Here is a 57,671-nt window from a genome sequence, read left to right on the forward strand (position 1 = left end):
TTTTTTTCGTGCGTGCTTCCAGCTCTTGAACACGGTACTTCAGTTGTTCATTTTCTTTGCGTAGCTGTTTGTTTTCTTTCAACAGTTGCTCAATGACTTGTTGTTGGTGAGTAATGAGCTGCTTTTGCTGTTGGACTTTGCTGATTAAGCTTTCAACTGTAAATACAGCTTGTTGTACCGTCAACATGCGATTCACCTCCTTGTCTATCAATATTCACATCATAGACAGGAAAAGCAAAAAATATTCAGCTCACTTTATGATGTGGCTGAATAGTTACACATAAATAAATATCGTTTTTAATATCAAAATAAACAACCCTTCCAACTGGTTGCTCAGGGGAACCTCCAGATTTTTCTATAATGATATCACCATAATTTAATTTTTTTTCAATCGCTTTCTGTTCTTCAATATTTCTAAATACTATCTCTTTATTAAGGTCTAATCTACCATCATTCGAAAAATTTGTAGTTCTAATAACTTTTACATCATTAGAGCCAGTTGGTTCCTGTCCCCATTCTCCACTAACAACATTTTCAAGCAGATCAATTACTTTAAATCTACTCACTTAGCATTTCCTCCAACTCTTTTATCCCTTTTACAATTTCTTCTTCTAATTTCTTTACTTTTTCAATTATGATTTTAGGTTCTTCATACTGTACTTCTTCGTATACTATTTCTTTATATCTATTAATCGAAAGGTCATAGTCGTTTTCACGAATTTCTTCCACCGGCACGAAGAACGACTGCTCCGTGCGCTTCCGTTCTTTTTCCGCTTCACGGTTATGGAATCGCGCGATAATATCCGGAATATCGTTTTCCTCAATCGGGTTGCGCTTGTCGTCTAATGAGTAGCCATCGGCTTTCATGTCATAAAACCATACTTGATCCGTGCCGCCGACTCCCGTTTTAGTAAAAATCATAATCGCTGTCGAAACGCCGGCGTACGGTTTAAACACGCCGCTTGGCATCGAAATAATCGCTTCTAATTTATGATTTTCCACGATTTCTTTGCGAATATCTTTATGTGCTTTCGAACTTCCGAATAATACCCCGTCCGGCACGATGCACGCGCAACGTCCGCCCGTTTTTAAAATGCGTAAGAATAAGGCTAAGAACAAAAGCTCTGTTTTCTTTGTTTTTGTAATTTTTAATAGGTCGCTTGAAACGGCTTCATAATCTAATGAACCCTTAAAAGGCGGATTGGCGAGGACAAGGGTGTATTTGTCTTTATCTTTGTTTTGCTCGGATAATGAATCACGATATTCGATATTCGGATTTTCAATGCCGTGAAGCATCATGTTCATCGCGCCAATCCGCAGCATCGTGCGGTCCATATCAAAACCGTAAAACATATGGTTATTAAAATGTTCTTTTAAACTTTGCACTAAAAATAAGTCACTGCGATATTTGCGCAAATATTCTCCTGCCGCTACTAAAAACCCCGCGGAACCTGCGGCCGGGTCGACAATAATATCTTCCGGTGTTGGTTTTACTAACTCTACCATCATGTCGATGATATGACGAGGTGTGCGGAATTGGCCGTTTGTGCCTGCCGTCGCGATTTTTGATAATAAATATTCGTATAAATCCCCTTTTGTATCGCGATCTTTCATCGGGATATTATCGATACCATCCACAATTTTTGAAAGCATTTGCGGCGTAGGAATCATAAAAATCGCATCGCCCATATATTTGGCGTAGGCAGAATCTTTATTGTCATGAAGATTTTTAATAAATGGGAATACTTCATTAGAAACGATTTCGTACATTTGAGTAGCTTCTAAGTTTTTAAACTTGCTCCAGCGCAAGTGCTGCTTATCTTCAGGAAAGATTCGTTCAAAATCAATACCTAACAGAGCAGCCTCTTGTTCATTTTTCGTTTCCACTTCATCAAGACCTTTAATAAACAAAAGGTATGTAAACTGCTCAATAACCGTCAGCGGGTTCGTAATTCCGCCTGTCCAAAATGTTTCCCATATTTTATCGATTTTGTTCTTTAATTCTCCAGTAATCATATAGCTGCCTCCTTATTATTTCAAACTTAATTATACATAGTTTTATCGGCGTTAGAAACTTTGATTTCGTTGGATTCAATCAACTATCAAAAAAGGAAAATAATGATGATGGAAAATTTCTTTGTATGAAGGGCAATCCTTGTTTTCCTCCCCAATCACATGCCAACCCCGCCTCTTGATAGGCTTTCATCAGTATTTTGAATTGTTTCGATGTACGGCATGCCCATTCAGCCCAATCCTTGTCTCTCGTTCTCTGCTACTCCCGCTCCCATTCTCCCTTACAATCAGGACATTGCCACCGAATGACCCGATCTGCCTCCAGACTGGATATGCCGATTTTTCTGCTAGCCGCCAAGCAAGCCGTTGAAGCCCATCATGGTGCACTTTCCGAAGAAGAAGCGAGACGGTTGGAACGTGCGTATGATCGTATCCTAGAAAGAGCACAACACCGATTGGAAACAAAGATGCCTCTTCCGAAAAAAGCACTCGCTTTTGTTCGACGCCTTCAAAAATGAAAGGAAGAAGCGTTGCGTTTCTTACGTGAAGTACATGTTCCCTTTGATAACAACCAAGCCGAACGCGATCTTCGTATGGTCAAAGTCAAAGGGAACATCTCGGGTACATTTCGCGAAGAAACATTCGCCCAGTCTTTTTGTATCACAAGGAGCATCGTTTTCACACTGACGGAGCACGAAAAAAATGTGTAGGATTCGTTATGTCTTCTGTTGACGGGTGACACACTCGATCGTGTTCTTTCTACCACTTAGGGCATTTTCTATTACGGGGATGCCCTATTTGTGTTGCGCTTCTTTACATACTACTATCGGGATGAATAGTTACTACAAATTAATACAAATAAGTTTAGTCCCGATTCATCACCACAAAATGTACTTGACAAGCAATACGATCAACAAGGATGTACAAAAATCATTGATTTACTGATTTTTCCCCACAAGCGTAAGTGGGGCATGTTATAAAAAAATCAAGCACAACTTTTGGTGAAGAGCCGTGGAACGAGTTTATTTTGTGTTTACAAAACTAACCTCTAACTTCGCCACACACTCCACATGTGTTGACTATACAGTAAGAACAATTATTCAGAAGTGGATAGTGTTTGCTGTTTTCTTAATACCCGTGTTCAAGATTTTATTTCTTTAGAACTATATCCTGAAACAAGCAATTCTGGTGCTACTGCCGCATCATTCCGATTCGCTGTGGTCAACACAGGAGATAAAATGATTCCCTCGGCAGTGGTGGAGAGATGGAGCTTATATCCTTTAAACCGGTGGTATCGGGTGGCCGCTCCTCATTTTGCTTGCGAATCGTAAAAACTACTTCGAAGTTCCGTGCTGTCGGATCCACACAATTTGGGGATACCGTGCTTCTAAATCTTTGAGCAGCTGTGCGCGAAAAACAGGAAATCCCTGTTCTCAACCACCTCGCCGCGCGGAAAAACGAGGAGGGACTTCCCGAAGCCCGCAAGCTCGCTGAAAATAGCGAAAACGCCGGAGGATGGGCCTAACATAAAAGAAGTACACTTCATATCAAACACCTAATAATTTACATATAACCAAATAAAAACCTTAGTTCCCTGTATGTGTAGTGGAACTAAGGTTTTCAGGCTTTCTTCTATAATCTATCATGTACCTTAATTATTTAAATTTAACGCACGATATAAGAACACTGCAAATTCAGCTCGTTTCGTTTTAGAACGTGGATCAAACATTCCACCTTTTCTACCAGTTGTTACCCCATTTTGATAAAGGATTTTTATATTTTCTTGATGAGCAGGCGAAGCGGATTTTAAATCAGATAATCTTACTTGAACATGGTTTTGAGCTTTTAAAGAAAACGCACGAACTAAAATAGTCGCCATTTGTTCACGAGTTAATACATCATTAACACCAAATGTTCCATCTGCTTTTCCCTTAAAAATGCCTTTTGCTTTTGTTGCAGCAATTTCTTTAGCATATGGATGATTTTCATTCACATCTTTAAAAGCGTTTAAATCAGTTGGAATCTCAAGATTTAGTGCACGCTGCAACATAACAGCTGCCTCAGCGCGTGTAATCGCTTTGTTTGGATAGTAGTTTCCTTTATCATCTAGAGAAATGACATTTTGACTGATTAAATGTTGAATTTCATTATAAGCAAATTGACCCTCTTTCATATCGGCAGGAGTTTGTCCTGTTTTTGGTTTATTCACTTTTTTATTTTCTAAAATGTCAAAAATAATTTTCGCATGATCAGTGTTGTCAATTTTACCAGCAAAACGTTCAATTTGCGGTCCGTATCCATAAACCGCTACATCTTCTCCAGTATGACCGCCTGTTGTCCAACCAGTAACAGAACGGGTATTAAAAATTGCTTCAATCGCATCATCAATTGTCCTAAGGTCTTTCGTTTGCGCAGCGTCTTCTACGGATTTAATTTCTTCTTCCGTTAAATCAAGAGCAATATATTTCTTTAATGTTTCTCTCACATTTGCACCATTGACGATTTTTTCTGCCATAAAATCAGGTGTTCTTTTCGCTGCTTTGATTGGCTCTGGGAACCAGTTATAAATACCATTAGCTCCTAATGAGAATCCCCCTGTAGAATGGTCTGCTGTTAATACGACTAAGGTTTCACCGTCTTTTTTCGCAAAATCAAGAGCTACTTTAAAAGCTTGTTCGAAATCTTCCATTTCAGACATTGCCGCTACAATGTCATTATCATGTCCAGCCCAGTCAATTTGGCTTCCTTCAACCATTAAGAAGAAACCATTTTCGTTTTTACTTAAACGTTCAATCGCTTCTCTTGTCATTTCTTCTAGATCCGGAGTTTCTTCAGTACGGTCAATGCGTTTAGGAAGACCGCCTTCAGCGAACAATCCTAAAATACGTTCGTTATTGTCTTTTAACAATTCATCTTCATTTGTCACAAAACTGTATCCATCTTTTTTAAATTCTTCGACCAAACTCCGATCTTCACGAATGAAGTTCTTAAGTCCTCCGCCTAACATGACATCAATCTTATGTTGGCCATTGATTAATTCGTCATAGTAGTCATCCGCAATCGCATTCATGTTCTTTCGGTTCACATCATGGGCACCGTAAGCAGCCGGTGTTGCGTGCGTAATTTCTGATGTCGCTACAAGACCTGTCGACATTCCTTTTTCCTTTGCTGCTTCCAATACCGTTTTTACTTCCGTCTTATCATTATCAACCGCGATAGCCGCATTATACGTTTTAATACCGGCTGACATCGCTGTTGCTGCAGAAGCAGAGTCCGTGATATTTTGATGTTCATCTTCTGGATTTGTAGATTGCATACCAATTAAGTAGTCATCAAATGTTGTATTTTCGACAACAAATGTATCAGGGTTATCTTTCATATAACGATGTGCTGTTAGGTAAGAAACCCCCATTCCGTCCCCTATCATAAAGATGATATTTTTAACTTGCTTCGGTTTTGTCTCAGCTTTGACAACATCATGATTCGTTACTAAGCTGCTGACTCCTAAACTAGAAGCTAACGTGAACGCCGTTAATCCTCTAAAAAACTTCTTCTTGTCCAAATACAAAACCTCCTTACAATGTTTTATATAATAAACATACAACGATTGTATTAATAGATTATGAATTTTCTATTAATATTTGTAAAATTTCCGAAAATACAATAACAATTAAACTTGACCAACTGTACAAAAACTGTTCATTCTAGACGTAATGCTTCAAAGAGATATGCCATTATTTTTACACCAATTTACATTCATTTAATTTATATTAAAAGAAAATTCATATTTCTTTATTATCATAAATTTATGCTACTTAAAAATTTCGTTTTAGGAGGAACACGAATGGTGAAATATGTTCCATTGATTTTAAGTTTTATGCTGTTATTTGGATGTTCAGCCAATCAAGATAAAAAAGAAGAAATAACCCGGACAAAAGCTGCTAATCAAAGCGAAATAATAGAAAACGAAGCAAATAAGACCGAGTATTCAAAGACAGAATATAGCGGTAATCCTCAAGTTACAGACGATTCGTCATTACAAAAAGCCGGTGATTCGTTTTGGGATGAAAAAGGAAAATTGATATTAGAAGACATAAAAGAGGTGAACAAAACGTATAAAATCGGCCCTATAGAGTTAACCATATTAGATGTCAAAGTACTTCATTATCTTCCAGCATATAACTTAATTGATTTTTTCCATGGATTTACACATGAGGCAGAAGACTTTGATTTTATAAGAGTGCAGATGAAGATTAAAAATACAACAAATGAAGAAGTATACTTCGCACCAATCGCTTTATTAGAAACAAGCTCAGGGGAAAAGATGACTTGGGAAAATGATTTTTATCTTGAAGAATTAAACGGCATGTATAGCGGCGGCGAAGAGAAGATAGGCAACATGGGATTTCCTTTAAATAACCATGTTCATGAGCAAGAAGACAAAGCTAAGAGTAATCATTTAGAATGGATCAAACTAATGACAAGTGAAGTGCTAAATAAAGAACATAAAGAAATTGCCGGCAAAAAAATAATAGAAATAAAATTCTAATAGTGCGACTTTAACTTTGAAAAGAAGAGTGAAGTTCATTGATCAGCCTGAAAGCTGAATGAAATAGGTGTACTTGTTTATAGAAGTTTAGCCAAGAAAACCTGTCATCTTGCCGTCAGAATGAATCAGCTTTAGACAAGAGAGGACTTTCCCTCTCAATTGTCCGACTTTCACACTCTTTTGCATAGATCATCTACAACTTGCTTTTTCTTAAAAGCCGGTGACATTGGAATATGAAATGTTCTGCCTTTTTGTATTTGAATTGCGAATAACTTCATTCGAAAAATTCGTCTTTATTAAATTGCTTTAATGTTTGTTGAGCAGCAGAACTCATTAACTTTAACTTATAGTTTTAGTTTTCGCTCGTTTTGCATTTATGATGGTTTCGAAAAAGTGTTGTCAAACAGAATAAAGACCGAAAAATAAACTTTTGACATGGAAAAGGGGAAAGGGCTTGAGAAATAAGGATTTCCCTTCCCTTTCCCTTTTTTCTCGCAAAACTTTATTTTCATTTTCGCACAAGTTTATTCAGTTTCTACAATTTCAAGGCTAGTTTCGCCACGCACTCCACATGATTCGTATGCGGAAACATGTCGACCGGCTGCACTTCGAGTGTCTTATACCCGCCGTCTTCAAGGATGCGCAAGTCACGAGCGAGTGTCGCCGGGTTGCATGATACGTACACCACCCGCTTTGGCTTCATGGCGATAATCGTTTGCAGCAAGGATTCGTCGCAGCCTTTGCGCGGCGGGTCAACGACGATGCAGTCAGCTTCGATGCCTTGTTCGTACCATTTCGGAATGACGACTTCCGCTTCACCGACGGCAAATTCGGCGTTGTCGATGCCGTTCAGCTTCGCGTTGCGTTTAGCGTCTTCAATCGCTTCTGGAACGACTTCGACACCGTACACTTTTTTCGCTTTTTTCGCCAAGAAAAGAGAAATTGTTCCAATGCCGCAGTAAGCGTCAATGACGGTTTCTTCACCTGTTAACTCCGCATATTCGAGCGCCTTTTCATACAGCACTTTCGTCTGTTCCGGGTTCACTTGATAGAAGGAACGGGCCGAGATCGCGAATTGAATGTCACCGATGTAATCGTAAATGTATTCAGCTCCCCACAACACTTTCGTCTCGTCGCCCATAATGACATTTGTCCGTTTCGGATTGATGTTTTGAATAATGGACTTCACATTTGGTACCGTTTCAATAATTTCTTGAACGATTTTCTTTTTATGCGGCAACTCTTCCGTACGCGTAATCAGGACAACCATTACCTCTTTTGTCACTGCCCCGTAACGCGCCATAATGTGGCGGAGCACACCTTTGTGTGTTTGTTCGTTGTACGCCTTCACACCATATTTTTCGCAAATCTTTTTCACCGTTTGCACAACAACATCGTTCATTTCCTGCTGGATGAGACAAGACTCCATATCGATGATTTCATGGCTGCGCTGCTGGTAGAAGCCGGCGACAAGTCCGCCTTCGCGCTCGCCGACCGGCACTTGCGCCTTATTGCGATAGCGCCACGGATTGCTCATGCCAAGCACAGGATGAACCGTGACATCCTCAATCTTCCCGATGCGCGCAAGCACTTCTTTCACATGCTTGTGCTTTGCCTTTAGCTGTCCTTCATAGCTTAAATGCTGAAGCTGGCATCCGCCGCATTGTTTATAAATCGGACACGGCGCGTCAACGCGATCCGGGCTCGGTTCATACAGCTCAATTAAGCGGCCGTAGCCATATCCTTTTTTCACTTTAATTACCTTAATTTTCGCTTTTTCTCCCGGCAGCCCGTTGGCAACGAAAATCGGAAATCCGTCGATTTTCGCAACACCGGCGCCGTCATGCGTTAAATCTTCAAAAGTGACGTCATAGTATTCATTTTTCGCAACTGGAGCTTCTACTTTTGTCATCGTTCCTACTTCCTTTTCGTGAAAATGCTGCACTGATTGTATCATACAATCGCTTCGGACACAAAAAGGGAACAGGTCACAGCGCTGTTACCATATAGGGTGCCCGAGGCTGACCAAAAGCAAAGTGTCAGACCCCGCAACATCATATATCGTGAAATGGATGTGAGGTCAGACACTTATCAGGCAGCTCCAGCACCACTATGTGCTCCGCGCTAATATCCTGCTCTCATTTGTTCTGCTTTTTCCTTTGGTACAAATACTTCAAGATGTTGATACAAGTTGACGAACTCGCCAGGCAACAGTCCGCCGCACTCGCCATCTAAATTAAGCTGGATTTTGTTTGGCGAGGTGACTTTAATGCGGTTCGCCTTCGTATAAATTAAATGCGGAAAGATGTTATAGCTGAAATATTATATCAAAAACGGACAAAAGTTTTCATTAAAAATACGCTGACACCTCGGTGGTTCTTAGTTACTTAATTTGACACATGCACCGCTGCATGCTGTGAATCAAAAACATAAATATGATGAGTTCCGTCCCCTAATTGAACCTCGCCTTTAAACGTTTGCTCCGGCAACGTTTTTTCTGTCTCTCCGCTTTCTCTTTGCCACGCGATATTTCCGTCTTCTAAACTCTCACGCGTCACAGCTGTTACGAGAATATCTGTATTTTTATCAAGGCTAATCTGAACATCCTCCGCTTTTGAAACAGTCCAATTGGCGGCAAGCTTCCGCGGATAAAGAAGCACCGAATTATAGTTCCCACGTACTTCGAGCGAAAGATGCTGCGGAATAACGACAGTCGGGGTCATCGCGTTCACCGTATGAAATAGTCCTTCCTTCCGCGGCATTTCTTTTATAGTAATATACATCGTATCCCCGACAATATTCATCGCAACATAATCTTCCTGCTTTTTGATGTCGTTGGCTGAAAGAGATTGGTATGTTCCAAAGATTTGAATTTCACTGTTGCTGCCTCCTTCAATCACAATCGGTTGGCTCCCTGTTTGTAAGACAATTCTCTTCATCTCAGGCGAAACAGACTGACGGACATTCGGCAGGTGAAAGACTTTCGTTTCTGCACTAACGACCGTGCGAATTTCTTGCCATATTCCTGTTGATGAAAGCAATACAAATAAAACGGCTACCGAACCGAGCACCCCGATAAAGATGATGCTCAAAAAATCATATTTGATCAATGTATTTTCCTGCTTCGAAAAATAAAGATACACAAGAATTTCAGCGCCAAGCAACACTAGGAGAAACGGCCACCAGCTCGCAAAAATGTCTGCAGCTCCCATCCCTTTCCATTGAGAAATAAACAACACGATACCAAGCAAAATAAGGGAGGCGCCCATCGACACCGTCCCAACGCGCCATTTCCTCATTTCGTCCCCTCCTTCTTCTCTTTACTGCCTAAAAGCAGCTTGAATCCGCCGCCAATTAACAAAATGCAAACGATCGTTGTTTGGAAAAATTGGTTGTACCAGTAATAAATATCGATTTGTAATAGCTTTGATAGATGCGAAGCAAATGCTGGAAGCAGGATGCTGTCAAGCAAATAATAAAGACCTAACAACAATAATCCGAATCCAACCCATCTTTGATGATTGATAAAGTAGGAAACGATCGGCTGATCCTCAAGCTCTTCTTCGCCATACTTCGACGCCTTCTGCAATGCGTCAAAAAAGCTGTAAAACCAAATGAGCGGAATAAGGAAGAAAAAGGCAGACAGTCTTAACACATCCATCACATAAATCGCCAGCAAAAAGGCGGCCATTAACTGCAAGCCTCTGCGCTGTAATCCTAAGTACATATGACCCGCACCCGGAAAAATCGAAAGGAGAGTCGCAAGTGTTTTGCTTTTCCTTCCATCCTCGCGTTTCGCTTCAAAATCTTCGAAAATCGTTCGATCGACCAGTGACTCGCCGTTTTGTTTTCGATTGAGCTGTTGAACAATATCAAACATGTTGTAAATCCAAATGATCGGCAAAATTCCTAAGAAAACTAAGAAGCTGCCTTCATGCATCAATACCGTTACAAAAAATATCATGATCATAAGCCCAAAGAAGCTGATTAATAACGTTAACCCCCGGTTCATCAAGCCGAGCTGGAAGTGCCCGAGCCCGGGAATGAAGGAAAGAAGAATAGTGTAAAACTTCTCGTTTTCCTGATTTGCCTGTAAACCCTCTCCCTGGACAAGTGTATGCTCCGGCTGTCTTTTGATGAGTGTAAGAATCATATCTAAAATACTGATCAACCAAATCAATAAAGAAAAGAGGACGATCGCCAGCGGTTCACTATTATGTGTCAAAAAGACAAGACCGACCGCGAGCACAATCGGCGCAAAAAAGGAAAAGCTATAAAACACTCCCCTTGCTTTTTTATTTAAATAAAAATGCCCAGCACCAGGGATAAATGATAAAAAGAACGCAACTAACGAATTTTTGTTCATCGATTATTCCCTTCCTCCTTTTGATTTACCTTTAGCCAATCGAGAAATGATAATGTTTTATCCATCCATTGTTCCGTATAGGCCGGCCTGTTTTCTGATAAATCTGTTCCAACAACGCCGGCATTTGTGACTAATTGAAAAATTCCCGAAGACATAAACCCGATCGTAATCGCCGCGGCAATTCCGTAATGAAGCATTTTTTGCTTCGTCTGTGACTGCTTCGTACGCTTTGGCTTTGCATATAGTTCAACTTGTGCAAGGATGACATCAGCTGAAACAGCTTCATCGGAAGGATTCGGCAAGTCGGAAGCATTTTCCTCAATAAGCTCCATATATACCGCTAAGCATTGATCACAACTATAAAGGTGGCTCTCCATTTCCTCTCTTTTTTCTTCTGACAGTACATCACAAATGAACTGCCGCCATTCTTCGTTCGTGTAATGACTCATTGAAAATCCTCCTCCTTCCAATGCTTTCTTAGCCAGCTGCGTGCTCTGTAAAGCTTTGTCTCGACGGTTTTCACTTCGACATTTTGTTCTTTCGCAATTTGTTGATACGATTTTTCATCTATGTAATAAGCGTAAATAACATCTCGATAGTTAAGCGGAATTTCCTCAAGACGTTGGCGAATTCGTTCTCGCTCCTCTTTTTTAATAACCGAAACCTCAACCCTTTCATCGGCTTCGGCCTCAATGGATTCCATTACTTCTTCAAGCTGCCGCTGCATTTTCCGCTTGACATCAATCGCGTAGTTCACAGCAATGCGCGTCATCCATGTTTTAAAGCCTTGTGACTGATATCGGGAGAGTGAAAGATAAATCCGCACAAATACTTCCTGCGTAACATCCTCGGCATCTTTTTCGTTGCGAATAATCGAGTACACCGTTTTAAATAAATAATCACGGTATTTCTCGATTAACAGGCGAAAGGCATGCTCGTCTCCTTTCCTTGCTTTCGCGATTAATGCTTCGTCCTGAATCTCACTCTCCCCCTTTCTATCTGTCTTCACTTATATAGACGAAATCATTAGCCGTTTGCCCTACACTTTTTTGTAATTTTTTTCGTGTCAGTTTTTGTGAAATAAAAAAACGCCTAGGAAACAGGCGCCCCATCTTTTTCTCCTTAAATCTTCAAATACAACGTCATAATATTCGTTTTTTGCTACTGGTGCTTCCATTTGTCTTTCCCCTTCCGCGAAATGCTGTCAAGATTGTAGCATAGTCGAACAAAAAAGAACAGGTTCACTCCCCTGTTCTCATTTGCTCAGCTTTTTCTTTTGGAACAAATACGTTCATATGGCGATATAAGTTAACAAATTCGCCCGGAAGCATGCCTCCATACTCCCCGTCTAAATTAAGCTGCATGTTTTCTTCCGTGTACACTTTGACGCGGTTTGCTTTCGTATAAATGACGTGCGGGTCGTGAATATGTTCACCGCGCAAGGCGAGCGTTGCAATTTTAATAAATTCAGCTAAATTCGTTTCTTTCAAAATGATTAAATCAAACATGCCGTCGTTTAACGATGAGTTTGGGGCTAATTTTTCAAAGCCGCCGACAGAGTTCGTAAGTGAAACGAGAAACAGCATGACAGCCCCTTCAAACATTTTTCCATCGTACTCGATTTTGACATGGACAGGGTGCAAGGAGGGAAGCATTTCAATTCCTTTTAAATAATAGGCGAGTTGACCAATCATCGTTTTCAATTTGCTTGGCACTTCGTACGTTAATTCCGTCAAACGTCCGCCACCGGCAATGTTAACAAAATAATGCGTCTTTCCTTCGTTCGTTACCGCTCCAATATCAATCGGCACCGCTTCTCCGTGAATGATCACATCACACGCGCCTTCAATCGAGCGCGGTACACCGATCGCGCGGGCGAAGTCGTTCGTCGTTCCGACTGGAATAATGCCAAGGTTCGGACGATATGACGCATCAGCTAGCCCATTTACGACCTCATTAATCGTTCCATCGCCACCTGCGGCAATAACAAGGTCAAATTCTCGCTCAACTGCTTTTCTTGCCGCCTCTGTCGCATCCCCTGCCCCTGTTGTCGCATGACATGACGTTTCATATCCTGCTTGTTCTAACCGAATCAGTACATCAGGCAAATGCTTTTTAAATACTTCCCTTCCCGACGTCGGATTATAAATAATACGTGCTCGTTTCATCCCCATCATCCTATTTATTTTATTTTTCCACTATTTAACATCATACCAAATTTTCATAACCATTGCAATGAACAAAAGAAAGCCGACTCAAGCCAGCTTACTTGAACATTTCATACCAAATTTTTATCACAGTCGCTACAATGAATACAAGTAAAATGTATTCGAGCACTTCCGTATTTATGTTTGTAGAAAATAATGACTCCTCGCTTTTCCTAATCACTTCTATTTTTCTGATCTCATTTCTTCATTTTCACTCATTTTTCATCAACATTTGATATCATGAAAGAAAAAAGGTGATGAGGATGAAAGTGTTGCTTGCTGAAGACGATGTATATTTAGGTGAACTCATTGTCCATTTATTAAAGAAAAAAGGTGTCGAACATGTTGATTGGGTACAGGAAGGAGAAGATGCCTACGATTATGCCCTCGCTTCGTTTTATGATGTGATCATTTTAGATTGGATGTTGCCAAATAGCGATGGGGTGAGCGTATGTCAACGTTTAAGAAAACATGGTTATCACGGAGCGATTTTAATGTTAACCGCAAAAGATGCGGTTCAAGATCGCGTTGAAGGACTGGAAGCCGGAGCGGACGATTATTTAGTGAAACCGTTTGAAATCGACGAGCTTATGGCGCGGCTGAAAGCATTGTCCCGGCGCACGTTCGCACCGATTCAAGAAGAAATAATCCGCTGGGGAGCGTTTGAAGTGAATCGGACAAGTCATGCGCTGACGAAAAACGGAAAGCAAATTATATTAACCCCACGTGAATTCCAACTACTTGATTTATTATTACAAAATAGAGGACGTGTTCTAACACGCGACATTATTCTTGATCGCATTTGGGGATACGATGCGGACGTATCGATGAAAACGATTGACGCAACCGTTAAGCTATTGCGTAAAAAAATTGGCGATGAACAACAACAACTCATTAAAACGGTGCGCGGGGTGGGATATACCATTGAAAAATAGTATACGATCTTTGTTTCATCATTCCGATATGTTTCGCCGCACACAATGGCGATTAACTACCACATATAGCGGTATTCTTATCGCTTTTTTAGCCATCTTTATCGCGGTTGTTTCTTTTCTTATTCATACCGTTATTACAAATGACCAAGAGCGACGCATTCGAACGCTCGCCGAACAAGAAGGTCAAACGATTGAAAACATGCTAGAAGAGCAATCGTTTATCGGGTGGTCTAGCGATCAAAACGTCATATTTTTAAGTGAAGATCAACTATTTTTTTACGTCATTGATACACGTGGACGATTGATGATGGGAGATGAAGTGAATAAAGGATTGCGACCGCTGCTCCTTTCGACGCTTCAACCGTGGACGCCGGAAAAAAACGAATTAAAATATGTAGAGATTCACGTCCCCCATCACCGCCATGAATTAAAACGATTTCGTGCAGACACATTGAAAATATTAACTGTCGCTCGCCCGGTCATTGTTGAGCGGCAGCTCGTCGGTGTTTTATATGTCGGTATGGATGTGACAAGCATGTTTCGTTTGCTGAAATGGTCTACATTCATTTTATTAGGGCTCGGGGTGCTGTTTATTGCGGTGGCCGTCGCTTTTAGTTATTTTATGTCCAAACGAGCGCTCATCCCCATTCAAGATGCTTACAATCGGCAACGTCAATTTGTGGCGGACGCTTCCCATGAACTAAGAACCCCACTTAGCGTCATTTATTCATCTGTTGAAGCGTTGAAAATGGATGAGTCATTAACGTCCGATCCATTCAGCCAAAAAACAATTGAACGTCTAGGAGACGAAACGAAACGAATGACAAAGCTCATTAATAACCTTCTCACCCTTGCGCGTACAGACGATGCAAAGCTACAAATTGAAAGAAAACCGTTTGAACTACGTGCATGTGCAGAACGTACGTTACAGTCGTTACAAGATCTTGCAAATAAAAAGAACATTACGCTTCAGTTTCATGCGTCTGAACAAATTGAATTTGTTGGAGACGAGGACAAATGTACGCAATTGTTGTACATTTTGCTTGATAACGCCATCAAATATACACCAGAAGGCGGAACAGTTTCCCTATCGTTAGCTCAACACGTAATAAAACAACGAAAAGTAGTAACGATGTCTGTGGCTGATACAGGTATTGGAATTGCTCCTGAGCATCTTCCCCGCATTTTTGACCGATTTTATCGTGCAGACAAAGCACGAACGCGTCAAATTGGTGGGCACGGACTTGGACTTTCCATCGCAAAATGGATTGTCGAAGCACACGATGGAAACATTCAAGTACAGAGCGAAGTGGGAAAAGGAACGACATTCACGATCACTTTTCCAAATGATAAACGTGCATAAATATGTTGCACGTTTTTTTCTTTTTCACCTAATTTTCTCTTTTCGCTTGTACAATACAAACTGTAGATCACAAAGGAGGTGGAACAATTGAGAAAGCGGACAATTTTCTTTCTGCTAGGTGGGGTGATCGTTGTCGCTATATTGGCGCACATCGCTACTTATTTCATGCACATCGGTTGGAGCGGACGAATGCCAGGGGCACATATGATGGAAATGGGGAAACACCATCGAGCATTCGGCCATCATGGTCCGCGAATGATGCAACCGCACGGCATGCCGATGTTTGGATGGGTATCTTTACTCATTCAACTCGCTCTCATCATCATCGGATGGGTGATTTGGAAAGCAACGAAAGGCGCTGGCAAATGGATTGGTGGTGCGCTGATGGCAATTGGGCTCATTGCGCTTTTACCAAAAACGTTGCTCGCCGTCTTAGCGATCATTGCAGCGTACGTTTTACTAAAAGACAAAACAAAGCCGACACCTGAATTTGCACCATTTGTCTCACCTATTCAAAACGATAGCTTTTTAGATGAATGGGAAAAAACAATCCAAAAGGAGGAAAAGTGATATGGGCATTTTTAAACGCGTAAAACATGTCGTTCTTGCCGACATACATGACATCATTGACAAATGCGAAGATCCGATTCGCATGACGAAACAGTACATTCGTGAACTAGAAGAACAGCTTGAACAAGCGCAACAAGCATTGGCACAACAGTTTGTGCTAGAACAAAAATATGAGCGTCTCATCGCAGATGCAGAAGAAATGATCGCAAAGCGGGCTCGCCAAGCAAAATTAGCTGTAGAAAAAAATGAAGAGCCAATCGCAAAAATGGCCCTTCAAGAAAAAATCGCCTATGAAAAAAAATTAGAGCTATATACGCAACAATACAACACATTAAAAGAAAAAACAACCGTTTTAACGGAAAAAGTGAAACAATTGTACGAAACGTACGAGCAATTAAAATTGAAACAAATGCAATTAATGACGCGCTTTTATGTCGCTGAAACGATGAAACAAATGGATGAGGCGATCACATCTTTCCGTTACGATCATATCGTAAAAGGCTTCGCACGTATGGAAGAAAAAGTAATGTTACTTGAAGCAGAAGCAAAGGCACGCTCCCTTATTCAAACAATGCCGCCACAATCTTTTGATGCTGAAGTCGAACAACAACTGAAACAATTAAAAGGTGAGTAATACAAAAGGTGTCCCTATCCGGACACCTTTTGTATATGTTATGTCGTCCATTCATCATGAATGATGCCGACAAGTTTCCATTGACCGTTTTCTTGTTCAAAAACAAGACGTAAAATGAAACTCAATGAATGAACTGTTCGAATATACTTGTTGAATGTTATTAATCATATTTCCTGTTCCAACAGCAACATTGTTTCCAATCATATGCGGATTCGCAAAATCGACATCATAGACGAAGCGAGCAAAATAATCTTGAAAAGTGAGCTGAATCGGGTCACCTGAACCGTCATATACGCCCCACTGATACACTTGCGTCGAGGATAAAAGAGAAGAAAGTTGAGAAGCAGAAAACTGTAAATCGTTTTGAACGTCGACATGCCCGTACGGACTGAAGCGCACACCCGCTGTAGAATGAACGTAAGATGCAAGCGCATTCATATCTTTATTTTTCAACGCCTCCACAACGTCTAAAGCGACCGATAAAAGCGAAGATGAAATCACTTGTTTTGCTTCACTTTTCAATTGTTCGTTTTCCTTTTTGAAGTTGCTTATTTTTTTCTTGTAGTTGATCGATGGTCGTTTGTTGTTTGGCAATTGTTTGCTCTAACTGCTTAACATTCGATTCGTCTTGTTGAGCTGTACAGCCGACAAGTAAAATGATAAACACTACAATCAATCGTTTCACGATCTCACATCCTTTTTCTTTTAGTATATCACCTAAAAAGAAAAATAGATGCCGTCGTGTCAGCATCTAACTCACTCTTTCTTGTTTTCTTTCTTGCAAAAATGATGAAAATGCGGGAAGTACACATGTATATACATGTTTACAGGTATAAAAAACAACCGGCATATGACCGGTTGTTTTTAATGCCCCGCATGTCCCGATGTCAATACCCAAATCGAGCCTGCGACAATGACGATCGCGACAAACGCTGAATATGCCATATTAATAACGTTCGTTTTTCTGTCTTCGCCTTCCGTTACGTGCATAAACATAAATAGTTGCAGTCCGGCTTGAATGACCGCGAGTGAGCCAATGATCCACATCACAATTGTATATGATACGTTCATTTTCAACGCAACAAATACGGCGACAAACGTTAAAACTAACGAAAGCAAAAATCCAACAACGTGACTAACGGGATATTTACTTTTATGTTCCATTTACGCCACCATCCCTTTTAAATAGACGAACGTAAAAATAAAGATCCAAACGACATCAAGGAAATGCCAATATAAGCTAATAATAAACATTTTTCTCGCCGTAACTGGCGTCAATCCGCGTTGGAGCAACTGGATGATAAGCATGATTGCCCAAATGATCCCGAATGTAACGTGCGCTCCGTGTGTGCCAAGCAAAACGAAAAAGCTTGATAAGAACGCGCTCGTTTGCATCGTTGCTCCTTCGTGCACGTAACGAATAAACTCACGAATTTCCATAAATAAAAATCCTGCCCCTAATAAAAGGGTAATGACGAACCAAGTAAGCAGCTTTTTCATATCCCGACGGCGCATGAAGAAGACAGCTAAGCCAGATGTAAAACTACTCGTTAACAACAACAACGTTTGAATCAGCACATCGTTTAGCTTAAAAATATCGCTCGGCGTCGGGCCACCGGCATAGCGGTTACCTAACACACCATATACAGCAAACAACGTCGCAAATAATACAATTTCTGCGCCAAGGAAAATCCAAAATCCTAAAATGTTGAGACGGTTTTGTTCCGTCTGATATTCGAGCGGAAGCGAATGATTGACGTTAGCCGACATGGTTTTCCGTCCCCCCTTCTACATTTCTCCACGTGCGCTCTGTTTGTTTAATTTCATCGACGCTTACATAATAACCGTCATTATAATCAAACGAACGGATAATAAGCCCAACAACAATCCCAATTGCCGCAACAGCTGCCGCGATATGTGCTTCAAAGACGAGGAAGAAACCTGTAATTCCAAACACAACCGCCATATAAAACGGTAAGCCTGAGTTGCTCGGCATATGAATTTTCTTTATGTCGCTTTCTTTTAATGTGAGCGTTTCGCCACGTTTTTTCATATGCCAAAACGCATCTAATTGTTTCACTTCTGGAACGACCGCAAAGTTATAAAACTGGACTGGAGATGCCGTCATCCATTCAAGCGTGCGCGCATCCCATGGATCGTGGGATACATTGCGCTTCGCATAACGGAAGCTCCAATAAATGTTATAACAAAATACCGCAAAGCCGATCGCTAAAATGATCGAACCGATCGCAGAAACGAGGAAAAGCGGCGCAAAGCCTGACTCGGCCGAGTACGTATAAGCACGACGAACGGCTCCTTTTAAACCAAGGAAAAACATCGGCATAAATGTGACGTTAAATCCGATCGTAAACAACCAGAAATGATATTTTCCAAGTTTCTCGTTTAACATAAAACCGAACATTTTCGGCCACCAATAATACAATCCTGCAAATACAGCAAACACGACGCCTGGAATTAACACGTAATGGAAGTGTGCGACTAAAAATAATGTGTTGTGATATTGATAGTCGGCCGCTGCCATCGCCAGCATGACCCCTGTCACTCCACCGATGACGAAATTTGGTACGAAAGCAAGCGCCCATAACATCGCTGTTGTAAATTGGATGCGGCCTTTTCTCATCGTAAACAACCAGTTAAAAATTTTCACTCCAGTTGGAACTGCAATTAACATCGTTGTAATCGAGAAAATTGAGTTTACCGCAGGGCCAGCATCCATCGTGTAAAAATGGTGTACCCATACGAGCATACTTAAAAACGCAATGCCAACGATCGAAATGACCATAGACTTATATCCATATAACGTTTTACGTGAAAACGTCGCAATGACTTCAGAGAAAATACCAAAAGCAGGTAAAATAACAATATATACTTCTGGATGACCCCAAAGCCAGAACAAGTTTGCCCAAAGCATATCGCTGCCGCCTGAAGAAAGTGTAAAGAAATGCGTGCCGTACAAACGGTCAAACGTCATTAATGCTAAAGCGACTGTGAAAATTGGAAAAGCCGCTACGATAATGATCGACGTAATGAGTGTTGTCCATGTAAACATCGGCATTTTCATTAATGTCATGCCCGGTGCACGCATTTTTAAAATTGTAACAATAAAGTTAATCCCCGTCATTAACGTCCCAAGACCTGCAATTTGTAAGGCGATGGCATAGTAGTTATTTCCGATTCCCGGACTAAATTCCTTCCCTGCAAGTGGGAAGTATGATGTCCACCCTGCATCTGGTGACCCTCCAACAACGAACGAAATGTTAAATAACATCGCCCCGCTAAAAAACAACCAAAAGCTAAGTGCGTTCAATTGTGGAAAGGCAACATCGCGCGCACCGATTTGCAACGGAACGACGACGTTCATTAAACCGATCAAAAGGGGCATCGCCATAAATAAAATCATAATGACGCCATGGGTTGTAAAAATTTCATTGTAATGTTGGGCATCCAAAAAGTTCATTTCTGGCCGAGCCGTTTGCGCCTTCATTAACAATCCATCTATACCACCGCGGAAAAACATCAATACACCAGATAAAATGTACATAATCCCGATCTTTTTATGGTCGACGGTCGTTAACCATTCACGCCATAACCAACCCCATTTTTTAAAGTACGTTAAGCCAACGACAATCGCAACGACAGTCAGTACAATCGCAATTTGTGAACCAACAAGAAGCGGGTTTCCCCCAACAAATATTTCATTCCACTTAATACCCATGATGTTCACCTCCGCTATAGCTTTCAGAAGCTTGTTGCTCATCATCTGTCACATTTGATGTATGTCGATCATTTTCGTCAAAAATTTTTCCTTGGTATCCATGCCCACGATATAATTCTGGATTTGTGTACGTCTTTGACTGCGGATCAGCATGGTTTACCCATTGTAAATGTGTATCAACAAACGTCAATCGTCCTAAATGGGTTGGCAATAACAGCTCTTCATATTTTTCTTTCGTTAATTTCGGTGCCGTTTGTTTTACTTCTTGTACCCATTTGTCAAACTCTTTTGGCGTTTGCGCTAAAACTTCAAATTGCATATGCGCATACCCACGTCCATTAAAGTTTGTATTTCTTCCTTCGTACGAACCAGGACGTTCCGCAACAACGTACAATTCTGTCTCCATTTTGTTCATCGTATATTTTTGTCCCGCTAACGCAGGCACCCAAAATGACTGCATAGTCGATGCGGAAGTCATTTTAAATAGCACGAGACGATTGACAGGAATATTGACGTAGTTCACTGTTTCAATATTTTGCTCTGGGTAGCTAAAAATCCATTTCCAATCCGCTGATGTCACGTGAATAACAAGCGGATCTTGATCTTCGTACCCCTTCGGAGGCTTTTCTAAATCATATAATGTTCTCACAGTTGGGATCGTTAACGCAACAACGATAAGAATCGGAATAACTGTCCATACAATTTCAAGCACCACATTCCCGTGCTCCTCCGGAGGCTCCTCTCCTTGACGCTCAGGTCGATCTCGATATTTCCATACGATATAAGCAAACAAGGCAAATACAACAACAACAACAAGAAGCATCCACCAAATCGACCAAGTAATGAGCTCCATAATGCTTCGAGCAGCTGGTCCTTGCGGTTGAAACACAACCATCTCACAGCCTGCAAGAAGCGGAAGCAGTCCCGCAATTAAGAAGACAAATAAACGCTTCACCTTTCTTCACCTCAACAAAATTGTGATTCATTGTACAAGGAAGTAAATACGAAATGAGCGACATTTATTTAGCTTTGTAGTAATTAACACTATCGAAATGATTTTAACATGTACTGTAAAAATAATTGTGACGAAAAAAGGAAGGAAGAAACTGCATTGAGGGGGAAACAAAAAGCAAAATCATTGACAAAAAGAAAAACACTTTTCTCGACATCAAAAATCGTGCGAGAAAAGCGCTATCTTTTATATAATACATGGAAATACAAAAAGAAATAGGTTGTCCGTTTGAAATTTTGTCACATTTTCGTTAAATTTTTTTCGAAATTTGTTCAAATTTATTGTCCAACGAAAATGTATCCGATTCGAAACATTTTTTACTTCAATAACTTCCGCACCCATTTGAGCGCATTTGGAAAGTTTGGATAAAACGAACACTAAATGCAAGGAGTTTATTCGCCATCCCCGGAATAATGACGGTTTTATTGTTCATTACTCTTTTTTTAAATGTTTAAAAACTTAAACATATAAAATGAAAAAGTTGGCCTTTAGCATATCTAAAGGCACTCCTTCTCGACAGCATGAATCAAATCTTTCAATAATTCAACAGCTTTTTCGATAGATAATACATAGTATCTCAATGTCCCTTTTTGTTCTACCGACACTAATCCTTGGTCGCGCAAAATTTTCAAATGGTGGGAAATCGCTGGACGCGATAAACTTGACCTTTCCGTAATTTCATTGACTGTTAGCTTATCGTGTTCCGCAAGCAGCAATACAATATCTTGTCGATGAGGATCGCTTAGCGCTTGAAATAATGGTATACACGATCGAAACACCTCGATCGCTTTTTGTCCCATTCCCCTCTTCCTTTCTTTTGTTTAAAAGTTTAAACATTTGATATCTTTATCTTATTCTTTTTCTTCACGCCTGTCAATGCATTATTCGAAAAATAGATCCTTTACCTTCCCTTCACCTCCCTCCTCAACTGTTCCACAAGCGCCTCTTGGTATCCTGCTTTTTTCCGCCGCAATATTTCTTGTTTTACTGGCTGCAAGTCATGAAGCGTCACCGATTGCAGTTTCGTCAAACGTTCATCGGATAGCGGAACGGTCGGTTTGGTCGCCAAATAATCAGAACAGTCGTAATGCCAAAGCCGAACAGATGAACCGTACCGCTCGACAAGGCGCTGCGCCATTTTTAGTCCTTCCGGGTCAAAATCGCCCGAATAATAAAGGGTAACCCCTTCTTTTACGAGTAAATCAAACAGCCACCTCGTCGCTAAATTCAATTGACCGTTTGTGCTAATGAGCGGTACGTTCGCATCTAACAGCGTCGAAAACACACCGGCATTTTCGACGACAAAGACGTTGTTTCCTACGGACGGATACGCCCGCACTAGCGGCATCACTTCCCGTAACGGCACATTTAGCGCCGTATTCGTTGCACATGCGGCAGCGAAAACAGGATGGCGGCCTTTCTCTGTTTCTGCCATCACGCCAGCGCACGTCACAAAGTTTAATACATCTTCCCGCAACAGCCGATACGACTGCAATAGTTCGTTCACGTCTTCGACCACCGAAAGGTCGTACTCGGTGTCCGTATAAAATTCGAGCGCCGAAAGCAATAGCTTCCCTGCAAGTGTATGCAAATCAAACATATGCGGATCGTTCGCTACTTTTTGCGCAAAAACGGGCAAGCGAACGTAGGTGGACGGAAGCTGTTCGAGCGCGCGGCAAACAGCAGAAAGCGCCGCCTCTAACGCGTGATGGTTTTGTTGATACGCTAATTGCACAAACCGCTGCTTTTCTACCGCCATCAACCAATCGCGCTGTGCTCGATACGTATTCATAAGCCGGGTAAAATAGGCTTCCTTTTCCCGCTCTATTTCTTGTTGTTGCTCTTTTTTCGTTACGAGCGGCTCGCCAAAATAGCATGACAGCAACTCCACGAGAGAAATGCCGGCAAACCTTGTATTCGCAAGCTGTTGTTCAAACGACGCGAGCGACACGCGGCTCATTTCTTTGCCAAAAAACGACGCGATCGCTTCCTTTTCCTCCGCCGAAAAAGACGAAACGGAAATCGTGCCCCCTATGCGACCAAGCGATTCGTATTTCTTTTTCATTTCGCAAAAAAGGCGGTGAAACGAACGTTCACCGCGAAAAAATTGCACCGCTTCCTCTACCCGATTCAATGCGATCCCCCTCTCATCATTGCCGCTAACTTTTCATCCGTAACAAGCTGCTTTATTTTTCCGTTCCAATAATAGCGAATGACCGTCACGAACGAAGCATTTTTCGGACGAACGAGTTCGCAAATCGATAGCGCCGGAACGGTATCATAATCGCCCCAGAGCGCTTGCGAGTTCATCACATAGTTAAACCCAAGCTGCTCGACAAGCCCGAACATATTGCGAATATTATTTTCGTCTACCCCCGCGAACGCTTCATCCAACGAAATAATGTACGGCGCATCGTCTGCTGCTTCTTGATAACGCGAATACGTCGCGGCAAACAACGGAATATACATCGCCATCGCTTTCTCCCCGCCGCTAAATTGATAGAACCGTTGGTTCGTCAACTCTCGTTTCGGTTCATTCGTTTTTTGGTAATAAAGGGTAAATGAAAACCATTTCCGATAGTCTAATACTTCTTTAATAATTTGGTGGAGCGTATTGCCTTGGCCGCGCTCTTCTAGCAATTCGCGCGCTCGATGAATTTTCGAGCGGAAATGTTTCGTCACTCGCTGCAAATCTTCCTCTTTTAATAGCCGCGAGTTCATCCGCAACAACTCGACAAGCTCTTTCGTATCCATCTCTTCTTCCGTTTCCGCGGTGCGCGGCTTCCATTGAATAAACAACACCAGCCCAGAAGACGTGTCGAGCTGTTGCATTAGTTCGTTCATATCTTTTACCCAACGCTCCGCCCGTTGAATGCGGCTGCGCAAAATTCGACCGATCGTTTTTAAAATAATTTCTTCATACAATTCGCGGTCTTGCTCTTTCATATATTCCCGCTGCAAGAAAATGTCGTGCTCGATTTCACGCAATACATAAAATGGTGATACGCGCTGCCCTTTATAATCAAGCAAAAGGACGATGCGGTCTTGCTTTTCTCTCCATCCGGATACTTTTAATTCCATTTCTTCATCTAGCTCGATATCCGTAAACAAATTGTCCTCCTCAGCTGCGACAGGCTCTTGGCTGAGCCGGTATTCCGTTAAATTCGCCGACTCTTGGAAAAAGACGCTATTTAATCGGTTCACAAGCGACGTTCGAGCTTCTTTCGCTAGCGCCCCGTATTGCTGCATCGCTTCTTTTGCTTTTTCCAACCAATCAGAACCGTGAAGCTCTACAAGCTCAAGGGAAAGCTCTCGCGCAAACGACCGCTTCCACGCCTCCGCTAGCCGCTTTGCGAACGTTTCTTTCACCGAAAGCTGTTCGCATTTTTCACGAATGGCTTTCAGCTCATGCTCTAGCGCAATGCGCTCGTTCATTTTCGCTGGCATTTCTCGCTGCAAAAATGCCAACCGGTCGCGGACGCGCTGAATTTCCGCTTGAACTTCTTCTGCGCCCATTAGTTGCAGCGTCCGCTCGATTTCTTGTCGCTTCAGTTCGAGTTTTTGCTGCTCTTTTGCGAGCATATGCCGTTCGCCTTTCGTTTCATCGATTTCTTGTTGCAACGTTTCTAACTGCTCTGTCCGATGATGAATCATGTCGAGCAAATGGAGAAACTCCCGATGGGTCATTTGCAATTCATGAAGCCCACGCATATACGATTTCATAAAAACAAGCGCCTGTTCATAGCCGTCCTTGGAAAACTCTAAATCGAGCCCCTCGGTTTGCTCGCGCAACGTTTGTTTTGCTTGTTGCCAATCGCGGGCAAGCTGGGCTAACTTTTCGTTTTTCTTTTCCCATTCGCGTTGTTTGCTTATTATCATTCGCTTCGTTTTTTCTCGTTCTTCAAAGGCTGCGCGCATGTCGCGGTCGGTTGGAAAAGCACGAAACCAGCGGGTTATTTGCGCAATCGTCTGCTCGAGCTGTTTTAGCATGTCGGTTCCCTCATGAAGCTGGGCGCGAAGTTCGTGGAGTTCTGCTTCGAGTGCGGCGATCTTTTCTAGCCGCCAACGCTTGCGGGCAGTGCGTCCGATAAACAACGCTTTTTCCCGCGCCGGGGCATGCCCTTTGATTAAGCCGAGCGTATAACGCCCTTCTTCATGAAGCATAAACGTTCCGTCCATTTCTCCATCGGCAAGAACGATGCTTTGAAGTACTTCGTTAATGCGCGTTTTGGACACTTTGCATCCTTCATCTACATCTGGCTGCAAATAGTCTGCTAATGTATGCGCCAGTTCGACAGGACGTGGAACAATCACTCGGTCACACGCTACTTCGACATCGGTTTCTGTAATTAACGCATCAAGTAGCCCTGCATGATACAATGCCGATTCAATCCGCTCCCGAAGCGGTTCTGGTACATGGTCTTGAAATTCCACCCCTGCATAAAACGGGACAAAAGCAATCCCTTTTTCGTCTAACTCCGCCCGCGCTGCGATCGTTTGTTCATCGCGCATGAGCTCGGGGTCTTTTTGCGTTTTCCATTGGTTCCATTCGGCTTCTTTTGTAGCAATTTTTTCCTCTAATAACGTGCACGTATGCTTTTGCTTCATTTTTTCTTCGTTTTTTCGATTGAGTGCTTCGTAATACGCTTCCGTAAACGGTTGCTTCATCTCATCGACGTGATACGTTTCGTATAGTTCGTGAAGACGCTGTAAAAATAGTTGGACAGAGGGTTCCGGTACGGAAACGTCTTGGTATTGTTCGAGCCAGCGAAATACTTCTTGTTGGAAACGCGCTTTTTCGTTTTCTAACAGTTCGAGCCATTTCGCTTCTTCATGGCGCAATTCGTCTACTTCCCGCTGCAGCTCCCCTGCCTCTTTACTCGTTTCTTCATAGCGCGCCTTCATTTCATCATGGCGGCGCCAAAGCGCAATCGTTTGTTCTAGTTTTTCAACGTATTCTTGTCCTTCTCGCTTCCAGACGGTAAAATCAAATTTCGTTTGGCGCTGTCGAGCAAAGTCCGCTTCGTTAAGAGCATGGGAAGAGAAGGAACTTTCCATGGCATCATGCCGTAAGTCTTCTACTTGCTGCGTGAGTTGCTTTTCTATCTGATACCGCCGGTCTTCGTCTTCTTCTAACTGGCGCTTATAGCGGCGTTCGAGCTGCTCTTTTTCATCGATTTGCCGCAATAGTTTTTGTTGCTTGTCATGAATGTCGCGTATTTCTTGTTGGACTCGCTCATATTCTTTCGCCGCTTGAAACACTTCGTGGCTCGCTAATTCTAATTCTCGTTGATGCAATACGTCCTGTTCGTTTGCAAGCGTTTGAATGTATTCGCTCAAATCGACAAGGTGCGCTTGCTTTTCCTGTTCCTCCGCAAGCCATTGCTTTTCTTCTTCTGCTAGCCGCTTCACTTGTTTGTCAGCCTTTATCCATTCGCTTGCTTTTTCCGCAATCATATACTCGTTATACGCTCGATATTGCGCACAAAGCCGTTTTAGTGATTGCTCATCGCGCTCTAGCTGCTCTAGCTGCTGTTTCGTTTGGTCCATATTTTCAATCGTTTCCGATAAATGGCGCAACTCGTCGTCTGTCAACGCGGGGAGCGAGCTTTCTAAAATCTCGTAAATGACCGTTGGCTTGAAATCCTTCGATAGCTTCGGGCTACGCAATTGAATCAATAGCTCAATTAATTCTTGAAACGCCTCCATCGATTCAAATCGGAAGACGTGCTTATTGACGAGCTCCATATATTCTTTTTGTGAATCCACGACCATTCCGCCGTTGCCAAGTACATTCGCCAGTTCGCGTTTGGTGAGCGGGATTTTTTCCGTTCCATCCGCTGATTTTTCCGTTTTATATAAAAATAAATCGCGACCGATGCGGCGGTTATCAAAAATGACGAACCCCCAAAAGTCCATATTTTTTTGCCGCTTTGCCCGTAAGCCAATCCCTGTCGTTACGTATTGTTCCGTCTGCATTCGCTTATATTCTAAAAATAAATAGCCTGTCCGCTCATCGCGATCGACAATTTCCTTTTCGCCAAGCAAGTAATCTTCCATTTTTCGTGCCCGAGAACCGAACGGGTCGAGCCGGTCGGGCGTTTTTTTTCCGTCCAATAAGACAGGAAGCAAGCTTTGCATCGTTACTGACTTCCCAGAGCCGTTCGTCCCGCGCAACAACAACTTGCCGTCGGCAAACTCGAAATATTGTTCGTCGTAATACCAAAAATTAATTAATCCCGCGCGATGAAGCACCCATTTATTTGTCATCATCGTCTCTTCCTTTCGTTGTAAAGTCGTCTGGATATTGACCGACAAGTCGTCCAAGCAGCGGATAAAGCACGACCATGCCCGTTTCCTGTTCATATTCTGCCATCTTCCAGTCTTTTAAAGCAGAGAGCAGTTCAGAGGCGAGCTGTGCCGTCGTCATTTCCCGATACGTTTTGCTCCAGCCTTCGCCATACTGCTCGCTGCACCGGTGAAGCAACTGCCGAAAATCGGACATCGTCACGTGGATTTGCCCGTATTCATCCGGTGGATAGTTGTCCAAATGAGCGCGAACGACAGAGGCAAAATGAAGGATAATATCCGACGTTCCCTTTTGATCTGGAAATAACGTATACACATGTTGCCGTTCTGGAATCGTCAGCAAGGCTGCATTTTTATATAGTTCGTAGCGAAAATCGGTATGCGCCTCGATGTCATCGCGCAGTCGATGGCGGAAGTTGCGCAAATAATAAAAGTTTGGGTCGTCTTTTTGCCGACGATATACAACAGGAGATAAAAAGAGCTGCCGATAAATAAAGTGGCGGCGGTAGTCGTCGGGTGACACTTTCCACTCTTCCTCCAACAGTTGCTCGATCGTTTCATATTGAATGAAGTCTTTCGGATAGGACCGCATAAAATAGCGGGACAGTACAGGAACTTCATATAACGCTTCTTCGTCTTCTTGATTGGCAAACGCCTCAACTTCCCCGTCGACGTGATGTATAATCCCGATTTGCTCGGCTGTTTTTAAAACGCGAATTAACGCGCGACGATGTTGGTAGTTCGTCCAATCGAGCGCCGTTTCGCCTGGATACATCGCTTTTATTTCTTCGCATACATCAGACAATAAAAATTTTTCTTCGACTGCTTTTCCTTCTAAATATGCTAACAAGCAACAAAATAACGCGTAGTCGAGCGGTTCTTGAAACGACTCCATTCCCATCCACGCTTCTGGTTCGGCTGGTATTTTTTCGAGCTTAGCAAAATAGCGGTGAACAATGAGCCGATAGCCGAATTTCTCTTGCACATACCGCTTTAACACTTTTTCACGTTCCCGTATTTTTTGAAAAAGTTCCGGCTCTTTTTCCCGAACAATCCAAAACTGTTCAAACAGCGCCGTTAACGCTTCTTTCGCTTTCTCATCGAACTCTTTTTCCATTCTCTCTTCTCCTAGTCTAGCAAATGGATTTCGTAATTTGGCATCATTAACGTACCATCTTCTGCTTTCAGTATAATCGTCCCTTCACGTTGGACTACTTTCACTTTCCATCCGTTTTCCGTTTGCACCGTCCGGTCTTCTCGCCCCATCGCTTTTGCAATCCACCCGAGCAGCGTTTTGCGAATATGCGAAGCAACGACCGGTAGCTCCTGAAGTACAATTTTTCCGTCGTTTATAAGCTGTGTGAGTTCTTCTTCCTCCTGTTGTTTCGCTGCTAAGTAGGCGGCCATCGTTTCCTCTTTTTCTTTCCGCCGATCAATCATTGCTTCTGGCTTTTTCTTTTCTCGGTAGTGGCGAACGCGCGGTTTTACGAGCCATTCTGCCGGCTGTTCCTCCCAAATATCGCGGTACATATTTTCCGTTGCATCGTTTTCGGCGACGATGTGCTTTGTATGAAAACAGCCGAACACAACCGCCGATAATTTATGCGCTTCTTCTATCGTTTCTAATGAAGAAAACCATTTCGCTAAATGCAAGTAATCTTTTTTTCGGCTGCGGAAGTGGTGATGACGTTCCCCTAAGCGCTGAACGACGCGCGTCATTCGCCGAATCGCTTCGTTTGTCTGCTTTTGTAAAAACGACAGTTCGCTTTCATGCCCGTTTCGTCCTAAAAACCATTCGCTTAAACTGCGCCACGTGTCTAATTTCTCTTCTACTAGCTGTTCACGCGAAAGAATCGCCCCTTCAAAGCGTGGAATGGCAAGCTGGTAAGCGACCACTTCCTCAATAAAACGGCGAACACCGTCCTCTGGCAAGTCTTCGAGCAGTTTTTCAATTTGCATCGACGTTTTTTGCAATGCGACGATAAAATCGCGCAAATAAGCGGTAAACTGTTCTTTATAGACGAGAAATGAATCAGACATCATCCGTTCTTCCATGTTTTCTCCGTTTAAATAGGCAATATAGTCGGCAGAATTTTGGATGATTTTTTTAAAATAATCAAACGTTTCTTCCCACACTTGATTCATTTCTTCCCTTTTTTCGGCAAATCCATCGTGGATAATCGATTCCATTCGGACAAGCGACGCATACAAGCGGTCAAACCGCGTTTTTTCGAGCGAGCCGCCAAACGTCTCCCCTAGCTGCTCAAGCGTGCGAATCATTCGTTCGATTTCAACCGTATATGGGCTGCATTGATAGCGAAACCGTTTCTTTTTAAATTCCTCAATCGTCCGAATATGACCCGTTTCTTGTCTAGCGATTAAGTTTCTCCATTTGACGAGCTGCTCTAAGTCTTGTTGCAGCTCTTCTTCTGTGTAATCTTGAAATTCATCGAATTGTTTTAAAAAAGCGTACACTTCTTCTGGAAACAAATATTGCCGCATTCGTTCGTGTTGCGTATAAAAATAGCGTAAAATCGCGCGGTACCGGTACGCGTTATCAACTACTAAATATTTCGCCTCCGTAATCGGCTTTAGCCATGACGTATCCATCTTGTGCTCCCCTTATATCCTTCATCTACTATCATTGTAATCGATTCGCCAGCCGTTCTCTACTTAAACGTCGTTGGGAAAATGTGCTCGCCTATAAGAAGCTTGCTTAAAACACGAATATGTTCGCTAGTCATCCGCTGTCGATTCGTGTAAAATGGAAACGAAAAGGAGGTGAAAGGAATGGTAGAACAGCTGCTATACGAAATTCTTCATGAAGTAAAAGCAACTCGAGAAAAAGTCGAATCGCTAGAAAAACGAGTGGAAGCAGTCGAGCAAAAGGTGGAAGCTATTGAAAAAGAAGTATCTTCCTTACGCCAACAAGTACAAGCACTAGACGAGAAAGTTCAAGCGCTCGACGAAAAAGTGCAACTACTCGATGAACGAACACTCGAAACGAAAGCGATTTGTGAAGCGGTTCGTCACAGTCAAGAGGCGCTCGCCGCAAAATACGATGCACTCGCGCTCGATGTCCACAACATGCAAGGAAACATCACCCGCTTAACAAACATACTCGAAGAAAAAGTACTCCCTGCCCTCACCGACCACGAATCGAGCATCCAAGTATTAAACAATCGTGTATTTAAAGTCGAAAGCACTTTACAAAAGCTTGTACACCTATAAAAATAAAGCGGCATTGTCCGATGGCAATGCCGCTTTATTTTTATCGTTTATTAATTTCTTCAAGCAATAGCTTATTGACAAGCGGTGGGTTGGCTTGTCCTTTTGTTGCTTTCATAATTTGACCGACTAAGAATCCGATCGCACGGTCTTTTCCGTTTTTGAAGTCTTCGATCGATTGTGGATTCGCGTCGAGCACTTCTAACACAATTTTGCGCAACGTTGCTTCGTCAGAAATTTGCACAAGCCCTTGTTGTTTGACGATTTGCTCTGGATCGCCGCCTTTTTCCACAAGTTCTTTAAAGATTTTCTTCGCAATTTTTGACGAAATTGTACCGTTTTGAATAAGTTTAATCATGCCTGCAAGACTTTCTGGTGTTAAAGCAATGTCGTGCAATTCTTTTTGTTCTGCGTTTAAATAAGCAGATACTTCAACCATCAGCCAGTTCGATGCAAGCTTCGGATCCGCTCCATTTGCAACCGTTGCTTCAAAGAAATCCGCCATTTCTTTTGTGAGTGTTAACACTTTCGCATCATACTCTGGCAAACCAAGCTCTTCGACATATCGCTTTTTCCGCGCATCCGGAAGTTCTGGGATGGACGCACGTACGCGCTCTTTCCACTCATCGTCAATATAAAGCATCACTAAATCTGGTTCTGGGAAGTAGCGATAGTCTTCCGAACCTTCTTTTGTACGCATTAAAATCGTTGTTTTCGTCGCTTCATCGAAACGGCGCGTTTCTTGCTGGATGACACCGCCAGACAACAAAATTTTCTCTTGGCGCTTCGCTTCGTATTCTAATCCTTGGCGAACGAAGTTAAATGAGTTTAAGTTTTTCAATTCTGTTTTCGTTCCAAATTTGTCTGAGCCAATTGGACGAAGGGAAATGTTCGCATCACAGCGAAGCGAACCTTCTTCCATTTTACAATCGGATACACCTGTATATTGAATGATCGACTTTAATTTTTCTAAATACGCATACGCCTCTTCTGGCGAGCGAATATCTGGCTCAGAGACAATTTCAATGAGCGGTGTCCCTTGACGGTTGAAATCAACTAGCGAATAGCCATCCCCTGTATGCGTCAGCTTTCCGGCATCTTCTTCTAAATGAATGCGCGTGATGCCGATTTTTTTCTTTTTACCGTTCACTTCAATTTCGATCCAACCATTTTGTCCAATTGGTTGGTCGTACTGTGAAATTTGGTACGCCTTCGGGTTGTCCGGATAAAAATAGTTTTTTCGGTCAAATTTCGTTTCTGTAGCGATTTCGCAGTTTAACGCCAGCGCTGCTTTCATCGCATATTCAACCGCTTGTTTATTTAATACCGGAAGAACGCCCGGGTACCCTAAATCAATGACGCTCGTTTGTGTGTTTGGGGGCGCTCCGAATGCGTTTGGGCTGCTTGAGAAAATTTTCGATTTCGTTTTCAGCTCGACGTGCACTTCAAGTCCGATGACAATTTCAAAATTCATCACTCATTCCCCCCTTACAACGTTGGTTTTTGTTTATGATAGTCGGTTGCTTGTTCGAACGCATGAGCGACGCGATAAATTGTGCTTTCGTCAAAATGTTTCCCGATAATTTGAAGCCCTACAGGCAAGCCATTGACAAATCCGCACGGAATCGAAATACCTGGAACACCAGCAAGATTGACAGGAATCGTTAAAATGTCGTTGGCGTACATCGTTAACGGATCGCTTGTTTTTTCACCGATTTTAAACGCTGGTGTCGGCGTCGTCGGTCCGATAATCACATCATATTTTTCAAAAACGTTTTCAAAGTCTTGTTTAATGAGCGTCCGTACTTTTTGCGCTTTTTTGTAATACGCATCATAGTAGCCCGAGCTTAACGCAAACGTTCCGAGCATAATGCGGCGCTTCACTTCGTTGCCGAACCCTTCGCTGCGCGTTTGCTTGTACATATCCATTAAGTTTTTCGCATTATCTGTGCGATACCCGTAGCGAACACCGTCAAAACGGGCAAGGTTGGCCGATGCTTCCGAAGACGCTAATAAATAGTACGTCGCAAGGGCGTATTTGGAGTGAGGAAGTGAAACTTCTTCCCACGTTGCGCCAAGGCTTTCTAACACTTTTAGCGCTTGTAATACCGATTGGCGAACTTCGTCTGATACCCCTTCTCCTAAATATTCTTTCGGCACGGCAATTTTTAACCCTTGAATATCGCCCGTCAATGCAGAGACGTAATCAGGCACGTCAACGTTTGCCGATGTTGAGTCCATCGGATCCAATCCAGAAATGACTTGTAGTAAGTATGCATTATCTTCAACGGTGCGCGTAATCGGACCAATTTGATCAAGCGAGGACGCAAATGCGACAAGCCCATAGCGCGAGACACGACCATACGTCGGTTTTAAACCAACAACGCCACAAAACGCTGCTGGCTGGCGAATCGATCCACCTGTGTCTGATCCAAGCGCAAATGGCACTTCTCCTGCCGCTACTGCTGCAGCGGAGCCGCCGCTTGAACCGCCCGGTACACGCTCTAAATCCCACGGGTTGCGCGTGAGCTGAAAACCGGAGTTCTCTGTCGATGATCCCATCGCAAACTCGTCCATATTTAATTTACCGATCGTTACTGCATCAGCTTCATTGAGACGCTCAACGACTGTTGCATCGTAAATCGGGTCGAAGTTGTATAAAATTTTGCTTGCACATGTCGTGCGAAGCCCTTTTGTAACAATGTTATCTTTAATACCGATCGGCATTCCGAAAAGTAAACCAAATTCCTTTTCTGTTCCCAATTTTTCATCTAGCTCTTTTGCCTTCATGCGAGCTTGTTCTTCGTTTAACGTTAAAAACGCCTGTACTCGATCTTCCACTTCGTGAATACGTTTAAACGACTCATCTACTAAATCTGAAACAGAAATTTCTTTTTTATGTAACAAGTGATGCAACTCACTTACACGATAATCAAACAATGACATGTTCTTCCCTCCTTACTCTAAAATGGCTGGCACTCGGAATTGCCCGTCTTGATGGTCTGGTGCATTTTTTAATACGTCTTCTAACGGAAGACCAGCTGTCGGTACATCTTCGCGCATGACGTTTTTCATATTTAACACGTGCGACGTTGGCGGAACGTTTTCTGTATCTAGCTCATTCAACTGCTCCGCAAACGTAATAATGGCGTCTAATTGTTTCGCAAACATTGTTGCTTCTTCCTCTGTAATCGCTAAACGTGCTAAATGCGCGACGTGTTTTACTTGTTCGATTGAAATTCGTGACATATGTTTCACCTCCGATATTGTCGACCTTCCACAATACTATGATGATACCAAACTTTCGCGCAGTGAAGCAACATTTGCCATTCATTTTGTTTTTCGATAAACAAAAAAAACGAGATGCCCCATTGGACATCTCGTTATCGTTATGACACGCGCTCTTCATCTCGTTTAAAATCATGCACCCAATAATCTGCGTTTTTAATACCGAGCTTTATTGGATCAAATACAGGATCAAGCCCTTGTTGTTTTTGTTCTTCGTAATCTTTTAACGTTTGTAATGCTGGTTTTGCCAAAATTAAAATAGCAATTAAGTTTAGCCAAACCATGATACCAAGACCGACATCGCCGAGCGCCCATGCTAAGTCTGCTGTTTTGACAGCCCCGTAAAACGTTGCGATTAAAAGCATGATTTTTAAGCCTGTCATCAGCCACGTGCCATTTTTTCCACGCATTAAATAAGCAACATTCGTCTCAGCAATGTAGTAATACGCCATGATCGTTGTAAACGCAAAGAAAAATAACGCAATAGCGACAAACGCCGCACCAAAGCCTGGGAAAACTGTTTCAATCGCTGCTTGTGTATAACCAGGACCAGGGTTTACCCCTTTTAAATTTTCGACAATAAATGCACCATCCGCACCAACTGTATTGTACATTCCCGTAAATAAAATCATAAACGCTGTTGCTGAACAAACGAGCAGTGTATCAATATATACAGAAAACGCTTGGACGAGCCCTTGTTTCGCTGGATGGGATACTTCAGCTGCTGCTGCCGCATGTGCTCCTGTTCCTTGCCCAGCTTCATTTGAATAGATGCCACGCTTTACTCCCCATGAAATCGCCATTCCTAAAATACCACCGAATGCGGAGTCAAATCCTAACGCACTTTTTATGATCAAAGCAAATACAGCTGGCAACTGTGTAATATTTAATACCATAATGACGAGCGCCAGTAAGATATAAGCAAGTGCCATAAAAGGAACGACATATTGCGCTACAGTTGCGATGCGTTTTACTCCCCCGAAAATAATAGCCCCAAGCAACACAACAAGCAAAATACCTGTTAATGTCGGGCTTAAACCAAAAGCGTTTTTTAAACCGGTCGCAATAGAGTTCGACTGAATGCCTGGCATAAGCAGTCCGACTGCGATAATGGATGAAATCGCAAACAATACTGCATACCACTTCCAACCGATACCTTTTTCAATGTAGTAAGCCGGACCACCACGATATTGTCCGTCTTGCTTTACTTTATAAATTTGTGCTAATGTTGACTCAATAAAAGCACTTGATGCACCAATAAATGCAATCATCCACATCCAAAATACAGCGCCTGGTCCACCAAAAGCAATGGCAGTTGCTGTGCCGGCAATATTACCGGTTCCCACCCGCCCAGAAAGAGCGATGGATAATGCTTGGAACGAAGAAACACCAGCGTCTGAACTTTTTCCTTGAAACATTAGTTTAATCATGTCTTTAAAATGACGCACTTGTAAAAATCGGGTAATAATAGAAAATAAAAGACCGACCCCAAGGCAAAAATAAATCATAACAGGGCTCCATAATAAGTCGTTCAGAAAGCTAACAACATTCTCCAAAACAATCATCTCCTTTCTCATATTAAAATATTTTATTTTTCAAACTTATTAGAATTATATAATAAAATATTTTCATGAAACAATATACATTTTTATCGTTTATTCGACATAAATCAAGCATTGACGAGAGAACAAATAACATTATAGAATGAAAAAAATTTTTGAAAAACAACTCGTATAATTTCGGAAATATGGTCCGAAAGTTTCTACCAAACGACCGTAAATCGTTTGACTACGAGGATTGCTCCTCGTATCGAGTTGGGGAGGAGGAACATATATGAAAGAGCTTGCTGTTGCATCAAAAAGGCAACGCGCTGACATTGTCATTAAAAACGGAAAAATTGTGGACGTTTTTACACATAACATAATAGAAGAAAATATCGCCATCGTTGATGGAAAAATTGTCGGCATCGGGAAATACGAAGGGCATACGATCATTGATGCACAAGGAAAATACGTTTGCCCGGGTTTGATCGACGGACATGTTCATATTGAATCATCAATGGTTACCCCAAGCGAGTTTGCTCGCGTCGTCGTTCCACACGGCGTCACTACCGTCATTACTGATCCGCACGAAATTGCGAATGTCGCTGGAACAAAAGGCATTGAATTTATGCTAAACGATTCCGACCACATTCCGCTCGATGTATATGTCATGCTGCCATCGTGCGTACCCGCCACCGATTTTGAACATGCTGGCGCGACATTGCACGCTGAACAGTTAACACCGTTTTTCTCCCATCCGCGCGTGCTTGGGCTTGCAGAAGTGATGGACTACCCATCCCTTTTACACGGAAAACAGCAAATGCTCGCCAAGCTGACAGCCGCACGTGAAGCCGGGAAACTCATTGACGGACATTTAGCTGGTCTTGATGAGACAGCTGTGAACGTATACCGAAGCGCCAATGTCCATACTGACCATGAATGTGTCACAGTCCATGAGGCGCTCGCTCGCGTTCAACGCGGCATGTACGTTTTAATTCGCGAAGGGTCGGTTGCAAAGGATTTGCATAAACTGCTTCCAGCTGTCAATACGTATAACGCGCGCCGCTTTTTATTTTGCACAGATGATAAACATATTGATGAGCTTGTCACGGAAGGAAGTATCGATCATCATATTCGTCTAGCGATTCAAGCAGGCATGAATCCACTGACAGCTATTCAAATGGCGACATTAAATGCGGCAGAATGTTATCGCCTATATACGAAAGGCGCGATCGCTCCTGGGTATGATGCCGACTTTTTGCTCGTGGAAGATTTACAGTCGTTTTCCATTACGCACGTCTATAAAAAAGGGGTACTCGTTGCAGAAAATGGACGCGCTACCTTTTCCGTAACGAAAGCAACTGCAATCGATCAAACGATTGCACAATCGGTTCACACTAAAAAGGTAACAAAAGAAGATGTGCAAATTCCGTTTACACGCGGAAAGCAAGCAAATGTCATTCAAATTATCCCAAATCATTTGCATACAAAACGGCTCATGACAGAAGTGGATGTTGAACACGGGGTCTTTCAACCATCGGCGGAGCGGGATCTGTTAAAGCTTGTCGTCGTTGAACGTCATCGTGGTCTTGGCGTTGGTGTTGGTATCGTCAACGGCTTTCAACTGAAAAAAGGGGCGATTGCGTCATCGATTGCTCATGATTCACATAACATCATCGCCACCGGAACGAACGATAACGACATCATCGTTGCAATTGAACATATAAAACATATAAACGGTGGGCTTGTCGTCGTCGACAATGGACATGTGTTAGCAGACTTGCCGCTTGAAATTGGAGGACTGATGACAGCAAGAACGTATGAAGAAGTGCTAGGGCGGCTACAAACAATTCACAACGCTTTAACAACCATTGGAGCATCAGACGAATTCAATCCATTTATTACGCTCGCCTTTTTAGCGTTGCCAGTCATTCCAGAACTGAAACTAACCGATCAAGGTTTATTTGACGTTTCATCGTTTCAATTTATAGACGTGGAAGTATAGAGGGATTTTTTATCCCTCTTTTTTGTCGAATGATGTTATAATATGGTTGTGTGCAAAGGAGGTGAGAAGATGAGCGAGCAATTATTGGAGAAAATTTTACTCGTTGTCACAGACATCCAAAAAGAGTTGCAGGACATTCGTGAAGAACAACAAGCTATTCGTGAGGAACAAAAAGCCATTCGTGAAGAGCAAATGGCTATTCGTGAAGAGCAGAAAACATTCCGAGAAGAAATAAACTCGTTGCGTGAGGAAATGAATGCATTCCGCAAAGAGCAGCAACTCATCCGCGAAGAGCAACAGGCACTAAAAAATGGGCAAAAAGAGCTTTATGATCTTATGAACGCCCTTCTCCATCCCCAAGACGAAACGGACGCGAAACTCGAGGCTTTAACGGTGGATGTCCATCATATGCGCGGTGAAACGACAGCAATGAAGCAAGAAATCCACGCACTAAACGAAAAAATTGACTCCCTCTACAAACAATTCAACGAACGTCTTAACAACCTCCAACTTGACGTTGATTTCACCGTTCATAAAACAACAATGACTGAGCGTGAACTTTTCAAAATGAGAAATCGGTTGTTTTCATAGAGAGGTCATTTCCCTCTCTATGAAATTCGATTCATATACTTCTTTCATTTAAAGGTAACATCACTTCCAGAAATGAATGAAATTACATGATTCTCCGCCCCACATAATATCCCAATGCTCCTATATAAATTGAAGCTACAAAAACACAAGAAGGATAAAAAGGAAGCGACGTAATCGTTGCGATCCCTAAAACAACAGCCCCATCCCATTTAAATCCCCATTTTTCATCGATAAAAGAAATGAGCGCCTCTGTTACCGCACATATAAACGGAACAGCTAGTACTGCAATTGGAAAAATGGCAATAAAGAAAGAAAAACCGCTAAATAATGAGAGCGAAAGGGCAAACATGACAAACGCCAACAAAACTCCTATTAAAAATTTTTTCACTCATTCTCCCCCTATTCTTCTAATTCACGAACTCGTTTTTTCATTTCGACTAATAGCTGATCAAATAGATGAACATAGCGCTGACGAACATGTTCATAAATTTCCATCGCTATTTTTTCGTCGTATGTATGTGATGTTCTGATTCGATCTTCTAACATTTGAATCCACGCTGCTCCATCTTGAATAAGCCCTTCTTTAAACGCTTGTTTGATCGTTTTTCGCGGACTTGTGACTTCGTTGTTTCCGTTATATTCTAGGTAGCTTTTCATCCATTTCCATGCTAGTTCGTACGTAAACTCAAATCGTTGAATTGTCGCGTCAAGAACTAAGTCGTCTTTTGCCACATCACGCGCGATGCTTTGATGCAGTTTATTTAACGCTTTCTTAAAGTCAAATAGTTTATCAATGATTTTATTCATCGTCACGACTGCCTCCCCGCGTTCATTCGTTAAAAAAATTGTCTTTCCTTCGAGATCAATATACGATTTGAGCTTTTCATTGCTGATCTTTTCATAATCAATAGCATCCACCGTATAAAAGGTTTGCTTTTTTAATCCGTACATGTTTGTACTCAATCGCCCATCACCACCCACTTCTATATCATACGAAAGATGTTTTTCTTTATTATCGCTCTTATGTTACATAATTGAAACCCCTCTTAGCATTTTCGCCAAGAGGGGTTTTTCTATTAAAACATTTCGGATACCGTTTTTGCTTGCATATGAAGAAGTAAGTAGTCTGGACCGCCTGCTTTCGAGTCTGTTCCAGACATATTGAACCCACCAAACGGATGGTAGCCGACGATGGCACCTGTGCAACCGCGGTTAAAGTAAAGATTACCAACATGGAATTCTTCACGCGCTTTTTCTAAGTTAAAGCGGTTATTTGAAATGACGGCACCTGTTAAGCCATATTCGGTATTGTTGGCAATTTCAAGCGCATGATCGAAGTCTTTTGCTTTCGTAAACGCCACAACAGGTCCGAAAATTTCTTCTTGCATAATACGCGCTTTCGGATCGAGATCAGCAAACACCGTCGGCTGAATGAAGAAGCCTTTCGAGTCGTCTCCTTCACCGCCTGTCATAAGCTTGCCTTCTTGTTTCCCAATTTCGATATATTCCATAATTTTGTTGTACGCCGATTGGTCGATCACTGATCCCATAAACGTGCTTTGTTCTTCTGGGTTGCCAACTTTTAATTGCTTCGTTAACTCGACGACGCGGTTTAATACTTGGTCATACACGTCTTCAAGCGCGACAACACGCGAGCATGCCGAGCACTTTTGACCAGAGAAGCCAAAAGCTGACGCGACGATCGATTGTGCCGCTAATTCTAAATCTGCTTCTTTGTCAACAACGATTGTGTCTTTTCCGCCCATTTCTGCAATGACGCGCTTGAGCCAAATTTGTCCTGGGTGTACTTTAGCCGCACGCTCATAAATACGAATACCAACGTCGCGAGAACCTGTGAAGCTAATGAAACGTGTGCGCGGATGGTCGACTAAATAATCACCTACTTCCGCACCGCTTCCTGGAATGTAGTTTAATACACCTGCTGGAAGGCCCGCCTCTTCTAACACTTCCACGAATTTATACGCCACGACTGGCGTTGCACTTGCTGGCTTTAAAAGCACCGTATTTCCTGTTACAAGCGCTGCAACCGTCGTTCCCGCCATAATCGCAAATGGGAAGTTCCACGGTGAAATGACGACGCCAACGCCAAGTGGAATGTAAAGGAAGCGATTTGTTTCTCCTGGACGGCTCTCAACAGGAATGCCGTCTTTTAACTTCAACATTTGGCGAGCATAATATTCCATAAAGTCAATCGCTTCCGCAGTATCTGCATCTGCTTCTTTCCATGGTTTCCCTGCTTCTTTCACAAGCAATGCGGAAAACTCATGTTTGCGACGGCGCACAATCGCTGCCGCACGAAATAAAATGTCGGCGCGCATTTCTGGTTTCGTTTTGCTCCACCATTTGAATGCGGCATCTGCTGTTTGCATCGCTTTTTCTGCTAAATCTTTATTGGCTTTCGCTACGCGACCAACCACTTCTGTTTTATTTGCTGGGTTGATGGAAACAATTTTATCTTCTGTCATGATGCGTTCGCCGCCAATGACAAGCGGATAATCTTGACCGAGATAGGCTTGCACCGTTTTTAACCCTTCTTCAAACGCTTTTTTGTTTGCTTCGACTGTAAAATCTGTAAATGGTTCATGTTTGTAAGGTTGTACCATATGTAAGCCCCCTTTGTTGAAATTACAAAAGCGTTTTCATACACACAATTCCATTCTAACGGATGGATCATACATATTCAAATTTTTTATGGCTGATAGATGTGAACGAACGGCTCATTTTGATCTGGATTTTTTATAATGATGCTCTCCGGTCCACGCACCGAAGAAATGTAAACAGAAATCGGCATGTAATCAGGCATTTTTTCCATAAGAAGACCTGTGACATATTGCGTAAATCCGATGACTTCTGTTTTTCCGTAAAACTGCATCACAATATCAATTGTCAATTGTTGCAATTGGTCATCGCGATAAAACGCCCTGCCAATCACTCCAGTATAATTCGGGAAAAATTCTTCAATATCGGATTTTAAATTTAAAAATTTCACTAAATCATCGCGATGATTTTTTTCCGCTTCATCCGATGGAAACACATAATATTCTTCGTTTATTTTTTCCCAATCTTGAATATCGTTACCTCCCTTATCAACATAACCAACCGCAAAAAAGTGTCCTGGAACGATAGACGATTTTGGTTGTTGCTCAAATAAACCAACAACAATTGGCACTTCCTTTAACCCATCGATTTGACGTAAGCGAGAAACAATTTCCGCCGCTGCTTTTTTCCCTTCCTTCTCCATATCGCTTTTTGAAATTTTTACTTCGCGTGGATATCCTTCTTCTGTTTCATAGTAATGAACAGAATTCATCGCAAGTCCGATGACAACCCCGCCTAATTTCACTTTATCGTTTTCTGTTTTCACTAAGTAGTTATGCTCTAAAATATGTGAAATGTAAAGGGGAGATTTTTTATTTTTTTCTGCATTTGTCCCTGTATTTCCTAGAGCAGGATTCAACCCTTCGCCATTTCCTTGCTTTCGTTTAAGCCATGACTCAATCGTTTCTCGATCTAAATATTGTCCTTGTTGAAATAAATATTGCGACGGAGAAAACTTATCTTGTGCGATGCGCATTAAACCGAGTTCAAATTCATCCATATCTAATCTTGTGTTCACATTTTCAACGACAAGCCCGCGCGCCTCTCCAGGTTGAAAAGGTAAAATGGTACGATAATACGAATTAGAAATGTTGTACTTTGGAATAATCGCCTTTTGTTTTTTATTATCTGTCTCTTGCACTACTTGCTCTTCTTGATTAAATTTTGGCGCGCATGCTGACAAAGTAAGAAGCATACAAGCAAGCAATATGATCCACTTTTTCATCGTTCACACCTGCTTTGATTGTTGTATTTCTTGAAGAAAACGCGCTTCATCCCAAATTGTAATGCCAAGCTGTTTCGCCTTCTCTAGTTTTGATCCCGCGTCTTCACCGACAACAACAACGTCTGTTTTTTTACTGACGCTCCCTGTCACTTTTCCACCTAACGCCTCAATTGCTTCTTTTGCTTCACTCCGCGACATCGATTGCAACGTACCTGTTAAAACAAACGTCTTCCCAGCAAACGTGGAGCTTATATCGACTGTCTGTTTTGCTCCTTTATATGTCATATTGACACCATATGCCCGCAAACGTTCAAGCAACTGCTTCACTTCTTCTTTTGAAAAATACGTGACGATTGAATCCGCCATTTTTTCACCGATTTCGTGAATGGCCGTCAGCCCTTCTTTTGTCGCTTGTTGGAGGCGTTCCATCGTTTCAAAATGTTCCGCTAACGTTTTTGCCGCTTTTGCGCCAACGTGGCGAATACCGAGACCAAACAATAAGCGCTCCAGTGAATTTTGTTTCGATGTTTCAATCGCTTGCAGTAAGTTTGTTGCTGATTTTTCCCCCATTCGTTCTAATGCGACAAGCTCGTCTTTCGTTAATGTGTACAAATCTGCCACGCTGCGAACAAGACCATGCTCAAATAGTTGAGCGATGACTTTTTCACCTAGTCCGTCAATGTTCATCGCTTGACGTGAGACGAAATGAATCAGCCCTTCTCGAATTTGTGCCGGACATTGTGGATTCACGCAGCGGAGGGCAACTTCATCATCCAGTCGAACAAGCTCGCTCGCACACGCTGGGCAATGGGTTGGCATATCGAATGGCTCTTCTTTTCCTGTCCGTCGCTCAGGCAACGAACGAACAACCTCTGGAATAATATCGCCTGCTTTTTTTATGACAACGTAATCGCCGAGACGAATATCTTTTTCACGAATGTAGTCTTCATTATGAAGTGATGCGCGTTGCACGATCGTTCCTGCGACGCGTACCGGCTGCAAAATGGCTGTCGGAGTCACCACGCCTGTCCGACCGACACTTAGCTCAATATCAACAAGTTGTGTAACAACTTCTTCAGCAGGAAATTTGTAAGCAATCGCCCAGCGCGGACTTTTTGCTGTCGCCCCAAGTTGCTTTTGCTGCGCAAATGCGTCTACTTTAATGACGATCCCGTCAATATCATACGGCAATGACGCACGTCGTCCATGCCATTGTTCGATATAAGAAAGCACATCATCAATCGTTTCACATACTTGTCGCGCTGGATTTGTTTTAAATCCAAGCTCATCTAAATAATTAAGCGCTGCGCTATGTGACAAAATTCCGAGCTCTTCTGCGTTGACGACATGGTATGCAAATATGTCTAATTGACGAGAAGCAGCAACTTTCGGATCAAGTTGTCGAAGCGAGCCAGCTGCCGCGTTACGCGGATTCGCAAACAATTCTTCCCCGTTCATTTTTCGCTTTTCATTTAATTTTTCAAACGATTTTCGCGGCATATACGCTTCGCCACGCACCTCAATAGTCACTTGTTTCCGTAATCGAAGCGGCAACGAGCGAATCGTTTTTAAATTCTCGGTAATATCTTCACCAGTCGTTCCATCACCACGCGTCGCCCCTTGTACAAAATAACCGTCTTCATAGCGCAGCGACACCGCTAAACCATCAATTTTCAATTCACATACGTAACGCACATCGCCAACTTCTTGACGAACACGGCGATCAAAATCTCGCAAGTCTCCTTCATTGAAAGCGTTGCTTAAACTAAGCATCGGCACACGGTGGGTCACTTTTTGAAACGCTTCTAATGGGGCGCCACCAACGCGCTGCGATGGAGAGTCCGGCGTTTTATATTGCGGATATTGCTCCTCTAACTCCATTAATTTCCTCATTAATTCATCATACTCAGCATCAGAAATAGACGGTTGATCTAACACGTAATATGCGTAATTATGTTTTTCAATTTGTTCGCGCAATTCAGCAATTTGCTTTTCAACGTCGTGTTGTGCCACGTTTTTCATCCTTTCTACACTTTCGTAATCGGAGCAAATTTCGCCAATAGTCGTTTAATTCCAATTGGGCTTGAAAAAGCAACATCTAGTTCTTGATCGCCATCGCTTTCTTTTACACGAACGATTGTGCCAACTCCCCATACTTTATGACTTACTTTATCCCCCACGCGCCATTCCCCTTGCGAAGCAGTAGATGGACGCACGGATGCGGATGATTTTTTCACTCGTTTATGCGCATATTCAATCAATTCTTCAGGAATTTCATCAATAAAACGAGATGGGGCATTGACATGCGTTTGTCCAAATAACGTACGCATATGGGCGCGCGTTAAAAACAGTTCTTCTTCAGCACGAGTAATGCCGACATACGCCAAACGACGCTCTTCTTCCATTTCATCTTCATCATTTAATGAACGGTTATGTGGGAAGATCCCTTCTTCCAGCCCGACTAAAAAGACGACAGGAAACTCTAATCCTTTGGCTGAATGGAGCGTCATTAAAACGACCGCATCATTTGTTTGTCCTTCGCTATTATTATCAAGCTGGTCGATATCTGCTACAAGCGCCAAGTCTGTCAAAAAGGCAACGAGCGACTTATCTTCATTTACTTGTTCAAAATGTTGAGTCACTGATAAAAACTCATCGATGTTCTCTAGTCGGCTATGTGCTTCTAACGTTTTTTCTTCGCGAAGCATATCGCGGTAACCCGAGCGATCGAGTACATCTTCAACAAGCTCGGTTACAGATAAATAGTGTTGCATTTGGCTCCAATGATGAATTTGTTCGCGAAATTGTACGAGCGGTGCAGCGATGCGAGCGCTAATCCCCATTTCTTCAATGGAACCAAGCGCATCAAACATCGATATCCCTTGACTCGAAGCATATGCTGCAATTTTATCAATTGTCGATGCCCCTATGCCGCGTTTTGGTACGTTAATAATGCGCGTGAAACTAATGTCATCGTTTGGATTCGCGATTAACCGTAAATACGCTAAAATGTCTTTAATTTCTTTTCGATCATAGAATTTTAACCCACCGACAATTTTATATGGAATGTTCGCCTTCAATAACATTTCTTCAAGCACGCGCGATTGCGCATTCGTCCGATATAAAACCGCAAAATCTTTATACGTTCGTTTTCCGTCATCGACATATTCTTTAATTTTTCCAACGACAAATTGCGCTTCATCGACTTCCGTCATCGCTTCGTAATACACAAGCGCTTGCCCTTCGCTATTTTCTGTCCAAAGTTTTTTCGGTTTTCGTTGCGTGTTATGTTCAATGACCGCATTCGCTGCTTGTAAAATCCGTTTCGTTGAACGGTAATTTTGTTCAAGCAAAATCACTTTTGCATTCGGATAGTCTTTTTCAAACGATAAAATGTTGCTAATGTCGGCACCGCGCCAACGATAAATGGACTGATCGGAATCCCCGACGACACATAAGTTTTGAAAACGTTTTGCAAGCATGTTCACAAGCAAATATTGCGAACGGTTCGTATCTTGATATTCATCGACATGAATGTATTGGAACTTTCGTTGATAATATTCCAACACTTCCGGAACGCGTTGAAATAATTGGATCGTCGTCATAATTAAATCATCAAAATCAAGCGCATGATTGCGCAACAATCGTTTTTGATATTCTTGATACACTTCCGCTACAAGCTTTTCATATGGGTTTGCTGCTTGTTCGGCATATTTTTCTGGTGTCACCAAATCGTTTTTCGCGCTGCTAATCGCACCTAAAAGCGCACGTGGATCATATTTTTTCGGATCAATATTGCGATCTTTTAAAATATGTTTTAACACCGATAATTGATCAGTCGGGTCTAAAATAGAAAAGTTCGCATGAATGCCAATGCGATCGATGTCACGTCGTAAAATGCGGACGCACATCGAATGAAACGTCGAAATCCATATATCTTCCGCTTGCTTTCCAACGATGCGCTCCACGCGTTCTTTCATTTCACGTGCGGCTTTGTTTGTAAACGTAATCGCTAAAATGTTCCACGGAGCAACGTCTTTTTCCGCCATTAAATAGGCGATGCGATGCGTTAATACGCGCGTTTTGCCACTTCCTGCTCCCGCCATGATTAGAAGCGGTCCTTCTGTCGTTTTTACCGCTTCTTTTTGCTTTTCATTTAATCCATCCAACAGCATATGTGCCGACATACTCATTTTTTTCACCACCAAAACATATGTTCTCTTTTTTATTCTCCATTTATGTTGATTTTCCTTTTACCGCTTCGACTGTTTGTAATGCCATTTGTAAATTTGTATAAATAGCGTTGCCAACAACAACTGTATCCGCCCACATCGCCATCTCTTTCGCTTGGGCTGGTGTATGAATGCCACCGCCATAAAACAAACGGGTGTGTTTTAGCGTCCGCTTTACTTTCTCGACAAGCCTTACATCTCCGTATCGCCCACTATATTCCATATAAAAGATAGGAAAATGATATATATGTTCCGCCATGCGAGCATAAGCGATGACATCTTCCTCTGTTACATTCGTTCGCGCCCTCGTTAATGATGCCGCTTTACAGTCGTCATTTAAAATACAATACCCTTCAACAAACAGTTCTTCCCAATTGATTAAATCACCAAACTGTTTGACCGCTTCGTGATGTAAATCAATTAACCAAGTAAGATCGCGGCTATTGAGCACCATGGGAATGAAATAATAGTCAAATCCAGGTGTGACTGCCTCGATATTTGATACTTCTAGCGCACAAGGAACGGAAAAACGACGCACACGTGCAAGTAAGTCAATAACGTTTTCAAGCGTTACACCGTCTGTTCCACCGACGATAATCGCATCGGTACCTGATTCACATACTTGTTCTAACTGTTCGTCAGTAATGGCTTTGTTCGGATCTAATTTAAACACATGTCGCCATGTTGTCATCTCATTCATGTTTTTTCACCTCATCTCATTATAACAAAAATCATACCAAAACATCGTAAAAAGAAGCTGACTCACTGTGAGCCAGCCTCTTCCTGTTGTTCGTTATAAATACGGTCAAGTGCCATCGCATACGCATCATTTCCATAGTTTAAGCAGCGCTTTACGCGTGAAATCGTCGCTGTGCTTGCCCCTGTTTCTGTCTCAATTTTATGATACGTATATCCTTCACGCAACATGCGCGCTACTTCCAAACGTTGCGCAAGCGCTTGTATTTCATTAACCGTACATAAGTCATCGAAAAAACGATAACATTCTTCTAAATCTTTTAATGACAAAATCGCTCGAAATAATTGGTCAAGCTCTCTGCCTCGCAATTTATTAATTTGCATATACGTCCCCCTATTCATATTGTACTTGTTCGAGATTTGGAACGACTTGAATCCATGTTTTCCCTGGAACAAATCCGAGTGGAACACCGCTTTTGTAAGGGAGAAGGCGCCCCTCAACATTTTTCCACTCTACTTCCTGTACTGTTCCTTTTTGGAATAAGTATCCTTTTCCACCTGATGTAAAGTCAATATCTCTCCGACCATAGTCATCAATAATTCGATGTGTTGCTTCAACAACAAACACATTTTCTACTGCAATAGGTGTATTCGTTTCCCGATCAACAGTCGGCTTGCCACCACTCGAACGAACATATTTCGTTCCATCATATGTATAATGAACTTGAGCATACGATCGTTTAGAATACACAACATCAATATTCGTCGCTTCTACAGCACGTGTCAAATCATTTGAGAAAAACGGCAATGGCTTCACTTCTTCTTCAAATGCATAGCCGTTTTTTTCGGCTCCTTTTTTAATATTTTCAAAGGAAATGTAAGAGTTGTGCGGCGCTTTTCTCGTTCGATCTCGCCAAAATAACGTCCCATCGTAAAACAATCCATTGACGTGATCTACTGAACCAGACTGCAATAACCGTTGAGCCTCTGGACTCCATCCATGGTATACATATAACGCATGAAAGCCGTTGCTTAATTGAATAAAATAATCGCGCGCGCTCCGAACAGGTCCGATCACATCAGGCTGCTCACTTTGATAAATAGCTAAAAACCTTGTAATATCTCCTTCAGCAAGCACTTCATACACGATGTCTGCTTTATGTAACCCCGATTGCGGTCGGGCGGCAGGATAGTTATTAATCATCACCGCAACCGCACGTTGCATCGTTTTTTCTTTTGCTGGCATGCCTGTTAACGGAAATGTCCACGCTGTTTCTTCTGTTTTTTGTTCATTTCGTTGTTCAACTGTCTTTGGTGGGGACCCGTTTTCTTCTACATTTGATTGTGGACGTTGACATCCGGTACCGAACATAAACACCGTCATGATGATCAATCCAAAAAGTAATCGCCGCAACATGAACCCAACCTTTCATTTCCTTCCCTTTTATATTTTAACGCATTATTGTCGGAAAGAGTACTGTTTTATGCATAACATCGTAAATTCCTTTCGGTGTAATACGAATATACGGCAAATGTGTCGATGATAAAAAAAGCAAAGTGTAAATTGGATCCGCAAACGCATAACCGCGCGCTCGCAACAGTTCGCCGAGCGTTTTTTCTTCTTCCATTAACACTTCCATCGGTTTTGCCGACATTAATCCGCCTAAAGGAAGCGAAATTTCATGAATGATTTCTCCGTGTTCGCAAAGGACAATACCGCCTCCGATTTGTTTCATACGTTCAAAAGCAAACAACAAATCACGTTTACTTTTCCCAATTAAAATAATGTCCCCTGTATTAGAGTACGAACTAACAAGTGCTTGCACATGTGTCGCAAACCCTTTTAATATAGTGTTTACACGCCATTTTCCGTTGCGATCAATAAGCATTAAAAAGCTTTCATCATGATCCGCTGATAGCTCATCAGCAGATGTATCAATCGAAATCGAATATGGCTTAATAATGACCGAGTTCTCCATATACATCCCTAACGGCATTGAAAACTGCAAATCATCCATCTGTAAATCCCAAGTCAGCGCAAGTGGCATAAGACCATGTGCATCCCATTCCATCGTTGAGAAAGCATGAACAGGAACGCCATCACGTTTGACCCATTGTCCGCTGGCTAAAACAGAAATAGGAGTCGGATTAGAGGCATGTTCAAGAATGTTAATGTGTGCAATGCGTCCTGGCGTAATGCTTCCGTGCAAATGATCGATATTATAATAACGAGCAACGTTCCATGTGGCCATGCTATATGCATCAATATCGCTTACTCCTTCTTGTAATGCAATGCGAATCATTTCGTCGATCATTCCATTTTCATAAAAAGCAGGGGTCGAACCGTCTGTCGTAAACATGCAATGATCGTAATGATGAATGCCGCATTGTTTCATCTCTTTAAGCAACGTCGGCAAATCAGGGCGAATGGACGAATGACGCAATGATACGGTATATCCTTGCATTAAACGCTTATACACATCACTTCCAGTCATCGCTTCATGGTCAGCGTCCGCACCAAACAGTTTCATTTTCGTTAACGTACGATCTGAAGCGCCCGGAAAATGACCTTCTACTTTTTTACCGAGCTTTTTCGCTTCCTGTATCCAATGGAGAATGAAATCGTCCCCTTCTAACAGCTTTGGCCATCCAGTCAATTCGCCAACTTGTAATACCGCATCATTTTCCAGCCAACTTTTCATGTTTTTATACGAAAAAAAATGCTCTTCTCCGTTCATTTCTGTCTGTGGATCCAGTCGGCACCACCAATACATCGTCACCGGTTGTTTTTCCATAGCGGACAAAAAAGAAAACGCTTTCTTTTTTGTTAACTGTAAAAAAAGGAATAGATTGTCATTAATAAGTGTTGTTGTACCGTGCTGTGCTGCATATTCCGCTAACGTATGGGGATTATATAACTGAAACGGATGAGCATGTGGCTCCATATAGCCAGCAACAAGCACTTGATTCGAGCAGTCCACTACTTCGCATGAATCGAGTTGCTTCGGTTTATTTGGACCGACATATACAATTCGGTCATCGCAAACCCAAACGTTTCCTTGTACCCATTGACGTATGTATGGATGTAAATACGTTGCGTTCATGAACACTTTTGTTGGCGCTTGCTTTCCGTCAACAACGGCAACGTGTCGGCGAATTTGTTCGTTTTTCCATCGATATCGTTTTTCCATCATGATCGCTTTCCTCCTAAATCGTACCATCGTCTATTCACATTTTAACGGATGAAAGCAAATTTCACAAACAAAAAGGAGGATAAATATGAAACAAAATATCGGTATCATCAATGCGATGATTCGCATCACATGCGGATTTACGATGCTAGCTTGGGCAACTGCCAATTTTTCTCGCAAACCGTGGCGTGAATCGTATATTTGGGTCATGATGCTCGCTGCGATGAAAATCGCAGAAGGTATCGTTCGTTTTTGTCCTGTGATGGCTTTGTTTGAACGATATCAATGCCATTGTGACAGCAACAATGAGAATGAGAAAGCGATTCCGATTGAGCCAGTTAACCCTTCGTAACAATAACCCCCTTGTATGCATACAAGGGGGGAAAGGAGAGAAAGTATGATTGCTGAATATATAACAGATACATTCTTTATTCTTATTCTTTTAATTGGCAGCATCGTTGCCCTTAGTTTTGTATACGTTCGCAAGCGACGTGCGCGATAGCTTTATTGCCAATATCACGTCGATAAAAAAGTTGGGCACAGTCAATGTTCTGAATTTGTTCATACACAAGACGTTGTGCTTCTTTCAACGTGTTCCCACTCGCCACAACAAGGAGCACTCGTCCCCCATCTGTTACCCACTCATCGTCCACACGTTTTGTGCCAGCGTGGAAAATTTGTGCTCTCGTTATACGTTCTAGACCACGAATAACAGCACCTTTTTCATATTGTTCAGGATATCCTTTCGCCGCCAACACAACCCCAATCGTTGCTTCATCACTCCAATGCAACGTGATCGGTCGATCTTCCAAAAGCGAGGCAATGACCTCAACAAGATCATTTTGCAACCGAGGTAAAATCACTTGTGCTTCCGGATCGCCAAATCGTGCATTAAACTCTATTACTTTCGGTCCTTGTTCGGTTGCAATTAAGCCGGCATACAAAAATCCTGTAAATGCACATCCTTCTTGTTTCAGTGCCTTCGCGATCGGTTTCACAACTGTTTCAACCGCTTCATGCACCATTTGTTCGCTAATTTGCGGAACAGGGGAATAAGCCCCCATTCCTCCTGTATTTGGACCTTGATCGCCATCGAATGCACGTTTATGATCTTGGGCGATAACCATTGGATACACTCGTTCTCCATGCACAAACGTCATCAAGGAAAATTCTTCGCCCTGTAAATATTGCTCAATGACAACTTGGGCACCAGCTTCACCGAACTTTTTGGCGACCATTATATCATGCAACGCATGAAGCGCTTCGTCGATCGTCATTGCTACCGTGACACCTTTTCCCGCTGCAAGTCCATCCGCTTTAATCACAATCGGGGTTCCTTGTTCATGCACATATTGAACGGCTTCATCGTAATTTGTAAACGTCGCATAATTTGCCGTCGGGATGTTGTACTTTTTCATCATGTCCTTTGCAAACGCTTTGCTTCCTTCAATCAACGCGGCTTGCTGTTTTGGACCGAAAATGCGCAATCCTTCATCTTCAAAACGATCGACAATACCCGCTAACAACGGAGCTTCCGGACCAACGATCGTCAAATCGATTGCTTCTTTTTTCGCCCATTGCACAAGTGTTTCAACATCCGTTTCCGCAATCGGAACGCGCGTAGCCATACTATTCATCCCATCGTTTCCTGGCGCCACATATACACGAGTGACAAGCGGGCTTTGGGCTACTTTCCATACAAGTGCATGTTCGCGACCACCGCGCCCGATAATGAGCACTTTCATCCTTTGTCGCCTCCTTTAATGTTTAAAATGGCGTACTCCTGTAAATACCATCGTAATACCGTATTCATTTGCTTTTTGAATAGAATCTTCATCGCGAATCGAACCACCCGGTTGAATAATGGCAGTCACTCCCGCCTGTGCAGCGGCTTCAACAGTATCACTCATCGGGAAAAACGCATCGGAGGCTAATACAGCTCCTTTCGCACGATCGCCGGCTTGTTCTATTGCGATGTTTGCCGCACCTACACGGTTCATTTGTCCAGCGCCGACACCAATCGTCATCCCGTTTTTCGCGAGTACAATCGCATTCGATTTGACATGTTTCACCACACGCCAAGCGAACGTTAAATTCGACCATTCTTCTTCTGTCGGTTTTCTTTCTGTAACAACTCGCAATGTCGCATCATCAATTGTATACGTGTCTTCGTCTTGAACAAGTAGTCCCCCACGTACCGATACGACAAATGGTTCTTTTTTCCTTTCTGCTTCAAAATCGATCGTTAACAGACGAATGTTTTTCTTTCTCGTTAAAATTTCTAGCGCTTGTTCTGTAAATGACGGAGCGATAACAATTTCTAAAAAAATGTCATGTAATTTCGCAGCCGTTTGTTCGTCAACTTCACGATTAAGCGCCACGATGCCACCGAAAATGGACGTTGGGTCGGCTTCGTAAGCTTTTTGAAACGCTTCAGCGATCGTCTGGCCAACGCCGACTCCACACGGATTCATATGTTTCACCGCTACCGCCGCTGGTTCAGTGAATTCCCCTACAATTTGTAAAGCTGCATTGGCATCGTTAATGTTGTTGTAAGACAGTTCTTTTCCATGTAATTGCTTCGCTTTTGTAATAGAAAATGGTGAACTGAGCGGTTTTTCGTAAAATGCAGCCGTTTGATGTGGATTTTCACCATATCGTAACGATTGTTTTTTCACAAACGTCATCGTCATCGTTTCCGGATACGTTTCTCCAACGACGTTTGTCAAATATTGTGCAATCATCGCATCATACGCTGCAGTATGGCGAAATACTTTTGCAGCTAACGCCCGTCTCGTCTCAAGCAACACTTCATCGTATTGTTTCAGTTGTTCAATGACTAAGTGATAATCAGCTGGATCCACAACCGCTGTCACATAAGCGTGATTTTTCGCTGCTGCTCTAAGCATCGTCGGGCCGCCAATATCGATCTGTTCAATCGCTTCCATCAGCGTCACGTTCGGATTTGCGATCGTTTCTTGAAACGGATATAAATTGACAACAACAAAATCGATCGGCGTGATGTTATGTGCTTGTAGCTGCTGTTGATGTGTTTCGTCATCTCGCACAGCTAACAGTCCACCGTGAATATTTGGGTGCAATGTTTTGACCCGTCCGTCTAAAATTTCTGGGAAGTTTGTCACATCAGAAATGCTTGTCACAGGGATTCCGTGTTCTGCTAATACACGCTTTGTACCACCTGTTGAAATGATTTCTACTCCAAGCTCTGCTAGTTGCTTAGCAAATGTAACAATTCCTTTTTTATTTGACACGCTAATAATTGCTCGTCTTTTCATTCTTTGTACTCCCTTTCTCCGTCAACAATTGTTGAATGACTTGCGGATACAACACATGTTCAATTTCATGAATGCGGCGCTCAACGCTTTCTAATGGTTCTCCGTCATCAATATATAGTGCCCGTTGCGCAATAATTGGTCCCGTATCCATTCCTTCATCAACGTAATGCACTGTAACCCCTGTCACTTTCACACCGTAGCGATACGCTTGGCCAATCGCATCTTTTCCTGGAAACGCCGGCAGAAGAGAGGGATGAATGTTTACAATTCTGTTCGGATATGCCTGTAAAAGCGTTGGACCGATAAGCCGCATATAACCAGCAAGAACAACTAAGTCGATTTCTTTTTGTTGTAGTTGTTGTAAAATCTCACGTTCAAATTGTTGTTTCGTTTCATATTGTTTAGGGTTAAAAACAAATATCGGCACGTGTTCACGCATCGCTCGTTCAATCACTTTCGCTTGCGGTCGATCACATACAAGAAGCGCCACTTCGGCTTGAATATCTCCTTTTTTTACGGCATCAACAATCGCTTGAAAATTCGTGCCGCTTCCTGAAGCAAAAATAGCTATCCGCTTCATTCGATTTTTCCTCCAGCAAATGATACACCCGTTCCTTCTTTTACACGACCGATAATGTACGCCTCTTCTCCACACGCTTCAAGCAACTGTACAACGTCTGGCACAACACGGCTATCAACCGCTAATACAAACCCGATACCCATATTAAAAATATTGAACATATCGATTCGTTGTAGCTGTCCGTATTGTTGTAAAAAGTTAAAAATTGATGGAATCGGCCATGAACCGTAATCGATTTCGGCTTGCAATCCATTCGGCAACATACGTGGAATGTTTTCGATAAAACCTCCTCCTGTAATATGCGCCATCCCTTTGATATGGAATTGTTTTAACGCTTCAAGTACTGCTCGAACATAAATACGTGTAGAGGTCAATAGTTCTTCACCGAGCGTTCGAGAAAATGGTTCATATACGTGATCCAACTTCAAATTCGCATCTTTTATAATTTTTCTAACGAGCGAATATCCGTTGCTATGCAAGCCACTTGAAGCTAAACCGATCAGCACATCTCCAGGAGCAATCGCATCTCCTGTAACAAGTTTTTCTTTTTCCACTACTCCAACGGCAAACCCAGCTACATCGTATTCATCTTCGGGATACATACCCGGCATTTCCGCTGTTTCTCCCCCGATGAGGGCACAGCCTGCTTCGACACAGCCATCAGAAATTCCTTTTACAATATGTTCGATTTTGTCAGGCACCGCTTTTCCGCAAGCGATGTAATCAAGGAAAAAAAGCGGCTCTGCTCCTTGTACGACAATATCGTTTACGCACATCGCTACGCAATCAATTCCGATCGTATCGTGCCGGTCTAGGGCGAATGCAAGCATTAGTTTCGTCCCTACACCGTCTGTTCCAGATACAAGGACAGGTTGTTTATACCCGAGCGAAGAGAGGTCAAACATTCCTCCAAAACCACCTAAGCTTCCAAGTGCACCGATTCGGGCAGTTTTGGCGACATGTTTTTTCATCCGCTCTACCGCTTCATATCCAGCTTCAATATTCACACCGGCTTGTTTGTACACATGTGCCAACATGCTCTCCTCCAATCTTCGTCGGATATTGTCCTGTAAAACAAGCTAAACATTGCCCACAGTTTGCTGAATCGTTTGGTCTTCCAATCGCTTGCAAAAGCCCTTCTGGACTTAAAAAAGCAAGAGAGTCCGCTTCAATGAGTTGTCGAATTTGTTCGATCGTATGGTTAGCCGCAATAAGCTCTTCTTTCGTTGATGTATCGATGCCATAAAAACATGGATGCGTAATCGGTGGTGAACTAATGCGTACGTGTACTTCCGTCGCTCCTGCCTCACGAAGCATGCGAACGATACGCTTGCTCGTCGTTCCACGTACGATGGAATCATCGACCATGACAACTCGCTTCCCAGCTACAACTCCACGGACAGGCGATAATTTCATTTTTACACCTTGTTCACGAAGTGCCTGCGATGGCTGAATAAACGTCCGTCCAACATACCGATTTTTAATTAACCCTAACTCATATGGAATGCCTGTTGCCTCCGCATAACCAATGGCTACCGAAATGCTCGAATCCGGCACACCTGTAACAACGTCTGCTTCAACAGGTGCTTCAAATGCTAACCGCTTGCCAAGATTTTTCCGCGCTGTATGAATGTTAATGCCGTCCACATTGCTGTCCGGGCGAGCGAAATAAATATATTCCATACTACAAATGGAGCGAGCTACTTTAGGGGCGAAACGCTCGGAACGAATCCCTTGTTTATTAATCATAATGAGCTCTCCTGGCTCCACTTCCCGCTCATATGTCGCACCAATGACATCAAACGCACACGTTTCCGATGCCACAACGTACGCCTCACCTAAGCGCCCAAGCGATAAAGGACGAAAACCATGTGGATCAAGCGCAATATACATTTCCGTTTCCGTTAAAATAAGAAAGGCAAAAGCGCCACGTAAATGTGTTAATGCTTCTTTAATTCGCTCTTTTAAAACCGGCTCATCACTACGCTTAATTAAATGAGCAAGCACTTCGGTATCAGACGTCGTTTGAAAAATGCTCCCTTGTTGTTCTAAACGGAAACGAAGCTCATCGGCATTCACTAAATTTCCGTTGTGCGCAAGTGCTAAACTGCCGCCTTGGGAACGGAATAAAAGCGGTTGAACATTTACATATCCGCCCCCACCAGCAGTAGAGTAACGGACGTGGCCGATCGCAGCCATGCCCGTTAATTGCGCTAATTCCCCACGACCAAATACTTCCGTCACTAAACCGATTCCTTTATGAAACTGGAGCGTTCCATTTCCACCGACAACGATTCCCGCTCCTTCTTGACCACGATGTTGTAAACTATGCAGTCCGTAATATGTCAACGTCGCTGCTTCTTCATGTCCCCAAATGCCAAAAATTCCGCATTCTTCATTTAATCCTTTGATTTCAGCAAGCATGGAATAGCTCCTTTCCATACATTTCGCATCGTTTCTACTGGAACGTGGAGAATACACGTACCCCCGGCTGTCACATGGAGCGTTCCGTCATTGGTCACTTCCCCGATACGTACCGCTTGAACAAGTCGCTCAAACATTTGTTGATGCTCTTTTTTCACAGAAACAATAAAACGTGATTGTGTCTCGCTAAACAATTCAGCCACGACATCACCTTCAATCGCCACACGTGCACCTAAACCTTTTGCGCTCATTACACATTCCGCAAGGGCAACAGCTAAGCCCCCTTCTGATACATCGTGTGCTGACGCTACAACCCCAGCTCGAATGGCAGCGAGAAGTTGGCGTTGTCGTTTCGCTTCAACATGTAAATCAATCGTTGGAGCTTTGCCGAAAATACGACCTGTTAGCCATTTTTGTAGCTCGCTCCCACCAAATTCTTGCTTAGCTTCCCCAATGACATAAATCAAGTCGCCAGGTTGTTTAAATGCTTGTGTCGTAATATGACTAATATGTTCAATGATACCAACCATCCCGACAATCGGTGTCGGATAAATGGCTTCACCGTTCGTCTCATTATAAAGCGATACATTTCCGCTAATGACAGGCGTTTCTAGCACACGACACGCTTCGCTCATTCCCTCTACTGCTTTTTCAAGTTGCCAAAAAATTTCAGGCTTCTCTGGATTACCAAAATTTAAGCAATCGGTGACAGCAAGTGGCTGAGCCCCAGAACAAACAATGTTTCGTGCTGCTTCTGCGATCGCAATTTTCCCACCGACTTCTGGATCTAAGTATACGTAACGAGAATTACAATCCGTTGTCATCGCTAACGCTTTATTTGTGCCACGAATGCGTAAAACAGCTGCGTCAGATCCCGGAGCCACAACCGTGTTTGTCCGCACCATATAGTCGTATTGCTCATATACCCATTCTTTACTTGCAATCGTCGGCTGGCTTAACAGCGCAAGCAATGTTTCTTCATAGTTATCAACTGTCGGTACGTACTCCATCGTTTGAAAATCACGATAATACGCCGGTTCTTGCGACGGTTTATGATAAAC

General features: G+C 42.6%; 50 protein-coding genes, 5 pseudogenes and 1 riboswitch (1 of these 56 running past the window's edge). Of the genes and pseudogenes, 11 read left to right on the plus strand and 44 right to left on the minus strand.

Translation table 11 applies throughout. The features are described from left to right. The 3 genes and pseudogenes from ETB99_RS09690 to ETB99_RS09700 all read right to left on the minus strand — a co-directional run. Positions 1-187, minus strand: a pseudogene (locus ETB99_RS09690) (IS66 family transposase); the annotation flags it as partial. Positions 188-245: 58 nt separating this feature from the next. Then, positions 246-566, minus strand: coding sequence for a restriction endonuclease subunit S domain-containing protein (locus ETB99_RS09695; RefSeq protein ID WP_171700485.1), 321 nt, complete (start codon positions 564-566; stop codon positions 246-248). Further along, positions 559-2,016, minus strand: coding sequence for a type I restriction-modification system subunit M (locus ETB99_RS09700; protein ID WP_171700486.1), 1,458 nt, complete (start codon positions 2,014-2,016; stop codon positions 559-561). Before ETB99_RS09700 ends, ETB99_RS09695 begins: the two co-directional genes overlap by 8 nt. 329 nt (positions 2,017-2,345) lie before the next feature. Between ETB99_RS09700 and ETB99_RS09705 the strand changes: the two are divergent. Beyond that, positions 2,346-2,723: pseudogene (locus ETB99_RS09705) on the plus strand (IS66 family transposase); the annotation flags it as partial. A gap of 461 nt (positions 2,724-3,184) precedes the next feature. On the opposite strand, the pseudogene ETB99_RS09710 reads toward ETB99_RS09705, so the two are convergent. The 3 genes and pseudogenes from ETB99_RS09710 to ETB99_RS09715 form a co-directional block, all read right to left on the minus strand. Continuing rightward, positions 3,185-3,530: pseudogene (locus ETB99_RS09710) on the minus strand (transposase); the annotation flags it as partial. Between the two features lie 134 nt (positions 3,531-3,664). Next, positions 3,665-4,186 (minus strand): S-layer homology domain-containing protein, encoded by a 522-nt coding sequence (locus ETB99_RS15050; protein ID WP_256368179.1) that lies wholly within the window; start codon positions 4,184-4,186, stop codon positions 3,665-3,667. A 27-nt stretch (positions 4,187-4,213) separates the two neighbouring features. After that, positions 4,214-5,575, minus strand: a pseudogene (locus tag ETB99_RS09715) (alkaline phosphatase); the annotation flags it as partial. 282 nt (positions 5,576-5,857) lie between these two features. On the opposite strand from ETB99_RS09715, the gene ETB99_RS09720 reads away from it, so the two are divergent. Next, positions 5,858-6,562, plus strand: coding sequence for a hypothetical protein (locus ETB99_RS09720; protein ID WP_128999428.1), 705 nt, complete (start codon positions 5,858-5,860; stop codon positions 6,560-6,562). Positions 6,563-7,097: 535 nt separating this feature from the next. On the opposite strand, the gene rlmD is transcribed toward ETB99_RS09720, so the two are convergent. From rlmD to ETB99_RS09750, 7 genes and pseudogenes are all read right to left on the minus strand, one after another. Next, on the minus strand, positions 7,098-8,474 hold the full coding sequence (gene rlmD, locus ETB99_RS09725) for a 23S rRNA (uracil(1939)-C(5))-methyltransferase RlmD (RefSeq protein WP_171700487.1): 1,377 nt from the start codon (positions 8,472-8,474) through the stop codon (positions 7,098-7,100). 212 nt (positions 8,475-8,686) lie between these two features. Beyond that, positions 8,687-8,863, minus strand: a pseudogene (locus ETB99_RS15055) (diacylglycerol kinase); the annotation flags it as partial. Between the two features lie 86 nt (positions 8,864-8,949). Beyond that, the gene (locus tag ETB99_RS09730) at positions 8,950-9,861 is read right to left on the minus strand and encodes a hypothetical protein (protein ID WP_171700488.1); all 912 of its coding nucleotides are present in this window, start codon (positions 9,859-9,861) and stop codon (positions 8,950-8,952) included. Then, positions 9,858-10,928: a hypothetical protein gene (locus tag ETB99_RS09735; protein ID WP_171700489.1), complete on the minus strand. Its 1,071-nt coding sequence runs from the start codon at positions 10,926-10,928 to the stop codon at positions 9,858-9,860. The genes ETB99_RS09730 and ETB99_RS09735 overlap by 4 nt, the downstream gene beginning before the upstream one ends. Next, the gene (locus tag ETB99_RS09740; protein ID WP_171700490.1) at positions 10,925-11,377 is read right to left on the minus strand and encodes an anti-sigma factor; all 453 of its coding nucleotides are present in this window, start codon (positions 11,375-11,377) and stop codon (positions 10,925-10,927) included. The genes ETB99_RS09735 and ETB99_RS09740 overlap by 4 nt, the downstream gene beginning before the upstream one ends. Further along, positions 11,374-11,937 carry an RNA polymerase sigma factor gene (locus ETB99_RS09745; RefSeq protein ID WP_077429424.1) on the minus strand — a complete coding sequence of 188 codons (564 nt, stop codon included), beginning with the start codon at positions 11,935-11,937 and terminating at the stop codon, positions 11,374-11,376. The genes ETB99_RS09740 and ETB99_RS09745 overlap by 4 nt, the downstream gene beginning before the upstream one ends. Positions 11,938-12,169: 232 nt before the next feature. Beyond that, positions 12,170-13,096, minus strand: a complete 927-nt coding sequence (locus ETB99_RS09750; protein ID WP_077429421.1) for a diacylglycerol kinase — start codon at positions 13,094-13,096, stop codon at positions 12,170-12,172. A gap of 302 nt (positions 13,097-13,398) precedes the next feature. Here ETB99_RS09750 and ETB99_RS09755 point away from each other — a divergent pair, with 302 nt between their 5' ends. The 4 genes from ETB99_RS09755 (at position 13,399) to ETB99_RS09770 (ending at position 16,637) form a co-directional block, all read left to right on the plus strand. Next, positions 13,399-14,070: a response regulator transcription factor gene (locus tag ETB99_RS09755; protein WP_171700491.1), complete on the plus strand. Its 672-nt coding sequence runs from the start codon at positions 13,399-13,401 to the stop codon at positions 14,068-14,070. Further along, positions 14,060-15,433, plus strand: a complete 1,374-nt coding sequence (locus tag ETB99_RS09760; protein WP_171700492.1) for a sensor histidine kinase — start codon at positions 14,060-14,062, stop codon at positions 15,431-15,433. The genes ETB99_RS09755 and ETB99_RS09760 overlap by 11 nt, the downstream gene beginning before the upstream one ends. Positions 15,434-15,511: 78 nt before the next feature. Then, a complete protein-coding gene (locus ETB99_RS09765; RefSeq protein WP_309138146.1) occupies positions 15,512-16,003 on the plus strand; it encodes a hypothetical protein in 492 nt (163 codons plus the stop codon). 1 nt (position 16,004) lies between these two features. Beyond that, positions 16,005-16,637 (plus strand): PspA/IM30 family protein, encoded by a 633-nt coding sequence (locus ETB99_RS09770; protein ID WP_171700494.1) that lies wholly within the window; start codon positions 16,005-16,007, stop codon positions 16,635-16,637. A 96-nt stretch (positions 16,638-16,733) separates the two neighbouring features. Here the strand turns inward: ETB99_RS09770 and ETB99_RS09775 are convergent, their stop codons facing one another. The 11 genes from ETB99_RS09775 to ETB99_RS09820 form a co-directional block, all read right to left on the minus strand. Then, positions 16,734-17,159, minus strand: coding sequence for a hypothetical protein (locus ETB99_RS09775; RefSeq protein WP_253263602.1), 426 nt, complete (start codon positions 17,157-17,159; stop codon positions 16,734-16,736). Beyond that, positions 17,149-17,322 carry a hypothetical protein gene (locus tag ETB99_RS15060; RefSeq protein ID WP_253263603.1) on the minus strand — a complete coding sequence of 58 codons (174 nt, stop codon included), beginning with the start codon at positions 17,320-17,322 and terminating at the stop codon, positions 17,149-17,151. Before ETB99_RS15060 ends, ETB99_RS09775 begins: the two co-directional genes overlap by 11 nt. 179 nt (positions 17,323-17,501) lie before the next feature. Further along, on the minus strand, positions 17,502-17,801 hold the full coding sequence (gene qoxD / locus ETB99_RS09780; protein ID WP_004888823.1) for a cytochrome aa3 quinol oxidase subunit IV: 300 nt from the start codon (positions 17,799-17,801) through the stop codon (positions 17,502-17,504). Further along, a complete protein-coding gene (gene qoxC, locus ETB99_RS09785; protein ID WP_171700495.1) occupies positions 17,802-18,407 on the minus strand; it encodes a cytochrome aa3 quinol oxidase subunit III in 606 nt (201 codons plus the stop codon). After that, the gene (gene qoxB, locus ETB99_RS09790) at positions 18,397-20,373 is read right to left on the minus strand and encodes a cytochrome aa3 quinol oxidase subunit I (protein ID WP_171700496.1); all 1,977 of its coding nucleotides are present in this window, start codon (positions 20,371-20,373) and stop codon (positions 18,397-18,399) included. Before qoxB ends, qoxC begins: the two co-directional genes overlap by 11 nt. Continuing rightward, positions 20,363-21,328, minus strand: a complete 966-nt coding sequence (gene qoxA / locus ETB99_RS09795; RefSeq protein WP_171700497.1) for a cytochrome aa3 quinol oxidase subunit II — start codon at positions 21,326-21,328, stop codon at positions 20,363-20,365. The genes qoxB and qoxA overlap by 11 nt, the downstream gene beginning before the upstream one ends. A 554-nt stretch (positions 21,329-21,882) precedes the next feature. After that, complete coding sequence (locus tag ETB99_RS09800) at positions 21,883-22,185, minus strand: ArsR/SmtB family transcription factor (protein WP_003398862.1); 303 nt, start codon at positions 22,183-22,185, stop codon at positions 21,883-21,885. A gap of 101 nt (positions 22,186-22,286) precedes the next feature. Continuing rightward, the gene (locus ETB99_RS09805) at positions 22,287-23,519 is read right to left on the minus strand and encodes a TIGR02679 family protein (protein ID WP_171700498.1); all 1,233 of its coding nucleotides are present in this window, start codon (positions 23,517-23,519) and stop codon (positions 22,287-22,289) included. Further along, positions 23,516-27,655 carry a TIGR02680 family protein gene (locus tag ETB99_RS09810; protein ID WP_171700499.1) on the minus strand — a complete coding sequence of 1,380 codons (4,140 nt, stop codon included), beginning with the start codon at positions 27,653-27,655 and terminating at the stop codon, positions 23,516-23,518. The genes ETB99_RS09805 and ETB99_RS09810 overlap by 4 nt, the downstream gene beginning before the upstream one ends. Further along, entirely contained in the window at positions 27,645-28,811 is a 1,167-nt protein-coding gene (locus ETB99_RS09815) for a TIGR02678 family protein (protein WP_091702584.1), read from the minus strand. The genes ETB99_RS09810 and ETB99_RS09815 overlap by 11 nt, the downstream gene beginning before the upstream one ends. A gap of 11 nt (positions 28,812-28,822) precedes the next feature. Next, positions 28,823-30,304, minus strand: coding sequence for a TIGR02677 family protein (locus ETB99_RS09820; RefSeq protein WP_077429408.1), 1,482 nt, complete (start codon positions 30,302-30,304; stop codon positions 28,823-28,825). A gap of 180 nt (positions 30,305-30,484) precedes the next feature. Between ETB99_RS09820 and ETB99_RS09825 the strand changes: the two genes are divergently transcribed. After that, positions 30,485-30,925 (plus strand): hypothetical protein, encoded by a 441-nt coding sequence (locus tag ETB99_RS09825; protein ID WP_171700500.1) that lies wholly within the window; start codon positions 30,485-30,487, stop codon positions 30,923-30,925. Between the two features lie 40 nt (positions 30,926-30,965). On the opposite strand, the gene gatB is transcribed toward ETB99_RS09825, so the two are convergent. The 4 genes from gatB to ETB99_RS09845 all read right to left on the minus strand — a co-directional run bounded on the left by gatB (position 30,966) and on the right by ETB99_RS09845 (position 35,766). Then, positions 30,966-32,396, minus strand: coding sequence for an Asp-tRNA(Asn)/Glu-tRNA(Gln) amidotransferase subunit GatB (gatB, locus tag ETB99_RS09830; protein WP_091702590.1), 1,431 nt, complete (start codon positions 32,394-32,396; stop codon positions 30,966-30,968). Positions 32,397-32,410: 14 nt separating this feature from the next. Continuing rightward, entirely contained in the window at positions 32,411-33,868 is a 1,458-nt protein-coding gene (gatA, locus tag ETB99_RS09835; RefSeq protein ID WP_171700501.1) for an Asp-tRNA(Asn)/Glu-tRNA(Gln) amidotransferase subunit GatA, read from the minus strand. Between the two features lie 12 nt (positions 33,869-33,880). After that, positions 33,881-34,171: an Asp-tRNA(Asn)/Glu-tRNA(Gln) amidotransferase subunit GatC gene (gatC, locus tag ETB99_RS09840; RefSeq protein WP_004888803.1), complete on the minus strand. Its 291-nt coding sequence runs from the start codon at positions 34,169-34,171 to the stop codon at positions 33,881-33,883. A 140-nt stretch (positions 34,172-34,311) separates the two neighbouring features. Beyond that, the gene (locus tag ETB99_RS09845) at positions 34,312-35,766 is read right to left on the minus strand and encodes an alanine/glycine:cation symporter family protein (protein ID WP_171700502.1); all 1,455 of its coding nucleotides are present in this window, start codon (positions 35,764-35,766) and stop codon (positions 34,312-34,314) included. Between the two features lie 153 nt (positions 35,767-35,919). After that, positions 35,920-36,021, plus strand: a riboswitch (purine riboswitch). 22 nt (positions 36,022-36,043) lie between these two features. On the opposite strand from ETB99_RS09845, the gene ade reads away from it, so the two are divergent. Both ade and ETB99_RS09855 read left to right on the plus strand, forming a co-directional pair. After that, positions 36,044-37,756, plus strand: coding sequence for an adenine deaminase (gene ade / locus ETB99_RS09850; protein ID WP_171700503.1), 1,713 nt, complete (start codon positions 36,044-36,046; stop codon positions 37,754-37,756). A gap of 42 nt (positions 37,757-37,798) precedes the next feature. Next, positions 37,799-38,347: a hypothetical protein gene (locus ETB99_RS09855; protein ID WP_171700504.1), complete on the plus strand. Its 549-nt coding sequence runs from the start codon at positions 37,799-37,801 to the stop codon at positions 38,345-38,347. 82 nt (positions 38,348-38,429) lie between these two features. On the opposite strand, the gene ETB99_RS09860 is transcribed toward ETB99_RS09855, so the two are convergent. From ETB99_RS09860 to ETB99_RS09905, 10 genes are all read right to left on the minus strand, one after another. Continuing rightward, entirely contained in the window at positions 38,430-38,735 is a 306-nt protein-coding gene (locus tag ETB99_RS09860; protein ID WP_171700505.1) for a hypothetical protein, read from the minus strand. Positions 38,736-38,746: 11 nt separating this feature from the next. Next, complete coding sequence (locus ETB99_RS09865; RefSeq protein WP_235341095.1) at positions 38,747-39,328, minus strand: nucleotidyltransferase substrate binding protein; 582 nt, start codon at positions 39,326-39,328, stop codon at positions 38,747-38,749. Between the two features lie 95 nt (positions 39,329-39,423). Then, positions 39,424-40,971, minus strand: a complete 1,548-nt coding sequence (gene pruA / locus ETB99_RS09870) for an L-glutamate gamma-semialdehyde dehydrogenase (protein ID WP_171700506.1) — start codon at positions 40,969-40,971, stop codon at positions 39,424-39,426. 86 nt (positions 40,972-41,057) lie between these two features. After that, positions 41,058-42,191 (minus strand): CamS family sex pheromone protein, encoded by a 1,134-nt coding sequence (locus ETB99_RS09875; RefSeq protein WP_171700507.1) that lies wholly within the window; start codon positions 42,189-42,191, stop codon positions 41,058-41,060. Positions 42,192-42,194: 3 nt separating this feature from the next. Next, complete coding sequence (ligA, locus tag ETB99_RS09880) at positions 42,195-44,213, minus strand: NAD-dependent DNA ligase LigA (protein ID WP_171700508.1); 2,019 nt, start codon at positions 44,211-44,213, stop codon at positions 42,195-42,197. A 5-nt stretch (positions 44,214-44,218) separates the two neighbouring features. Next, entirely contained in the window at positions 44,219-46,384 is a 2,166-nt protein-coding gene (pcrA, locus tag ETB99_RS09885) for a DNA helicase PcrA (RefSeq protein WP_021095165.1), read from the minus strand. 43 nt (positions 46,385-46,427) lie between these two features. Next, positions 46,428-47,123: a heptaprenylglyceryl phosphate synthase gene (pcrB, locus tag ETB99_RS09890; RefSeq protein ID WP_021095164.1), complete on the minus strand. Its 696-nt coding sequence runs from the start codon at positions 47,121-47,123 to the stop codon at positions 46,428-46,430. Between the two features lie 62 nt (positions 47,124-47,185). Beyond that, complete coding sequence (locus ETB99_RS09895) at positions 47,186-47,503, minus strand: YerC/YecD family TrpR-related protein (RefSeq protein ID WP_006323616.1); 318 nt, start codon at positions 47,501-47,503, stop codon at positions 47,186-47,188. Positions 47,504-47,513: 10 nt separating this feature from the next. Beyond that, on the minus strand, positions 47,514-48,536 hold the full coding sequence (locus ETB99_RS09900; protein ID WP_171700509.1) for a DUF3048 domain-containing protein: 1,023 nt from the start codon (positions 48,534-48,536) through the stop codon (positions 47,514-47,516). A 34-nt stretch (positions 48,537-48,570) separates the two neighbouring features. Then, positions 48,571-50,313, minus strand: coding sequence for an adenine deaminase C-terminal domain-containing protein (locus ETB99_RS09905; RefSeq protein ID WP_128999451.1), 1,743 nt, complete (start codon positions 50,311-50,313; stop codon positions 48,571-48,573). An 85-nt stretch (positions 50,314-50,398) separates the two neighbouring features. Between ETB99_RS09905 and ETB99_RS09910 the strand changes: the two genes are divergently transcribed. After that, complete coding sequence (locus ETB99_RS09910; RefSeq protein WP_004888777.1) at positions 50,399-50,662, plus strand: YgaP family membrane protein; 264 nt, start codon at positions 50,399-50,401, stop codon at positions 50,660-50,662. A 45-nt stretch (positions 50,663-50,707) separates the two neighbouring features. Continuing rightward, the gene (locus ETB99_RS15305) at positions 50,708-50,812 is read left to right on the plus strand and encodes an EYxxD motif small membrane protein (protein WP_004888776.1); all 105 of its coding nucleotides are present in this window, start codon (positions 50,708-50,710) and stop codon (positions 50,810-50,812) included. On the opposite strand, the gene purD is transcribed toward ETB99_RS15305, so the two are convergent. The 6 genes in view from purD to purL are tightly spaced (at most 15 nt apart) and all read right to left on the minus strand, a layout consistent with a single transcriptional unit that may run on beyond the window. Beyond that, complete coding sequence (gene purD, locus ETB99_RS09915; protein WP_128999452.1) at positions 50,775-52,055, minus strand: phosphoribosylamine--glycine ligase; 1,281 nt, start codon at positions 52,053-52,055, stop codon at positions 50,775-50,777. The two genes, ETB99_RS15305 and purD, sit on opposite strands and share 38 nt — an antisense overlap. Positions 52,056-52,070: 15 nt before the next feature. Continuing rightward, entirely contained in the window at positions 52,071-53,606 is a 1,536-nt protein-coding gene (gene purH, locus ETB99_RS09920; RefSeq protein ID WP_171700510.1) for a bifunctional phosphoribosylaminoimidazolecarboxamide formyltransferase/IMP cyclohydrolase, read from the minus strand. Then, on the minus strand, positions 53,584-54,186 hold the full coding sequence (purN, locus tag ETB99_RS09925) for a phosphoribosylglycinamide formyltransferase (protein WP_077429936.1): 603 nt from the start codon (positions 54,184-54,186) through the stop codon (positions 53,584-53,586). The genes purH and purN overlap by 23 nt, the downstream gene beginning before the upstream one ends. Next, on the minus strand, positions 54,183-55,220 hold the full coding sequence (gene purM, locus ETB99_RS09930; RefSeq protein WP_171700511.1) for a phosphoribosylformylglycinamidine cyclo-ligase: 1,038 nt from the start codon (positions 55,218-55,220) through the stop codon (positions 54,183-54,185). The genes purN and purM overlap by 4 nt, the downstream gene beginning before the upstream one ends. Continuing rightward, the gene (gene purF, locus ETB99_RS09935) at positions 55,183-56,610 is read right to left on the minus strand and encodes an amidophosphoribosyltransferase (RefSeq protein ID WP_171700512.1); all 1,428 of its coding nucleotides are present in this window, start codon (positions 56,608-56,610) and stop codon (positions 55,183-55,185) included. The genes purM and purF overlap by 38 nt, the downstream gene beginning before the upstream one ends. Then, positions 56,586-57,671: the end of a phosphoribosylformylglycinamidine synthase subunit PurL gene (gene purL, locus ETB99_RS09940; RefSeq protein WP_171700513.1), read on the minus strand. The gene runs 1,137 nt beyond the window's last position; 1,086 of the gene's 2,223 nt are visible here — the last part of the coding sequence; the start codon falls outside the window, past its right edge; its stop codon occupies positions 56,586-56,588. The genes purF and purL overlap by 25 nt, the downstream gene beginning before the upstream one ends.

This window comes from Anoxybacillus sp. CHMUD (assembly GCF_013096965.1).
In the GTDB taxonomy this organism is placed as follows: domain Bacteria; phylum Bacillota; class Bacilli; order Bacillales; family Anoxybacillaceae; genus Anoxybacillus; species Anoxybacillus kestanbolensis_A.

Coding starts and splice junctions, on each gene's coding strand:
- ETB99_RS09700 (WP_171700486.1), bottom strand. CDS start 2,016: ATGATTACTGGAGAATTAAAGAACAAAATCGATAAAATATGGGAAACA.
- ETB99_RS15050 (WP_256368179.1), bottom strand. CDS start 4,186: ATGAAAGAGGGTCAATTTGCTTATAATGAAATTCAACATTTAATCAGT.
- ETB99_RS09720 (WP_128999428.1), top strand. CDS start 5,858: ATGGTGAAATATGTTCCATTGATTTTAAGTTTTATGCTGTTATTTGGA.
- rlmD (WP_171700487.1), bottom strand. CDS start 8,474: ATGACAAAAGTAGAAGCTCCAGTTGCGAAAAATGAATACTATGACGTC.
- ETB99_RS09730 (WP_171700488.1), bottom strand. CDS start 9,861: ATGAGGAAATGGCGCGTTGGGACGGTGTCGATGGGCGCCTCCCTTATT.
- ETB99_RS09735 (WP_171700489.1), bottom strand. CDS start 10,928: ATGAACAAAAATTCGTTAGTTGCGTTCTTTTTATCATTTATCCCTGGT.
- ETB99_RS09740 (WP_171700490.1), bottom strand. CDS start 11,377: ATGAGTCATTACACGAACGAAGAATGGCGGCAGTTCATTTGTGATGTA.
- ETB99_RS09750 (WP_077429421.1), bottom strand. CDS start 13,096: ATGAAACGAGCACGTATTATTTATAATCCGACGTCGGGAAGGGAAGTA.
- ETB99_RS09755 (WP_171700491.1), top strand. CDS start 13,399: ATGAAAGTGTTGCTTGCTGAAGACGATGTATATTTAGGTGAACTCATT.
- ETB99_RS09770 (WP_171700494.1), top strand. CDS start 16,005: ATGGGCATTTTTAAACGCGTAAAACATGTCGTTCTTGCCGACATACAT.
- qoxD (WP_004888823.1), bottom strand. CDS start 17,801: ATGGAACATAAAAGTAAATATCCCGTTAGTCACGTTGTTGGATTTTTG.
- qoxC (WP_171700495.1), bottom strand. CDS start 18,407: ATGTCGGCTAACGTCAATCATTCGCTTCCGCTCGAATATCAGACGGAA.
- qoxB (WP_171700496.1), bottom strand. CDS start 20,373: ATGGGTATTAAGTGGAATGAAATATTTGTTGGGGGAAACCCGCTTCTT.
- ETB99_RS09800 (WP_003398862.1), bottom strand. CDS start 22,185: ATGGGACAAAAAGCGATCGAGGTGTTTCGATCGTGTATACCATTATTT.
- ETB99_RS09810 (WP_171700499.1), bottom strand. CDS start 27,655: ATGACAAATAAATGGGTGCTTCATCGCGCGGGATTAATTAATTTTTGG.
- ETB99_RS09815 (WP_091702584.1), bottom strand. CDS start 28,811: ATGGAAAAAGAGTTCGATGAGAAAGCGAAAGAAGCGTTAACGGCGCTG.
- ETB99_RS09820 (WP_077429408.1), bottom strand. CDS start 30,304: ATGGATACGTCATGGCTAAAGCCGATTACGGAGGCGAAATATTTAGTA.
- ETB99_RS09825 (WP_171700500.1), top strand. CDS start 30,485: ATGGTAGAACAGCTGCTATACGAAATTCTTCATGAAGTAAAAGCAACT.
- gatB (WP_091702590.1), bottom strand. CDS start 32,396: ATGAATTTTGAAATTGTCATCGGACTTGAAGTGCACGTCGAGCTGAAA.
- gatA (WP_171700501.1), bottom strand. CDS start 33,868: ATGTCATTGTTTGATTATCGTGTAAGTGAGTTGCATCACTTGTTACAT.
- gatC (WP_004888803.1), bottom strand. CDS start 34,171: ATGTCACGAATTTCAATCGAACAAGTAAAACACGTCGCGCATTTAGCA.
- ade (WP_171700503.1), top strand. CDS start 36,044: ATGAAAGAGCTTGCTGTTGCATCAAAAAGGCAACGCGCTGACATTGTC.
- ETB99_RS09855 (WP_171700504.1), top strand. CDS start 37,799: ATGGTTGTGTGCAAAGGAGGTGAGAAGATGAGCGAGCAATTATTGGAG.
- pruA (WP_171700506.1), bottom strand. CDS start 40,971: ATGGTACAACCTTACAAACATGAACCATTTACAGATTTTACAGTCGAA.
- ETB99_RS09875 (WP_171700507.1), bottom strand. CDS start 42,191: ATGAAAAAGTGGATCATATTGCTTGCTTGTATGCTTCTTACTTTGTCA.
- ligA (WP_171700508.1), bottom strand. CDS start 44,213: ATGAAAAACGTGGCACAACACGACGTTGAAAAGCAAATTGCTGAATTG.
- pcrA (WP_021095165.1), bottom strand. CDS start 46,384: ATGAGTATGTCGGCACATATGCTGTTGGATGGATTAAATGAAAAGCAA.
- pcrB (WP_021095164.1), bottom strand. CDS start 47,123: ATGAATGAGATGACAACATGGCGACATGTGTTTAAATTAGATCCGAAC.
- ETB99_RS09895 (WP_006323616.1), bottom strand. CDS start 47,503: ATGCAAATTAATAAATTGCGAGGCAGAGAGCTTGACCAATTATTTCGA.
- ETB99_RS09900 (WP_171700509.1), bottom strand. CDS start 48,536: ATGTTGCGGCGATTACTTTTTGGATTGATCATCATGACGGTGTTTATG.
- ETB99_RS09905 (WP_128999451.1), bottom strand. CDS start 50,313: ATGATGGAAAAACGATATCGATGGAAAAACGAACAAATTCGCCGACAC.
- ETB99_RS09910 (WP_004888777.1), top strand. CDS start 50,399: ATGAAACAAAATATCGGTATCATCAATGCGATGATTCGCATCACATGC.
- ETB99_RS15305 (WP_004888776.1), top strand. CDS start 50,708: ATGATTGCTGAATATATAACAGATACATTCTTTATTCTTATTCTTTTA.
- purD (WP_128999452.1), bottom strand. CDS start 52,055: ATGAAAGTGCTCATTATCGGGCGCGGTGGTCGCGAACATGCACTTGTA.
- purH (WP_171700510.1), bottom strand. CDS start 53,606: ATGAAAAGACGAGCAATTATTAGCGTGTCAAATAAAAAAGGAATTGTT.
- purN (WP_077429936.1), bottom strand. CDS start 54,186: ATGAAGCGGATAGCTATTTTTGCTTCAGGAAGCGGCACGAATTTTCAA.
- purF (WP_171700512.1), bottom strand. CDS start 56,610: ATGCTTGCTGAAATCAAAGGATTAAATGAAGAATGCGGAATTTTTGGC.